The sequence below is a fragment of the Mesorhizobium sp. M1329 genome, from assembly GCF_040318035.1.
Lineage (GTDB): Bacteria > Pseudomonadota > Alphaproteobacteria > Rhizobiales > Rhizobiaceae > Mesorhizobium.
Genome location: NZ_JAMYLN010000037.1, coordinates 1 through 56901 on the forward strand (window position 1 = coordinate 1; position 56901 = coordinate 56901).

General features: G+C 60.8%; 42 protein-coding genes. 26 read left to right on the forward strand and 16 right to left on the reverse strand.

Annotation, left to right across the window (positions count from 1 at the left end):
- Positions 1–211: 211 nt before the first annotated feature.
- From NKH21_RS27610 to NKH21_RS27640, 7 genes are all read right to left on the reverse strand, one after another.
- On the reverse strand, positions 212–2011 hold the full coding sequence (locus NKH21_RS27610; RefSeq protein WP_352868893.1) for an NAD(P)-binding domain-containing protein: 1800 nt from the start codon (positions 2009–2011) through the stop codon (positions 212–214).
- 63 nt (positions 2012–2074) lie between these two features.
- On the reverse strand, positions 2075–2398 hold the full coding sequence (locus tag NKH21_RS27615; protein ID WP_352719419.1) for a hypothetical protein: 324 nt from the start codon (positions 2396–2398) through the stop codon (positions 2075–2077).
- Positions 2399–2429: 31 nt separating this feature from the next.
- Positions 2430–4463, reverse strand: a complete 2034-nt coding sequence (locus NKH21_RS27620; protein ID WP_352868895.1) for an aldo/keto reductase — start codon at positions 4461–4463, stop codon at positions 2430–2432.
- Positions 4464–4519: 56 nt separating this feature from the next.
- The gene (locus NKH21_RS27625) at positions 4520–5617 is read right to left on the reverse strand and encodes an ABC transporter ATP-binding protein (RefSeq protein WP_352868898.1); all 1098 of its coding nucleotides are present in this window, start codon (positions 5615–5617) and stop codon (positions 4520–4522) included.
- Positions 5618–5625: 8 nt separating this feature from the next.
- Positions 5626–6477 (reverse strand): carbohydrate ABC transporter permease, encoded by an 852-nt coding sequence (locus NKH21_RS27630; RefSeq protein ID WP_352868901.1) that lies wholly within the window; start codon positions 6475–6477, stop codon positions 5626–5628.
- Positions 6474–7334 carry a carbohydrate ABC transporter permease gene (locus NKH21_RS27635; RefSeq protein ID WP_352868903.1) on the reverse strand — a complete coding sequence of 287 codons (861 nt, stop codon included), beginning with the start codon at positions 7332–7334 and terminating at the stop codon, positions 6474–6476. Before NKH21_RS27635 ends, NKH21_RS27630 begins: the two co-directional genes overlap by 4 nt.
- Before the next feature lie 206 nt (positions 7335–7540).
- On the reverse strand, positions 7541–8812 hold the full coding sequence (locus tag NKH21_RS27640; protein ID WP_023675947.1) for an extracellular solute-binding protein: 1272 nt from the start codon (positions 8810–8812) through the stop codon (positions 7541–7543).
- Positions 8813–8918: 106 nt separating this feature from the next.
- On the opposite strand from NKH21_RS27640, the gene NKH21_RS27645 reads away from it, so the two are divergent.
- On the forward strand, positions 8919–9791 hold the full coding sequence (locus tag NKH21_RS27645) for a helix-turn-helix domain-containing protein (protein WP_352566883.1): 873 nt from the start codon (positions 8919–8921) through the stop codon (positions 9789–9791).
- 3 nt (positions 9792–9794) lie between these two features.
- Here NKH21_RS27645 and NKH21_RS27650 read toward each other — a convergent pair whose 3' ends face one another.
- Both NKH21_RS27650 and NKH21_RS27655 read right to left on the reverse strand, forming a co-directional pair.
- Positions 9795–11033, reverse strand: a complete 1239-nt coding sequence (locus tag NKH21_RS27650; RefSeq protein ID WP_352868906.1) for a M24 family metallopeptidase — start codon at positions 11031–11033, stop codon at positions 9795–9797.
- A gap of 187 nt (positions 11034–11220) precedes the next feature.
- Positions 11221–11559: a hypothetical protein gene (locus NKH21_RS27655; protein ID WP_352868908.1), complete on the reverse strand. Its 339-nt coding sequence runs from the start codon at positions 11557–11559 to the stop codon at positions 11221–11223.
- Positions 11560–12496: 937 nt separating this feature from the next.
- On the opposite strand from NKH21_RS27655, the gene NKH21_RS27660 reads away from it, so the two are divergent.
- The 3 genes from NKH21_RS27660 to NKH21_RS27670 are packed head-to-tail and all read left to right on the forward strand — an operon-like array spanning position 12497 to position 16150.
- A complete protein-coding gene (locus NKH21_RS27660) occupies positions 12497–13711 on the forward strand; it encodes a glycosyltransferase family protein (RefSeq protein WP_292654357.1) in 1215 nt (404 codons plus the stop codon).
- A 1-nt stretch (position 13712) separates the two neighbouring features.
- Positions 13713–14957 (forward strand): glycosyltransferase, encoded by a 1245-nt coding sequence (locus NKH21_RS27665; protein WP_352665280.1) that lies wholly within the window; start codon positions 13713–13715, stop codon positions 14955–14957.
- Entirely contained in the window at positions 14954–16150 is a 1197-nt protein-coding gene (locus NKH21_RS27670) for a glycosyltransferase family protein (protein ID WP_352868911.1), read from the forward strand. The genes NKH21_RS27665 and NKH21_RS27670 overlap by 4 nt, the downstream gene beginning before the upstream one ends.
- Positions 16151–16373: 223 nt before the next feature.
- Here NKH21_RS27670 and NKH21_RS27675 read toward each other — a convergent pair whose 3' ends face one another.
- On the reverse strand, positions 16374–17042 hold the full coding sequence (locus tag NKH21_RS27675; protein ID WP_352868978.1) for a class I SAM-dependent methyltransferase: 669 nt from the start codon (positions 17040–17042) through the stop codon (positions 16374–16376).
- Between the two features lie 130 nt (positions 17043–17172).
- Here NKH21_RS27675 and NKH21_RS27680 point away from each other — a divergent pair, with 130 nt between their 5' ends.
- The 4 genes from NKH21_RS27680 (at position 17173) to NKH21_RS27695 (ending at position 21807) form a co-directional block, all read left to right on the forward strand.
- The gene (locus NKH21_RS27680) at positions 17173–17493 is read left to right on the forward strand and encodes a hypothetical protein (RefSeq protein ID WP_352868913.1); all 321 of its coding nucleotides are present in this window, start codon (positions 17173–17175) and stop codon (positions 17491–17493) included.
- A gap of 17 nt (positions 17494–17510) precedes the next feature.
- A complete protein-coding gene (locus NKH21_RS27685) occupies positions 17511–20225 on the forward strand; it encodes an ABC transporter transmembrane domain-containing protein (protein ID WP_352868916.1) in 2715 nt (904 codons plus the stop codon).
- Between the two features lie 155 nt (positions 20226–20380).
- On the forward strand, positions 20381–20830 hold the full coding sequence (locus tag NKH21_RS27690) for a cyclic nucleotide-binding domain-containing protein (protein WP_023675957.1): 450 nt from the start codon (positions 20381–20383) through the stop codon (positions 20828–20830).
- A gap of 122 nt (positions 20831–20952) precedes the next feature.
- Positions 20953–21807, forward strand: coding sequence for an MBL fold metallo-hydrolase (locus NKH21_RS27695; RefSeq protein WP_352868918.1), 855 nt, complete (start codon positions 20953–20955; stop codon positions 21805–21807).
- 75 nt (positions 21808–21882) lie between these two features.
- On the opposite strand, the gene NKH21_RS27700 is transcribed toward NKH21_RS27695, so the two are convergent.
- Both NKH21_RS27700 and NKH21_RS27705 read right to left on the reverse strand, forming a co-directional pair.
- Complete coding sequence (locus NKH21_RS27700; protein WP_352868921.1) at positions 21883–22659, reverse strand: polysaccharide deacetylase family protein; 777 nt, start codon at positions 22657–22659, stop codon at positions 21883–21885.
- On the reverse strand, positions 22656–23744 hold the full coding sequence (locus NKH21_RS27705; RefSeq protein ID WP_352868923.1) for a glycosyltransferase family 4 protein: 1089 nt from the start codon (positions 23742–23744) through the stop codon (positions 22656–22658). Before NKH21_RS27705 ends, NKH21_RS27700 begins: the two co-directional genes overlap by 4 nt.
- Before the next feature lie 74 nt (positions 23745–23818).
- Between NKH21_RS27705 and NKH21_RS27710 the strand changes: the two genes are divergently transcribed.
- The 8 genes from NKH21_RS27710 to NKH21_RS27745 all read left to right on the forward strand — a co-directional run bounded on the left by NKH21_RS27710 (position 23819) and on the right by NKH21_RS27745 (position 34612).
- Positions 23819–24997 (forward strand): DUF3095 domain-containing protein, encoded by a 1179-nt coding sequence (locus NKH21_RS27710; protein WP_352665291.1) that lies wholly within the window; start codon positions 23819–23821, stop codon positions 24995–24997.
- Positions 24998–25102: 105 nt separating this feature from the next.
- Positions 25103–26446 carry a nucleotide sugar dehydrogenase gene (locus NKH21_RS27715; protein ID WP_352868926.1) on the forward strand — a complete coding sequence of 448 codons (1344 nt, stop codon included), beginning with the start codon at positions 25103–25105 and terminating at the stop codon, positions 26444–26446.
- Between the two features lie 51 nt (positions 26447–26497).
- Complete coding sequence (locus tag NKH21_RS27720; protein ID WP_352665295.1) at positions 26498–27838, forward strand: adenylate/guanylate cyclase domain-containing protein; 1341 nt, start codon at positions 26498–26500, stop codon at positions 27836–27838.
- A 149-nt stretch (positions 27839–27987) separates the two neighbouring features.
- A complete protein-coding gene (locus NKH21_RS27725) occupies positions 27988–29883 on the forward strand; it encodes an ABC transporter ATP-binding protein (protein WP_352665297.1) in 1896 nt (631 codons plus the stop codon).
- A complete protein-coding gene (locus NKH21_RS27730; protein ID WP_352868930.1) occupies positions 29880–31778 on the forward strand; it encodes an ABC transporter substrate-binding protein in 1899 nt (632 codons plus the stop codon). Before NKH21_RS27725 ends, NKH21_RS27730 begins: the two co-directional genes overlap by 4 nt.
- 2 nt (positions 31779–31780) lie before the next feature.
- Complete coding sequence (locus NKH21_RS27735) at positions 31781–32779, forward strand: ABC transporter permease (RefSeq protein WP_352570080.1); 999 nt, start codon at positions 31781–31783, stop codon at positions 32777–32779.
- Positions 32776–33957: an ABC transporter permease gene (locus NKH21_RS27740; RefSeq protein ID WP_352868933.1), complete on the forward strand. Its 1182-nt coding sequence runs from the start codon at positions 32776–32778 to the stop codon at positions 33955–33957. The genes NKH21_RS27735 and NKH21_RS27740 overlap by 4 nt, the downstream gene beginning before the upstream one ends.
- A 175-nt stretch (positions 33958–34132) precedes the next feature.
- Positions 34133–34612, forward strand: a complete 480-nt coding sequence (locus NKH21_RS27745; protein ID WP_352868936.1) for a class I SAM-dependent methyltransferase — start codon at positions 34133–34135, stop codon at positions 34610–34612.
- A 37-nt stretch (positions 34613–34649) separates the two neighbouring features.
- Here the strand turns inward: NKH21_RS27745 and NKH21_RS27750 are convergent, their stop codons facing one another.
- Positions 34650–36065, reverse strand: coding sequence for an adenylate/guanylate cyclase domain-containing protein (locus NKH21_RS27750; RefSeq protein WP_352868939.1), 1416 nt, complete (start codon positions 36063–36065; stop codon positions 34650–34652).
- Between the two features lie 204 nt (positions 36066–36269).
- On the opposite strand from NKH21_RS27750, the gene NKH21_RS27755 reads away from it, so the two are divergent.
- The 3 genes from NKH21_RS27755 (at position 36270) to NKH21_RS27765 (ending at position 39284) form a co-directional block, all read left to right on the forward strand.
- Entirely contained in the window at positions 36270–37094 is an 825-nt protein-coding gene (locus NKH21_RS27755) for a hypothetical protein (protein ID WP_352868942.1), read from the forward strand.
- 73 nt (positions 37095–37167) lie between these two features.
- The gene (locus tag NKH21_RS27760; protein ID WP_352868945.1) at positions 37168–37692 is read left to right on the forward strand and encodes a GNAT family N-acetyltransferase; all 525 of its coding nucleotides are present in this window, start codon (positions 37168–37170) and stop codon (positions 37690–37692) included.
- 206 nt (positions 37693–37898) lie between these two features.
- Positions 37899–39284, forward strand: a complete 1386-nt coding sequence (locus NKH21_RS27765) for a hypothetical protein (protein WP_352868948.1) — start codon at positions 37899–37901, stop codon at positions 39282–39284.
- A gap of 70 nt (positions 39285–39354) precedes the next feature.
- Here the strand turns inward: NKH21_RS27765 and NKH21_RS27770 are convergent, their stop codons facing one another.
- A complete protein-coding gene (locus NKH21_RS27770; protein ID WP_352868951.1) occupies positions 39355–41127 on the reverse strand; it encodes an adenylate/guanylate cyclase domain-containing protein in 1773 nt (590 codons plus the stop codon).
- A 240-nt stretch (positions 41128–41367) separates the two neighbouring features.
- Between NKH21_RS27770 and NKH21_RS27775 the strand changes: the two genes are divergently transcribed.
- Entirely contained in the window at positions 41368–44667 is a 3300-nt protein-coding gene (locus NKH21_RS27775) for an ATP-binding protein (RefSeq protein WP_352868954.1), read from the forward strand.
- 19 nt (positions 44668–44686) lie between these two features.
- Complete coding sequence (locus NKH21_RS27780; protein ID WP_352868957.1) at positions 44687–45367, forward strand: peroxiredoxin-like family protein; 681 nt, start codon at positions 44687–44689, stop codon at positions 45365–45367.
- A gap of 85 nt (positions 45368–45452) precedes the next feature.
- Here NKH21_RS27780 and NKH21_RS27785 read toward each other — a convergent pair whose 3' ends face one another.
- Together NKH21_RS27785 and NKH21_RS27790 are read right to left on the reverse strand one after the other, a co-directional pair.
- Positions 45453–48425 carry a trifunctional glycosyltransferase/class I SAM-dependent methyltransferase/polysaccharide deacetylase gene (locus NKH21_RS27785; RefSeq protein ID WP_352868960.1) on the reverse strand — a complete coding sequence of 991 codons (2973 nt, stop codon included), beginning with the start codon at positions 48423–48425 and terminating at the stop codon, positions 45453–45455.
- An 80-nt stretch (positions 48426–48505) separates the two neighbouring features.
- Positions 48506–48637: a glycosyltransferase family A protein gene (locus NKH21_RS27790; RefSeq protein WP_352868963.1), complete on the reverse strand. Its 132-nt coding sequence runs from the start codon at positions 48635–48637 to the stop codon at positions 48506–48508.
- Positions 48638–49040: 403 nt separating this feature from the next.
- Between NKH21_RS27790 and NKH21_RS27795 the strand changes: the two genes are divergently transcribed.
- From NKH21_RS27795 to NKH21_RS27815, 5 genes are all read left to right on the forward strand, one after another.
- The gene (locus NKH21_RS27795) at positions 49041–49706 is read left to right on the forward strand and encodes a DUF3450 domain-containing protein (RefSeq protein WP_352665310.1); all 666 of its coding nucleotides are present in this window, start codon (positions 49041–49043) and stop codon (positions 49704–49706) included.
- A 7-nt stretch (positions 49707–49713) separates the two neighbouring features.
- Positions 49714–52371, forward strand: a complete 2658-nt coding sequence (locus NKH21_RS27800; protein ID WP_352868966.1) for an OmpA family protein — start codon at positions 49714–49716, stop codon at positions 52369–52371.
- 16 nt (positions 52372–52387) lie between these two features.
- Entirely contained in the window at positions 52388–52879 is a 492-nt protein-coding gene (locus tag NKH21_RS27805) for a Rab family GTPase (RefSeq protein WP_352868969.1), read from the forward strand.
- Between the two features lie 3 nt (positions 52880–52882).
- The gene (locus NKH21_RS27810) at positions 52883–53953 is read left to right on the forward strand and encodes an adenylate/guanylate cyclase domain-containing protein (RefSeq protein WP_352868972.1); all 1071 of its coding nucleotides are present in this window, start codon (positions 52883–52885) and stop codon (positions 53951–53953) included.
- A gap of 384 nt (positions 53954–54337) precedes the next feature.
- On the forward strand, positions 54338–56563 hold the full coding sequence (locus NKH21_RS27815; protein WP_352868975.1) for a mechanosensitive ion channel family protein: 2226 nt from the start codon (positions 54338–54340) through the stop codon (positions 56561–56563).
- Positions 56564–56901: the final 338 nt, after the last annotated feature.

Below are 56901 nucleotides of genomic sequence, written 5' to 3' on the forward strand. Positions count from 1 at the left end.
GTTCCCATCAGCCATCGCATCAAGAAATGCGCCTGGAACGACGACTATCTCATCAATGCCATCACTCATATGCGATAGCCCTGCCCGCAAGGGGGAGATGTCGCCGAAGGCGACAGAGGGGGTCGGTTCGACTGGGCTCGCCTTCCTGCAACGGATGGAGGTTGGCGCTCGACGCGCGGCGACCCCCTCTGGCCTGCCGGCCATCTCCCCCTCAAGGGGGGAGATCACAGCTTCGCACCGGCGCTCTATACACTGGCGTCGCAATGCCTTCCATGCGCGCCTTGATCTGCAGCGCCACGAATTTCGAATAGAAGCGCGACAGCGCCAGATTGCCGCCGTGGAACCACAGCGCTTGCTGCGCCGTCGGCTTCCACATGTTACGCAATTCGCCTTGCCACGGCCCCGGATCGCCTTTCACGCCCGAGCCAATCCCCCAGCACGGCCCGACCTTGTCGGCGACCTCGCGCGAGACGATCGCCGCCACGGTTTCGTTCATCGAGAGATAGCCGGTGCAGGCGATGATTGCGTCGGCCGCCAGTTCGGTGCCGTCGTCGAAGAGGATGCCTGTCGGCGTCAGCGACTTGATCCCGACGCCGCTACGGATGCCGATCTCCCCGTCGATGATCAGGTCGCAGGCGCCGACGTCGATGTAGAAGCCCGAGCCGGTGCGGTAGGCCTTCATCAGGAGCCCGGTCTCGTCGTCGCCGAAATCGATGGCGAAGCCGGCGCCGCGCAAGCGGTCGTAGAAGGCCGCGTCGCGCGCCTTGATGATGTCGTAAAGCGCCCGCTGGCCCTGTGGCAGCAACGCGAACGGCGTCGAGGCGACGATCATGTCGGCTTTTTCAGTGGTGATGCCGCGGGCCAGCGCCTTTTCCGAGAAGATCTCGAAGCCGATCTCCATCAGCGTGTCCGACTTGACCACCGTCGTCGGCGAGCGCTGGACCATCGTCACCTCGGCGCCGCTCTCCCAGAGGTCGACGCCGACGTCATGGCCGGAACTTGCCGCGCCGATAACGGCGACCTTTTTGCCGCGGAATTTTTCGCCGCTGGAATACTGGCTGGAATGCAGGATCTCGCCCTGGAAGACCTCGGCGCCCGGCAGGTCGATCGGCCTGGGCGGGCCATAGGCGCCGGTTGCAAAGACGATGTGCTTCGGGTTCAGTGTGATGCGCTCGCCGGCGCGGTCGAGCTCGACCGTCCAGACCTTTTCGGTCTCGTCGTAGGAGGCGCTCACGCATGTCGTGGAGGTCCAGTAGTTGAGCTCCATGACGCGCGTATACATCTCCAGCCAGTCGCCCATCTTGTCCTTGGGCGTGAACACCGGCCAGTTCTCGGGAAACGGGATGTAGGGCAGGTGATCGTACCAGACCGGGTCGTGCAGCACGAGCGAGCGGTAGCGATTGCGCCAGGAATCGCCGGCCTGGGCGTTCTTCTCGATGACGATGGCCGGCACGCCCAGCTGCCTGAGCCGCGCCCCCAGCATGATGCCGCCCTGGCCGCCGCCGATGACCAGGCAATAGGGCTGCCGGCTAACGCCGAGGTCACGCGCCTCGCGGCGCCTCGCCTCCAGCCAGGTTTCGCGCTCCGGATCGGCCTTGTGGCGGACGCCCAAAGGCCGCGCCGGGCCCTTGCGCTCTTCAAACCCCTTGAGATCGCGCATCGCCGTGAACAGCGTCCGGCACTTGCCGTCCATGAGGCGCATGATGCCATGCCCCCACGCCGATGACGTCTCGAAAGAAAACCAGGCTTCGGTGGTGCCTTCGTCCGAAGTCGCTTCGCCGCTGAGCTGCCATCGAGCGGGCTTTGTCGTGGCCAGCGTCGCCGTCAGCATGTTGCGAATCGCGGCCGCCCCCTCCATCGTCCTGATGTTCCAGGTGAAGGTCAAAAGATCGCGCCAATAGCAGTCCTCGACGAACAGGCTGGTTGCGGCCTCGACGTCGCCTGCTTCGAGCGCTCGGGCAAAGGAACCGAGCCAGGTGGCAGCCTGTTTCGATGGTGCGATGTCGAGCATCTATCTTCCTCGTCGACCAAGAGCGCCAGAATCCGCGCAAAATTCGGTAGGGCCAGTATAAATTCAGAAGGGATCGTAGCCATCTACTCCCGTTATAACGGCTCCTCGGCGGTTGCCAGGTGGGACCATGATTTCCGAGCCGTTGTCAAATCTGATCCGAACCGTGTCCTCCAAGGCTACTTCTACAAGTCGCGTTCCGACCAAACTCCAAATTGTGCTTACATCGCCATTACGATTATCTGGGTTTATCCAGACGCCAGCACCTCCGTCGTGGGCCACCTTGAATAAAGTCCAGAGTTCCACGGTAACGTCAATAAACTTCAGATCCACTGAGTCGCTCTCGAGAAGCACTCTGATCAGCTCGTTTCCAATCCACGAGTCACGCATAGCGCATCTTCTAGCAACCTTCTCCCTGCCGTCAGGCCCGCGCCCGGGCCTGATCCGAACCGCTATCCAGCCATGCAAGATCGTCCGGCGAAAGCGAGATGTCGAGTGCCTGGAGGCTGTCTTCCAATTCGTCGAGCGTGCGCGGTCCGATCAGCGGGACGGACGGAAAGGGCTGCGCCAGGACATAGGCGAGCGCGACGTGGATCGGGCTCTTGCCCAACCGTTTGGCGAGCTCGATGGCGCGGTCGCGCCGGCCGAAATTCTTGTCCGAGTACCAGACGCGGACCAACTCCTCATTGTCGCGCCGGTCGCGGCCGGCGCGATCGGTGAAGAAGCCGCGGCCCTGACTCGACCAGGCGAAGTTCGGCATCTGCCGGGCGGTGAGCCAGGCCTTCCACGCGTCGCTGGAGGAGGTGACGCAGCCTGCCCAGATCGGCTCCAGCATCTCGGCCAACGAGAAATTGTTGGAAAGCGCGCCGGGCTTCTGCTTGCCGGTGCGCTCGGCATAGGCAATCGCCTCGTCCATGCGTTCCATCGTCCAGTTCGAGCCGCCGAACGGACCACGAATGCGGCCGGCCTTGACCTCGCGGTCCATCGCATCGACGAACTCGTCGACTGGCACGTCCGGATTGTCGCGGTGCATGAAATAGACGTCGATATGGTCGGTCTGCAGCCGCTCGAGCGACTGGGTGAGCTGCTTGCCGATGACGTCGGGATAGCAGAGCGGTGAGTGTGCGCCCTTGCCGATGACCACCGATTGCTCGCGCACGCCGCGGCTTTTCAGCCATTGGCCGAGCAGCGTCTCGGTATAGCCGGAACCGTAGACGAAGGCGGTGTCGAACAGATTGCCGCCGGCCTCGAAATAGGCGTCGAGCAGGATGGCGCCCGACGAAAAGCTGCGGAAATCCTCGAAGCCGAGCGCCAGGCACGAGGCCGGCCGCGGCAGGCCCGGAATGCTGCGCTTGGGGATGGCGGTCCCGCCGGAGCGCAGCTTCCGCCCGGAGATGGTGTTGACGCGCTTTGCCGGTTTCTCGATGTCGTATTCGAGCCCGATCGCGGCCCGCCATTTATCGAGCACGCGCAGATTGCCGAGACTGTCGGCCCAGCCCATGCCGGGCCACGCGAACTCCTGCTTCCCACCGAGAATGGCCTCGCCGGCGGCATCGACCTCGAATGCATAAAGCCAGCCGTCCTCCTTGACCTCGACCACCTCGGTGTCACCCGGACGGATGATGCGGATTTCGCCGGTGCCGCCTTGCTGGCCGCCGGCATACCAGAAATCCGCCACCTCGATGCGGCCTTTGCTGCCGAGAATGCGCAAGACATTGTCCTGAGCGAGCGAGATGCTGCAGGACACTTCCGCGACGATGCCGCTCGGAAAATGCAACAACGCCGACGCCCATTCGTCGACGCCTGATTGGCCGAGATGCGCAGTGCCCACCACTTTGTCCGGCTCGGCGAAGGGCTTTCCCGCCGCGGCGCCGGCAATCAGCCGCGTCATCGAGACGGGATAGCCGCCGACATCGAGAATGCCGCCGCCGGCGAGATCCTTGGCGTAAAGCCGGTGCTCCGGCATGAAGCCCGGCATGGCGAAGCCGAAGCTGGATTTGATCATCTTGATGTCGCCGATCGCGCCGGCCCTGATCAGCTCGACCAGCTTGGCCGTCTGCGGATGCAGCCGGTACATGAAGGCTTCGCCGAGAAAGGTGCCGGCCTTGCGCGCGGCATGGATCATGGCGTCGGCCTCGAAGGCGGTCAGGCCAAGCGGCTTTTCGCAAAGCACATGCTTTCCGGCCTCGGCTGCCTTGATCGCCCATTCGGCATGGCTCGGATGTGGCGTCGAAATATAGATCGCGTCGACATCCGGGTCGCCAAGCAATGCCTCGTAGCCGTCGAGGATGCGGGCGCCGGGGAAAGCATCGGTGAGCCCCGCCTTGCCGGGATTACGCGCGCCGATGGCGACCAATGTGCCGGTGCGCGAATGGGCGACGCCGCCGGCAAAGGCCTTGGCGATGTTGCCGGGCCCGAGAATGCCCCAGCGAATTTTTTCTGGTTTGGACGTCATGTCGAATCTCCGTGGGGTGGCCGCGATCAATCGCGATCGGACAAAAGAAAGATGGGTTAGCGAATGCGTGCGCCAGTAGCGTCGAAGAGAAGCGAGCGGTCGGCCTTGATCGACACCACCAGGTCGTCGCCATTGGCGCGATGCCTCGATGCCTCGCGCTCGATGATCAGTTCCTCGCGCCCGCCCCCGGTCCCGGAATTGGCATAGACATAGCTCACCGATCCCAAGTGCTCGGCGACGTCGGCCTTGAGGGTAAGGTCGCAATCGCCCTGGCCGGCGTCGAAGAAATGCTCCGGCCGCACGCCAAGCACGACATCGCCGCCTATCGCAGGCAAGGCATCCGAAAGCGGCTTGCGCAGTCGCGCGCCGCGATGGTTGACCAGTTCGACGATCGCAGCGCCGTTGTCGGTCCCGACCATTTTCGCCACCAGAAAATTCATCTTCGGCGAGCCGACGAAGCCGGCAACGAAACGGTTGGCCGGGTCATCGTAGAGATCGAGCGGCGCGCCGATCTGTTCGATATTGCCGGCGTTGAGCACGACGATCCTGTCGGCCAGCGTCATCGCCTCGGTCTGGTCGTGCGTCACATAGACCATGGTAACGCCAAGCTCCTTATGAAGGCGCGATATCTCGACGCGCATCTGCACCCTGAGCTCGGCATCGAGATTGCTGAGCGGTTCGTCGAACAGGAACACTTGCGGCTCACGCACGATGGCACGGCCGATGGCGACGCGCTGGCGCTGGCCGCCCGACAATTGCCGCGGCCGCCGCTTCATCAGCTCGGCGATGCGCAGGATTTCGGAAGCCCGCTTCACCCGCCGCTCGGTATCTGCCTTGGGGTTGCCGGTCATTCTCAGGCCGAAGCTCAGATTCTGCTCGACCGTCATGTGCGGATAGAGCGCGTAGGACTGGAACACCATGGCGATGCCGCGATCGGCCGCCTCGACGTCGTTCACCACTTTGCCGCCAATGGCGATCTCGCCGTCGCTGATGTCCTCGAGCCCGGCGATCATCCGGAGCAGCGTGGACTTGCCGCAGCCGGAAGGGCCGACGAAGACGACGAATTCGCCGTCATCGATGTCGATATTGGCGCCGTGGACGATCTCGAAGACGCCGAAGCGCTTGATGACGTTTTTGAGTGTGACTGCCGCCATGCTGATCCTTACTTGATGGCGCCGGCGGCGATGCCGGCAACGAAATGGCGCTGCAGAAGCACGAACACGACGAGCATTGGCGCTGTCAGCATCACCGCGCCCGCCATGATGCCGCCCCAGGACACCTTGGTAAGACCGATCAGCGTGCCGAGCGCCACGGGCGCGGTCATTGCGCCCGGCTTGGAATTGATCAGCAGCGGCCAGAGATAGTTGTTCCAGGAGGCAAGGAAGAGGATGATGGCGAGCGCCGCCAGCATCGGCCGCGCCAGAGGCAGTGCGACGAACAGGAATATCCGCCATTCCTTGACGCCCTCGACCTTGGCGGCGTCGAACAGCTCGTGCGGCATCATCGAAAAACTCTGCCGCATGAACAGCACGCCCAGCGAGTTGAACAGCGGCGGCACGATCAGCGCCACCCAGGTGTTGGCGAGCTTGAAGTCGCGCGCCACCATGATGAATTGCGGTATCAGCACGACCGCATAGGGCAGCGTGATGGTGCCGAAGATGATGGCGACGACCATGCCTTTGCCGAAGAAGTTGTAACGCGCCAGCGCCCAACCGGCCATCGAGGTCAGCATCACCGACAGGAAGGTATAGGTCACCGCCACCGAGACGGAGATCCCGATGGCGCCGATGAAATTGGTGCCGCGCTGCAGATTGCCGACATTGTCGAGGAAATTGCCGTGCGGCAAAAGCTCGATGTCGGGGCTGAAGATGCCGTTGTCGGGCATCGTGGAAAAGACCACCATCATCCACAGCGGAAACAGCCAGACCAGCGCTAGCGGCGTCAGGAACAGATGCAGCGCGATGCTGCGTCCCAATCTGGCCTGGGAACGGCTGACTCTTGAACGCGAGGTCATTTCGATTCCCTCGTCAGCCATATCTGTACCAGCGAAATGGCGATCGCCAGCCCTGCCATGGTGTAGGCGATGGCCGAAGCGTAGCCGAAATTGAGCGACCTGAAGCCCTGGCGATAAAGCAGCAGGCCGAGCGTTTCGGTGCCGCCGCCCGGCCCGCCGCGCTCGGTGATCAGGAACGGCTCGGTGAACAGCTGCATGGTGCCGATGATCGACAGCACGGCGCAGAACACGATGATCGGCTTGAGCAGCGGCAGCGTAATGTAGAAGAACTGTTTGACCTTGCTGACCCGGTCCAGGGTCGCTGCCTCGTAGACATCCTCGGGAATCGACTGCAGGCCGGCGAGCAGGATGATGGCGTTGTAGCCGGCCCAGCGCCATGTCACCGCCATCATGATCACCGCCATCGCCGGGGTGACGTTGGTAAACCAGTCGACACTGGGCAGGCCGATGCTGTTCAGCAATTTGTTGATGATGCCGTAGTCGAGATTGAACATCAGCCGGAAAACCGCCGAATAGGCGACCTCGCCGACCACGACCGGCGCGAAGAAGGCGAAGCGGAACAGGCCACGCGCCTTGAGCAGCGGCGAATTCAAAAGCACTGCCATCACAATCGCCAGCGAAATCATCACCGGCACCTGGATGACAAGGATCAGCAATGTGTTCTTCAAGGCATTGAAGAAGGCCGGATCGCCGATCAGCCGGCCCCAGTTGAAGGTCGGCGCGAACCGCCACGGCACGGTGCGCGTCGCCTGGAACGAGATCAGGAAGGAATCGATGATCGGCCACAGCCAGAAGATCGAAAAGATCAGCAGATAGGGCGCGAGAAAGCGGTACGCCGTGGCGTTCTGGTAGCGCATCGTTTTCCTCCTTTCTGCTTTTCAAGTCTCTTGCCTTCTCCCCTTGTGGGAGAAGGTGGGTCGGCACGTAGCGCCGAGACGGTTGAGGGGTGATGGCCGGAGTGCCGCCGGCGCCAAGCTGGAGCACCCCTCATCCGTCGCCTTCGGCGACACCTTCTCCCACAAGGAGAGAAGGGGAGCCGCGCACCGGAGCCGTCTCGTCTAGATCACGACTTGACCGGCAGGCCGGTCGCCGCGGCGATCTGGCTTGCGGCATCGTCGAGCGCTGCCTTGGCGTCGGGATAGCCGCCGGCCAGATATTTGGTCTGCACCGCGCGGATGATGATTTCGGCGTCGCTCTGGAACGGCGTGCCGCGGCTGGGGACGACCTTCGGCAAGGTGCCGAGGATGTCCTTCCACACGGCTTGGCCGCCCCAATAGGGCAGGCCTTCGGAGACATAAGGGTCGTTGAGCGCCGAAATCAGCGACGGCACCAGGCCGAAGCCTTTCAGCATGGTGATCTGGCCTTCATTCGTCGCAAGTGTGTATTTCAGATAGGCGTAGGCGGCTTCCTTGTTCTTCGACACCGAGGTGATGGCGAGCGAGGAGCCGCCGAGATTGGCGGCGCGCGGACCGTCGGCGGTCAGGCTCGGCATCAGATAGACGCCCCATTTGCCTGCCCCATCGGGCGATTCGGTGCGCACGGTGCCTTCATACCAGCCGCCGTACATCTGCGTGGCGACCTTGCCTGCGGTGTTGTTGGTGATCTTGGTGCTCCAGTCGGCAGAGGAAATGATGCCGGCGTCCTTCATCTCCTTGATCTTGGTCATGGCGTCGACGCATTTGGGCTGGTTGACGGTGATCGATTGACCGTCGGCGGAGAAGTAGGCGCAGCCCTGCTCGTTGGAAATCATGCGGAAGAATTCGGAATCGCCGTTGAAATCGGCGTTGGTCATCGTCACGCCGGGGTTGGCGGCCTGGATCTTCTTGGCGGCGGCGATGAAATCGTCCCAGGTCTTGATCGAGGACGGATCGACGCCGGCCTTCTCATAGAAGTCGCGGCGGTAGAACATCGCCACCGGGCCGGAATCCCAAGGCATCGCGTAGGCCTTGTCGTCAACCTCGAGCTCGGTGCGCTTGAAGTCGGGGAATTTTGCCTGGTCTTCCGCGGTGTAGCCGAGCGTGTGCAGGTCGACGAAGCAATCCGGGAACTGGCTCCAGTAGTTTTCGGCTTCGCCGTTCTCGATCGTCACGATGTCCGGCAGCCCCTCGCCGCCGGCGGCGCAGCCGGCGATCGACTTGTCGTAGGTCGGCTGGTTGCCGAGGTCCTCGACGGTCACCTTGATGTCGGGATACTGCTTGTTGAAGCCCGCTATGGTGGCCTTCAGCGACGAAGCGGCGATATTCCAGCTCCAGATCGTGATTTCACCGGACTGCGCAAAGGCCGGGCTGGAGCCCAAGGCAAGCGCGAGCGCGGCGCAGGTCAATTTTATGCGCATTGAAATCCTCCCATTTCAGTTGCTCTCTGTTTGCGAGCGTGGCTAGACTAGGCTTCGAGAACGCCTTGTCCGCGACAAAGGGAATAAGAAATGAGCGGAAAGTAAGATGCCGGAAAGGCCGTTTTACCAGCCCGGCGCCAGCAGCGTGGAGGGCCTGCCGCTGCTGCTGCAGATGTTCCACACCCAGCCCCTGGTGATGCTCAAGCCGCATTGGCACGCCCAGGTCGAGGTGAATTTCATCGTGCGTGGCGCCGTGCATTACCGCATGGACGGGCACGGGCTTTCGCTCTCTGCGGGCGACATGTGCCTGTTCTGGGGCGGCCTGCCGCACCAGATGGACGAAGCCTCCGACGATGCCATCTATGCCGGCGCGCATCTGCCGCTGGTGCATTTTTTCCGGCTGCATTTGCCCGCCGACGTCCGCAACAGGCTGATGACTGGCGCGACGCTGGTGACCGACGCCACCGACCGGTCGGACGACCACAATTTCGAGCGCTGGAACCGCTATGCCCGCTCCGGCGACCCGGTCAAGGCCGAGCATGCCGTCAACGAGCTTTTGCTGCGGCTGGAGCGGGTGCGGTTCGAGCCTTACCGGCTGGTGCCCGAAACCCCGGTCGAACAGGAGATAGGCAGTCCGTTCGATCAGCAATCGCTGCGCAATGTAGGGCGCATGTGCGACTTCATCGCCGAGAATTTCCTCTACGAGATCGATTGCGTCGACATCGCCGCGGCGGCCGATATCCATCCCAAATACGCCATGAGCATCTTCAAGAAATCGACCGGCATGACGCTCAACGAATATGTGAATCTGCTGCGCCTCAGCTACGCGCAGGCGCTGCTGATGCATCAGGATGCCAATGTGCTGCGCGTCGCCATGGAATCGGGCTTCGGTTCGCTCAGCGCCTTCAACAAGTCATTCCGCAAGCTTGCCGGCATGTCGCCGTCGGATTTTCGCAAGGGCGTGCCGGGAGTGAGGTGACGGTCAGCCGATGGTCCCTAAACCCCTCGGCAAGCGGTTCATCGGCGATGGCCCGTTGGCGGTGATCAGGAACTGGTCCTCGAGATTGAAGCTGGCGAGACCGTCGATGTAGAGCGGGATCTCGAATGCCAGCACCATGCCGGCTTCGATCACGACATCGCTGTCGGCCGAGATGAACGGCCATTGCTCCGAAAATACGGAATGGCCGACGCTGTGGCCGAAATGGCCGCGGCGATAGGAACGCAGGCCCTGGCGCGCCAGGCTTTCGCTGGCGGCGCGATGCACGGCGGCGAGCGGCTTTCCGGGCATAAGCGCGGCAAGCCCGTCGGCGAAGGCGCGTTCGGCAATTGCATGTAATTCGGCCTGTTCGGGCGACGGTGGCCCGAAGGTGAAATTCCGCGACATGTCCGAGGCATAGCCGTTCACGCTGCAGACCATGTCGGCCTTCAGCGGATCGCCTGCGGCGGCGACCGCATCGGCGCTTTTGGGGCGAGCGCCCAGCGTGACGTATTCGGCTGTCGAGATTTGCTGCGATGACCCGGCGGCTGCATCCGCGACGCCTTGCCGGTAGAGCGCGACCAGCTCCGACTGACGCATGCCGGTCGTCGCATGGCGCTGCAGCCGCGACAGGCCGGCTTCCGACACGACGATGCCCTGCTGCAGAAGGTCGATTTCGCTCTGCGATTTGATTGCCCGCAGCCTGTCGAGAACCGGCGAGCCGTTGACCAGGGGAGTCCCCGGCAACATCGCCTGCATCGCGGCAAAATCGCTGGCTGAGACAAAATCCAGTTCGATGCCGAGCGTCGCACGCTCCAGCCCGAATTCTGCGAGGATCGTTTTCAGCTCGCGGACGGAGCGGGCAAGCTCGAAGGTCGCCGGACGTGAAAAACCGGGCTCGCGGCCAACCAGGCCGGCCTCGATGCGCTGCGCCACGGGCCGGTCGGCCGTCGCCGGCTCGAGCGACGCCGATTCGATCCAGATCGCATGCGTGCGCACCACGGCGCCGGCCATCGCCGCCCGGAGCTGGCCAGCCTGGAAATCCGCCACCACGACGCCGATCGGCAGGTCGCCTCGCTTCGGGATGACCACGAAACCGGCGCCGGCCCGCCGGAACAGGCCGGCCGGGCCGATCCAGGCACCGGTGGCATATTGGAACGCCTCGGGCTCGCAAAGCACCAGCGCCTCGATGCCGGCGAGTTGCATCAGGTCTGTTGCGCGTTCTCGGTCGACAAAGCCGGTCACGAGTTCCCTCCAGTGCAATCGAGTTCGATGCCGACGCGGCGGCATTTGGCCTCAGCGTAGCTTCAGTGCCGCCGTGGAGCAGCTTTTTTCTGGAAGCGCTGTTCACCTTGAGAGTTCGTCGTCGGGAAACGAAAAAAGCCGCGGCGAACCGCGGCTTTCAACGCAACAAGTTGTCTGTTTCGAACCCCTATTCGGTTTCGTCAGAGGTGTCGTCGGCAGTGTCTGCCGCGTCTTTCGCGGCCTGCCTTGCCAGCGCTGCCTGCAGGGCCAGCGTGGCCTGCGGTGACGCCGGTGTCGTCGCAACGACCGCCGCTGCATGAGCGACTCCGGTCGTCGACTTGTCCTTGGCCGCGGCGGAAGTGGCGGCTCCGTGTCCCTGCGAGCCGGCCCCGGCCGAGTTTCCGCCGTTACCGTTGCTGCCGCCATTGCCGTTGCCATTGCCATTGCCGCCGGGAGCAGCGAGGACCGGAGACGCGACAAGGGTGAGAGCGGCTACAGTCGCGAATAGACAGGTGCGCGTTTTCATAGTTCCTCCTTCGAGTCGCCCTCCCGCCAGGATGGGTTCCCGATGAAAAGCATCAGGACTTCCGAATCCGAAAGTCGGCTTACCTAGCTTTGTTCAAATACAGTATTCTACAAGACGGACCTTGGTCCGAAATCGACACGCAAAAGTCCTGAATTTTATCGACAGCGTACTTCGCACGACCGCAGCGCCGGGATTTTTGCTGCCGGCAGATTATCCGGCGTCGCTACGGCGCAGTGTGCGTCGACTGACATGAGGTTAGGATCGAGGAGCCTCGCTGAGATCATTCAAGGCGATTGAGGAACATTCCTCATTTCGTGAAGTTGGGAGCGCAGGCGCGCTTTTGAGGTGCCGCTCTGCGATCTTGGCGCCAGGAACCGCCGACCATTCAACACCGCCCGAAAAATCGGCTGAATTCCGAAAATTAAACCGGCACCACGTCGCCCATGGCGTCCAAAAAGCTAGTGAGTTCAATTGGATGAATGGCTTGCCCGAAAAGATTCGAACTCCTGACCCCCAGATTCTGGTCTGAGAGTCGAGATCTAGGTGGTTCGAACGTGTCCCCTACTCCGTCAACGCTCCGGCTTCCCACGCCAAGGCACATCATGGTTTAGGAGCTTGGCTGAGATGCTCGAAATGAAGTACCCAACCCATACCTTATTCCATTCTGGAGCTTCCACGTTGATCGTAGCGGCCAAGGCCGCCGAGAATCCGAGATGGTCAATACCAGTGAAATGGTGCAGGTTCTTCTGGACCTACGTGGCAAGCAAGCCGCTGAGCAGACGTAGCTTCCTGATTTCAGCATATGGACCCTCTTTGTAATACGAATTGAAAATTGCGCCCTCATGTTTCAGAACAGGTCGGTAGACCCGCGAGGATGGTTTCGAATCCCGCGGGTCGCTACGGTCCTCAAGGCGAGAATTCTAAGAGACGTTCAACAATGACCCAGCACGCAGAAAACGCTCGAATTCTCATGTACAGCCACGACACGTTCGGGCTCGGCCATTTGCAGCGCTGCCGGACTATCGCGCATTCGCTGGTCGAGGATTTCCGCGGACTTCAGGTGCTTATCATTTCGGGTGCGACTATCGCTGGCGCCTTCGACTACCGCGCCCGTGTCGACTTCGTGAAGATCCCCAGCGTCATCAAGCTGCGTAACGGCGAATACACCTCGCTGGAAAAGGACATCGATCTGCATGAGACGCTAAGGATGCGCCAGTCGATCATCCGCCATACAGCTGAGACCTTCCGGCCGGATATCTTCATCGTCGACAAGGAACCGCTCGGCCTGCGCGGTGAGATTGAGGACACGCTGTCCTACCTCAAGACGCGGGGCACCACGCTGGTGCTTGGCCTGCGCGAGGTGATGGATGCGCCGCATCTGCTCGAAGCAGAGTGGGCACGCAGAGACGTGATGCGCAAGATAGGCGTCTTCTACGACAAGGTCTGGGCCTATGGTCCGCCGGATTTCTACGATCCGTTGACCGGCCTGGATGTACCCCCGGCTGTCAGGGCAAAGATGAGGTTCGTCGGTTTCCTGCAACGGAGCCTGCAGCGGAACGAGTTGCCCGGCCACCGGCCCGAGGGCGACTATATCCTCGTTACCACCGGTGGCGGCGGTGACGGCGCCGATCTGATCCACGACGTCATCGATGCCTATCAGCAGGATCCGCAATTGCAGCATAGAGCCCTGATCGTGCTTGGGCCTTACATGCCGGCGCGCAAGCGCAACAAGCTGCTCAGGAAGGGGTCCAAGATCCCCTACATCAAGATCATCGAGTTCGACAACCGCATGGAAGACCTGATTGCCGGCGCCAAGGCGGTAGTGGCGATGGGCGGCTACAACACCTATTGCGAGATACTGTCTTTCGACAAGCCGGCGCTGATCGTGCCGCGCGTCGAGCCCCGCCGGGAACAACTGATCCGCGCACGGCGCGCAGCCGAACTCGGCCTCATCGAGATGCTTTTGCCGGAAGAAGCCGAGGATTCCCGGCGGTTTGCAGATGCACTGAAGGTGCTGCCGGACCGGCCCCGCCCATCGCAGAGCAATCCGCATCTGACGCTGGAGGGGCTGCCTCACATTTCCGAAATCGTCGCGGAACTGCTCGACCGGCGGGCCGGCCATCACCTTTCGGTCATTGAAGGAATGACCTGAGTTGCAACATCGCAAGATCGTCGTGGTTCTGAAGGGTTATCCGCGGCTGTCCGAAACCTTCATCGCGCAGGAACTGCTCGGTCTTGAGCGTGCGGGGTTCGACCTGATACTCGTCGCGCTCAGGCGGCCGACCGACGAAAAACGCCACCCCGTGCATGACGAGATCAAAGCGCCCGTCCATTATCTACCGGAATATCTGCATGAAGAGCCGCTGCGCGTGCTTCGCTCGCTGTTTGCCTATCTGCTGCGTCCGGGCTTCTGGCGCGCGCTCGGATCGCTGGCTGCCGATATGCCCCGCGACTTTACGCGCAATCGCGCGCGCCGCTTCGGGCAAGCGCTCGTGCTGGCGGCCGAATGGCCGGAAGACGCGGCCTGGCTGCATGCACATTTCGCGCACACACCGGCATCGGTGACGCGCTATGCCAGCCAGCTTCGTGGCCTGCCCTGGACCTGCTCGGCCCATGCCAAGGACATCTGGACTTCGGCGGACTGGGATCTGGCCGGCAAGCTTTCCTCGGCGCGCTGGACGGTCACTTGCACGAAAACCGGCTTCGACCGTCTGAAAAAACTCGCTAACGGCAACTCGTCTGTGCACCTGAGCTATCATGGGCTCGACCTTGATCGCTTCGGCAGTTTCGGCGAGGCGCGAAAGCAGCATGACGGCTCGGCGCCGGACGAACCGGTTGTCGTCCTGAGTGTCGGGCGCGCCGTTGAAAAGAAAGGTTACGATACGTTGCTGCAGGCCCTTGCCCTGTTGCCCGGCGATCTGGCGTGGCGTTTCGAGCATATCGGCGGCGGCGAGGAACTGGAACGGTTCAAGGCGCTGGCGCAAAAGCTCGGCCTGGATGGTCGAGTCTCTTGGAAGGGCGCGCTTGCGCAGGAGGAAGTGCTTGAGCACTACCGCCGCGCCGACATCTTCGCCCTGGCTTGCAGGATCACCGCAAATGGCGACCGCGACGGTCTGCCGAACGTTCTGGTGGAGGCGGCTAGCCAGCGGCTTGCCTGCGTGTCGACCGATATTTCCGGCGTGCCGGAGCTTTTATCGCCGGATGAAACCGGGTTGCTGGTTCCGACGGAAAACCCGATTGCCCTGGCACAGGCGCTGGAGCGCCTGATCCGTGATCCCGTGCTCCGCGACCGCCTCGGCGACGCCGCGGAGCGGCGCGTGCGCGGCAATTTCGATCATATGGCAAGCATTGGACAGCTCAAGGAACTGTTCGAGCGGGAGTGGCGGGCCGCCGAATGAAGCGGCTGCGCGCTTTCTTCTATGTCCAGCACCTGCTCGGCATCGGCCATCTCGCGCGCGCCAGCCGCGTTGCAGCGGCTCTGGTCGAGGACGGGTTTGACGTAACTGTCGTTACCGGCGGAGCGCCGATCGCCGGGTTTCCGGGACTGGGGATAAAATCTGTAACCCTGCCACCTGTCACCTCCGGTGATGAAGGATTTTCCGGACTTGTCGACCTGCAGGGCAACCCGATCGACGATGATTTCAAGAAATGGCGTTCGGAGATGCTGCTGCAGGCATTCCGGGATTGCAGGCCTGATATCGTCATTGTCGAGGCGTTTCCATTTGGGCGCCGGCAGATGCGTTTCGAACTCTTGCCGCTGATCGAGGCCATCGACGCGACGTCGCCCAGACCGCTGCTGGCGACGTCCGTCCGTGATATTCTCCAGGAGCGCGTCAAGCCGGGCCGAAACGAGGAAACGGTCGATCTCATCAACAGGCATTTCGATCTTGTTATGGTCCACGGCGATCCGGCTTTCGCAACCATCGACAGGACATTTCCACTGGCTGGGGCGATCAGGGCCGAGGTCACCTACACAGGGCTCGTTGCCGCGCCGCCATCGCCCGCGGCCTCCGAGCGCTTCGATGTTCTGGTGTCGGTTGGCGGCGGGGCTGCCGGAAAGAGCCTTGTCAGCTCCACCATCGCAGCGGCGCGGAATGCCAACAACGCTTGGAAATGGTGTTTGATCACCGGCCCAAACCTGCCGAAAGACGAGTTTGACGCGATCGCACGCGATGCCACGCCGGGCCTGTCCATCTTCCGGTTCCGCGAGGATTTCGCCAGCCTGCTGACCGGCGCCCGCCTGTCAGTCTCGCAGGCGGGTTACAACACGGTCTGCGATGTCCTGCGCGCGGGTTGTCGCTCCCTGCTCGTTCCATTTGCAGCCGGCGGCGAAACCGAACAGACGGTTCGCGCCCTGATGCTCGAAGAACTCGGTCTTGCAACGGTGCTGATGGAAAAGGACCTGACGCCTGAAGGTTTGGCGCAAGCGATCGAACAGGCGCTTGTGGGACCGACGCCATCCGCGCATCGCCTCGATCTGCAGGGCGCGCGTCGCTCCGCGCAAATCCTGCGCGAGCGGTATCGAACATGGTCCCTAAATGTGGGGCCTGGTTTCGGAAAAGTTCATGATCAAACAGACGATAGATCCTAGAGCGGTTCATCGGTTCACGGAAACGCAGAACCGCTCTATCTCTTTGTTTTGACGCAATTCCCAAGGGAAAGAGCTACGCGCTTTTCCCGGGAAAACCGTTTCACACGTTTCCTGGAATTGCTCCAAAGCGCGTCGTATCTGGTGAGATTCGTGCGACGCGCTTCAAGTCCTGTTTTATGCGTGTCGTTGTCCCAAAACCGCTACGCACTTTGGGCGAAATGCATCAAACAGTTCCAATCAGCATGAAGCGCGTATAATTTTTTGTCGGCAGTTCGCCGGAGAACCGCACCTCCCGTAGCGCCGCCATTTCCTCGAAGGCTGCAAGTGAAGCCACGCAGTTGATGTGCGTCGGCTCGCTGAAATAATCGTTCGATTGCAGCAGTACATTCGTGCCCCGCGGAAGCAGAGCAAGCCAGGCGCGCAGATCGGCTATGTGTTCGCAGCTCGTATTGACCATCAGGTCGGGCCGCCCGGCCGCATAGTCGAGTGCGTACATATCTGCCGTCAGTGCCCGGAACCGGTCGCCGGCTTCCCGGTTGAGGGTCCGGGCGACCGGCGCGACTTCGGGATCGATGTCGATGCTATCGACCGCCGCGATGTCGAAGCGAGCGTCGTTGAAAAGCATTGCCGGCAATACGCCGTACCATCCACCCAGGACCCATATGCGCTCGAACCGGCCGCCGCAGCTTTCGAACAGCCTGTCGAGCGCCCACATCTTGCAGGCGACCTGCTTGTGGTTGAAGGCGTTGGCGATATCGGCCTTCGGATGCTTGGCGACGACGCGCGCCAGCCCTGACACGAGAGGGCAGTTGACATAAGCAGCAATTCCCCGCGTGAGGTCCAAGGCTTGCTCGTGCCAGTCCATGGCATTGCGTGGTTGCGTGACATCCATCATAATTCGTCTTGTATGTTGGGATTTTGGGCGACACAACGCAATCTTGCCTCCCGCAAGACTGTTTGATTCCGCGGACGTGATCATGCTGCAAGCCGCTTGGCTATTGCCCGGTGCCGGAGAGAGCCTGTTGCATCTGTCCGGATCATCGGCGTCCATTCGCCAGCACCAGCCGCGCAGCTGCGGCCTCGTGCTGCTCGGCTGTTCGCCAAAGCCCTGCGAAAGCCGCGGACCGTTTGGCCAGCTGCTTTCTTCGCCGATCAACAATGCCCATGTCGTTGCCATCGACCATGCGCCGGAACTGGATCGCGCCGCCTCGCAGGTTCCCTGCATCGTTGAGCGCAGGACAATGTCCGTGCACAGCAGCTTCGAGCTCATCGTTGGCGACGAAGAAATTGCCGATACGCCATTCGCCAGCAGGTGCTTTTACATCCTGCATCCTTCCAACTGAAGGGTCCACAGTCGCATATGGAAGCCAGCCTAGCCCGCTATATCTGGACGCACACCAAGAAGCAGCAGCTCTGGATATTGATGATCGTCGTGCTTTCGATGATCCCGTATTTCATGTCGTTCGACCTGCCGAAGCTGATCGTCAACGGACCGATCCAAGGTCGCGGCTTCGAGCAACCAGGCGCGACCCAGCCATTCATGAGGCTACACTATAACCTGCCGTTCATTGGAGAGGTCCAGTTCTTCTCCGGTTTTCAGCTCGACCGCATGGAGACCCTGTTTGCCCTGAGCCTTGTGTTCCTCTTACTAGTCGTCATCAACGGCCTGTTCAAATTCTACATCAACACCTACAAGGGCCGCCTCGGCGAACGCATGCTGCGGCGTATCCGCTTCGATCTGGTCGACCGCGTGCTGCGTTTTCCGCCGGTTTACTTCAAGCGGGTCAAATCCGCCGAAGTGGCGACCATGGTGAAGGACGAGGTGGAGCCGCTGGGCGGCTTCATCGGCGACGCCTTCCTGCAGCCGGTGCTGCTCGGCGGCCAGGCGCTGACGGCCATGCTGTTCATCATGATCCAGAACGTCTGGCTCGGAATGATAGCGGTCGTGATCGTGGCGATCCAGATCGTGCTCATCCCGCGAATGCGGCGGCGGCTGATCGTGCTCGGGCGCCAACGGCAGTTGACGGCGCGCGCGCTTTCGGGCCGGGTTGGCGAAATCGTCGACGGCATCGGCGCGGTTCACGTCCACGATACATCAAACTACGAGCGCGCCGACATAGCTGCCCGGCTCGGGCTCATCTTCAAGATCCGCTTCGATCTTTACCAATGGAAATTCATGGTGAAGTTCCTCAACAATTTTCTCGCGCAGCTCACGCCCTTTCTGTTCTACATGATCGGCGGGTATCTGGTCATCCTGGGGCGGCTGGACGTCGGCCAGCTCGTGGCCGTGATCGGCGCCTACAAGGACCTGCCCGGACCGATGAAGGAACTGATCGACTGGGATCAGGATCGGCAGGATGTCCAGGTCAAATATCAACAGGTCGTTGAACAGTTCACCGTCGAAGGTCTCATTGCGCCGAAAATCGGGGCATTGACGATCGACGATCCCGATCCGATGACCAAGCCGCTGTCGGCGATCAATCTGTCCATAGCAGACGATGGCGGTGCAATGCTCCTCAACCGCATCTCCCTCCAGGTCAAGCCGGGTGAGACGGTGGCGCTGGTCAGTACCGCAACAGGTGGAGCGGAGGCGCTTGCAGAAGCCTTCGCGCGGCTGAACTGGCCGGACAGCGGAAGGGTCGCTTCGGGCAGCGACGACCTGCTTGAACTTCCCGAAGCAGTAACCGGCCGGCGCATGTCGTATGCCTCGTCGGATGTTTTCCTGTTCCAGGCAAGCCTCCGCGACAACCTGCTCTACGGGTTGAAGCATGCGCCGCTGACATCGGTGCCTTACGACGGTGCTGCGGCAGACCAGCACCGCTGGAACATCCACGAGGCGCGCCGGTCGGGCAATCCGGATCTTGATATCCACAGCGACTGGATAAACTATGCTTCCGCTGGCGCTACCGGCCCGCACGACCTCTTTGAAGCCGTGCGCCGGGTGCTCGACGCTGTTGTTCTGTCGCGCGACATTCTGGATCTTGGCTTGCGCTCTTCGGCCGACCTCACGCGTCACACGGAGCTTGCCAGGCGGATCGTCGAGCTGCGTGCGGCGCTGCGTACCCGGCTGGAACAAGAAGGGCTGAGCGGACTGGTGGTTCCTTTCGAACCGGGCGCCTACAATAAGGAAGCAACGATCGGCCAAAACCTGCTCTTCGGCGCTGCCGCCGGCCCCGAACTGGCCGACAGGGCCCTGGCGGCCAATCCCTATTTTGCTTCCGTGCTGAGGCAAGCCGGTCTCGACCGCACGCTCTACGAAATGGGCTTGGAGATCGCCAAACAGGCGATCGAGCTGTTTGCCGACCTGCCGCCCGATCATCAGTTCTTCCAGCAGCTCGCCTTCATGAGCGCCGAGGAGATACCCGCCTACGAAACCTTGCTGCAACGGCTCAAGAACCGTCCCTACGAGGCGGTTTCGGAGAACGATCGCGCCATGATCGTCACCTTGAGCTTTGCCTATATCGAGCCCCGGCACCGCTTCGGCCTGCTGAGCGACGAGCTGATGAGCAAGATCGTCGCTGCACGCAACCGGTTCTATGAAGACCTGCCGCCCGAGCTGCACAATGCGGTCGAACGGTATGATCCTGCCAAATACATTGCCGCGGCCACCGTCATGGATAATGTCCTGTTCGGGCGTGTGGGCAACAATCATCCCGACGCGCCGGACCGCATACGCTCCATCGTCTATGACATTCTTGACGAACTGGGGCTTTATGGCGAACTTCTGGATGTCGGCCTGGACTTCAACGTCGGCTCCGGCGGCAGGCGGCTCACCGGTGGACAGCGACAGAAGCTCGATGTTGCCCGGGCCTTGCTCAAGCGTCCCGATTTTCTCATTCTCAACCGGCCGCTGTCGGCGCTCGACCAGCGCATGCAGGATAAGGTGCTTCGAAATGTGCTCGAGGAAGCCAGGCGCGACGGCCATTCGCCGGCAATTGTGTGGGTCCTGACGAATCCGGCAATGGCGATGATGTTCGATCGCGTTATCGTCTTCGACTCGGGTCAATTGGCGGAAGACGGAACACACGAGACACTTTTGGCAGGGAACGGTATCTTCAAGGAACTGTTGTCATAGAGCAACGGACATTCAGATGGGATCATTCTGCCGGTGCACGACATCGAGCTCGCCGCCTTTCGCGTGGTTTGTCTCGCCATCCCGGAAAGAGAATTGATTCCATCTGGGCGTTCGTTGCTCTAGTCTGGCAAACGCGAATTTTGGAAGGTTCGACAATGCTGCTCAAGGATGAAGTTGGAATGCTGCAACGCGTTCCCTTGTTCTCTGCCATCGAGCCGACAAAGCTCAAGCTGCTTGCGTTCACATCCGATCGTGTCAGCTACAGCGCCGGCCAGATCCTTTTCCGGCAGGGCGACGAGGGAGACGCCGCCTATGTCATCCTTTCAGGCAGGGCGGATATTCTTGTCGATTCCGACAGCGGACCGATAAAAGTTGCCGAACTGGAGCCAAATTCGATCGTTGGCGAGATCGCCATATTGTGCAACAGCTCCCGCACTGCCACCGTCAGAGCGGCAAGTCCGCTGGAAGCCCTGAGAATCCGCAAGGATCATTTCCTGAGGCTTATGAGGGAGTTCCCGGAAATGACCATCGAGATATTGCGGGTTCTTGCCGATCGCCTAAGCCATACGACGGCGGATCTGATCGACGCACGAAGCGCCAAATAACGAAGGACGTGCGCTCGATCCTCGCCGTCGTGACGGCACTGTCCTCTCGCTGAGAAGGTCACCCGGAGAGAGCCTGTCTCGCCTAGCAGCAGTTGTTTGGATATGATGGGCGAAGGGGTAGCATGGACGACAACGTTTTCCTGGTCAGGTTTTGGGGTGTCCGCGGCAGCATTTCGGTATCAGGGCCAGAATTCTCTCGCTATGGCGGCAACTCAATCTGCGTCGAGATGCGATGCGGTAAGCATACGCTTCTGTTCGACGCAGGCTCTGGCCTACGGCCTGCCGGCGCGGCGCTTCAGGCGTTGGGCGTGACCGATTTCGACCTGCTTTTCACCCATTGCCATTACGATCACATCATCGGGCTGCCGTCTTTTGCGCCGATCTATGACCGGGGCGCCAAGGTTACGCTTTGGTCCGGGCATCTTGCAGGACACATGACGACCCGGCAGATGGTCGATGAGTTCATGCGGCCGCCGTGGTTTCCGGTGAAACTGGAGGCCTGCAAGGCAAGCCTCGACTATCGCGATTTCGTATCCGGAGACGTACTTCGGCCGCACGAAGGGGTAGTGGTCCGAACCGGCAGTCTTATGCATCCGGGCGGCTGCATAGGCTATCGGGTCGAATGGGGCGGCCGCGTCGTGGCGGTGATCACAGACACTGAGCACGAGCCGGACAAACTCGATCAGGCGGTGCTCGGCCTGATCGAAGATGCCGACCTCGTCATTTACGATTGCACCTACACCGAGGAGGAAATGGAACGCCGCCGCGGTTACGGGCACTCGACATGGCAACAGGGCGTCAAGCTCTGTGAGGCGGCGGGTGCGCGCGGGCTTGCCCTGTTTCACCACGATCCGACACGCACCGACAAGGAACTGGACAAGATCCAGAAACTGGCCAAGGACAGGTTTTCCGGCGCTTTTGCCGCGCGGGATGGCCAGACGCTCAAACTTCCAGTCTCACTGCGCAAAAAGCCCTGAGCTATTTTCCTCTATCTCTTTGTTCTGGTGCAAATCCCAAGGGAAAGCGCTACGCGCTTTTCCCGGGAAAACCGTTCACACTTTTCCTGGAATTGCTCTACCGGCGCTGCGCCTGATCAATGTCCTGATCGGAAGCCATGCGCAGGCTTCACTCTGTGCGGTGACCGTGAACAGCCGTTCGAGGAAGAGCCACGCCGATTGATCATGTACGAGATGGTGGGTGAGCAGGCCCACCGGTTCGCCGCCATCGAATGCATGCTGCAATTGCGCGATGATAGCCTGAACCAATAGGCCGTGATCGCGGCAGCCGCGCGTGCCATGCCAATCCATGATGTCGACATTGCTGTTGATGACCGCAAGTGAAGCCGGCCTTGGCGGCCCATAGACCGACAGTGCCGTAAATCCTAACGATCCAAGGTCGGATACCAAGCCGGCGTCGATCCTGTTCCAGGGTGGCACCAGCATCGGAACGGCACGTGCGCCGTGCAGGCCGGTTACGTGCGCCAGCCCGCGAGCCAGATCATCGAGCACCGCCTCGCGTGGCCGATGCGCGCCGAGCTCCTGCTTCTTCTGGCCCTCAGGCGCATGATTTCGGTGCGCCCAGCCATGGATGGCGACCGTGGCATGCGGCGCCTCGTCAAGCCGAACGACAAGCTTCTCGTCAGTCAGGGCGGGAATGACGGCCAGGGTCACCGGAACCGCGAATTCGCCAGTGAGGTCGAGCAGCCGATCAAGCGCAGGCGTCGTATCCACGGCGTCATCGTCGCGCAGCCAGAACTCTGCCTTACGGTCCGCCCGTTGCCGGCTCGCCAGTTCCTCCACCAAGGGTTGCCAGATTTGATCGGATGTCATGAGACCGGGATCGTCGCAAGAAGTTCGGCCAGACGCGCCGCCGCAGCACCGAGAGAACGTTCTTCGAGGATGAAACGTCTGGCTTCTGCGGCCATGATGGATCTTTCGTCGTTACGGGCCAGAAGCCTTTCAATGGCAGAAGCGAACGCCGCCACATCGCCCGGCGGGGTGAGAAACCCGGCCTGGCCATCCCGCACGACCTCCGGCACGCCGGCGATGTCCTGAGCCACAACCGGAAGGCCCGCGGCCTGTGCTTCAAGATAGGCAACACCATAGGCCTCGCCGAAACCCGGCCAGACGTAAATTCCCCCACTGTAGAGGACATCCGGCACGGCGGCTGGCTCAATCGCGCCAAGCCATTCGATACGGTCGGCGGGCAAGCCGGCGAATTGCGCTCTGACCGCTTCGCGGGCAGGTCCGTCCCCGACGACCGACATGGTCCAGGGCAGGTGAGCGATCGAACTCAGCGCCTGCGCCAGCATGCGATAGCTTTCGACTTTGTCGCCCGGGCGCATCATGGCCACGGTAACGAGGCGCGTCGGGCAACCCCGTGCCGGCGTTTCCCGGAATACCGATGTGTCGATGAAGGGCGAAAGCATGCCGAAAGCGGCGTCGGGTACCGCATCTGCCAGTCCCTGACGATCCCTTTGCGTGAAGCAGATGTTCAGCGCCGCCTGTTCGACGGCTCGCGCCACCAACGCTTGCGTATCGGCCCACAAGCCGATGTTGCGCCGCCTCGAATAGGAGGCTTCCGCTGTCACATAGGGGATAGCAAAGGCCAACGCCAGTTCGGGCCCGATCGGGTCGGGCGCCTTGTAATAGGGATGATAGGTGAACCACAGATCGGGCTTGCCGTCACGATCCCAAAGCCTTGCCAGCCGCGTGGCTTCCTCCCGGGCCTCGATCTTGAGCGCATCGAAACTTTTCGAATCCGGTTCGCGTAGATAGAAGCGCGTTTCGGAGGCCAGTTCGACGCTATGCCCTCCATGCTCCAGCGCCTTGACCAGCATCCGTGCCATCTGGCGGTCGCCGGAGGCAACGGGATGATTGGGCGACTTCAGCGGCGCGTAGAAGGCAATTCGCATCGCCGGACCCTATCATCGGAAAGCCTGCGCAAGTCAATTTCGAAGCATGAACGACTTCACCTTCAAGCACTGGAATGTGCTATCTGATGCTCATGGAAACAGCTGCCGCGTCCGACCCGTTTGTCGCTTCTTTGCCGGTCTTCGCAAAGTTCGAAAGCGTTGCCGATATCGATAACTATCAGCCGCTCCCCGATAGCTGGGCGCTGGCCACCGCCGACATCGTCGGCTCGACCAGGGCGATCGAGGCGGGGCGCTATAAAACCGTCAATATGGCCGGCGCCAGCGTCATTTCGGCGTTGCTCAATGCGCTGGGTAGGCAAGATCTTCCCTTTGTCTTCGGCGGCGACGGCGCGCTCGTGGCGTTTCCCGGCTCGGCGCTGGAGATCACCCGCAACGCGTTGGCGGCTGTCCAGAGATGGGTGGCGGACGAACTGGATCTGACCTTGCGTGCCGCAATCGTGCCGATAAAGGATATAAGAGCGCAAGGCCTCGACGTTCGCGTGGCGAGGTTCCAGGCCTCCGATGCGGTCTTCTATGCCATGTTCGCCGGAGGTGGTGGCAGTTGGGCGGAAGCCGAGATGAAAGCGGGGCGCTACCGCATCGATCCTGCGCCAGCCGGCGCGCGGCCGGACCTGACCGGCCTCTCGTGCCGCTGGAACCCGATCGAAGCCCGGCACGGCGAAATCGTCTCGATCATAGCCATACCGGGGGCGTCGCGCGATTTGCGCGGTTTTCAGTCTCTGGTTTCCGACATCATCGCCCTTGCCGGCAGGCAGGAACGCGATGGCCACCCGGTGCCGGTGAACGGGCCGGACTACAGTTTGCTGCCCGCCGGCCTCGATATCGAGTCGCGGGCCACGGCGCCGGCAGGACGGCGGTGGCTGTCGAAGCTGTGGATAGTGTTCCTGATGACGCTTACGGCTGTTGCGGATAGATTTGGCTGGACGATCGGCAGATTCGATCCGAAGATCTACAAACGCGAAGTGGCCAGCAATTCGGATTTCCGGAAGTTCGACGATGGCTTGAAGATGACCATCGACGTTGACGCGGATGTGTTGCAACGGATCGAGAACCGGCTGAAACAGGCGGAAGAGGCGGGCATCTGCAACTATGGCCTGCACCGCCAGAAATCGGCCTTGATGACATGCCTCGTCGCATCGCCGCTGCAGCGCGATCACGTTCATTTCATCGATGGCGCCGCCGGCGGCTATGCGATGGCTGCTGCAAGCCTGAAGGCGAAGGTGCCGGTCTGACGGCTTGCGGACATCGATTTTCCGCAATATGCCTCGGGGCTCTTGGGGCCGGTGAGCCTCACCATGGAAGCGGACGGCCTGTCCGAATTGACGGGAAGCAGATTGTTGGACGCCTCACGATCGACATATGACCGTCTTCTGAACCGGATTTCGACGCGTACCGCGCAAGTCGGCGTGATCGGACTGGGCTATGTCGGGCTGCCGCTGGCGGTTGCGATCGCACGCGCCGGCTTCCCGGTTTCCGGCTTCGACATCGAAGCCCAGAAGGTCGAGAGCCTGAACAGCGGCCAATCCTACATCGAGGCGGTGACGTCGACAGCCCTTGCCGGCCAGGTGGCAAGTGGACGGTTCCGCGCCACTGCGGATTTCGCCGAACTAGCCGTCTGCGATGTCATAATCGTCTGCGTTCCGACACCGCTGACGAAACACCGCGAGCCGGATCTCTCCTTTGTCAGGAACACCGCAGGCACCATCGCGAAGCATCTGCGTCTCGGCCAGCTGATCGTGCTGGAATCGACCACCTATCCCGGCACCACCGACGACGTGATCAAGCCCATACTGGAAGAAACCGGCTTGCAGTCGAAGACAGACTTCTTCCTCGGCTTTTCGCCCGAACGCGAGGATCCCGGCAACCGCAGCTTTGAAGTCGCGACGATCCCCAAGGTCGTGGCAGGGGACGGCATTGAAGCGGCGACGCTTGTGCAGGCTTTTTACCAGGGCGTGGTCAAGACCGTCGTTCCGGTTTCCACCACGGCGACCGCCGAGGCGGTCAAGCTGACGGAAAACATCTTCCGCTCGGTCAACATAGCCCTCGTCAACGAGTTGAAGGTCGTGCTCGGTGCGATGGGGATCGACATCTGGGAGGTGATCGAGGCGGCAAAGACCAAGCCCTTCGGCTACATGCCTTTCTATCCTGGCCCTGGACTTGGCGGGCACTGCGTTCCGATCGATCCCTTCTACCTGACGTGGAAGGCGCGCGAATACGAACTGCCGACCCGCTTCATCGAGCTGGCGGCAGAGATCAACACGGCCATGCCGCGTCATGTCGTCGATGAACTGGCGAAGGCGCTGGACCGGCGCTGCGGCAAGGCGCTCAGCCGCTCGCGCATTCTCATCATCGGGCTCGCCTATAAGAAGAATGTGCCCGACATTCGCGAAAGCCCCTCATTGCGGCTCATTGAACTCATCGAGGAATGGGGCGGCAAGGCGGAATTCCACGATCCGCATGTTACCGAAATCCCGGCCACACGGGAGCATATGGCGATCAAGGGGCGTCGCTCGGTCGAATTGACCGAGCTGGCCTTGAAGGATTTCGACGCTGTCGTCGTTGCAACCGACCACGACGCGATCGACTATCAGGCGATCGCCGATTACGCTCGACTGATCGTCGATACACGCAATGTTTTTGGCCGCCTCGGGCTAGCCCGAGAGACGGTGGTGAAGGCCTGACGGCGTCCGAGCCGGCGAATTTGTGGCGGATCAAGGAGATTTCGAGATAGCATGAACACAGCGCAAGCAGAAATTTCTGCCATTCTCATGGATAAGGTTGCCGATTGGCTGACCCAATCGGCGTTGGCGGGCGACGACCTGAAAACATTGGTAAGGGGCTTTTGTGAACGGCTGGCTGCTGCCGGCCTGCCGTTGAAGCGGGTGCATTTGAGCTTTTCGATGCTTCATCCGCTTTATGACGCGCTTGGCTTCACCTGGCTCCGCGGCCAGGGCCTGGAAGTGGAAGGCTTCCGCAATGAGGACGGCGTTCATTCTGACAGATTCCTGACCAGCCCATACTACCATCTGCTCAGCCACAAGCTCGACCATCTGCGGCGCCGGCTCGACCCGTCGGTGCCGTCGGAATTTCCTGTTTTCGATGACCTCAAGCTTATGGGCGTCACCGACTACATGGCTTTCGTCCATCCCTTCAGCGGCAACACCAGTCAGGGCATGATCGGGTCTTGGTCCACCGACAGTGCTGCAGGCTTCAGCGACAGCATGATTTCGGCGCTGCTGCGCATCCAGAACCATCTCGCTATCGCAACCAAGATGGCGGTGCTCACCAAGCTTGCCGACAACATGATGACCACTTATCTCGGCGGCGACGCCGGCAGGCGGGTGCTGGACGGCCAGATCAAGCGCGGCGAGGGCGACACAATCCGGGCTGCACTGGTCATGGCCGATATGCGCGGGTCGACAAGGCTTGCCGAAACCTCCGGCCGCGAAGTCTATATCGATACGCTGAACCAGTTTTTCGATGCCATTGCTGCACCTTTCAATCGCAGAGGCGGGCAGATCATGAGTTTCCTGGGGGATGGCTTCATTGCCGTCTACCCTTGCGAAAGGCACCGTGCGCAGTCCGAGATCGCCTGCCGGGCTGCCCTTGCGGCAGCGCACAAGGCCACCGCGCGCATGATGGATCTCAATCTGCGCAGAAAGGAGCAGCGGTTGGGCGACATTAAATTCGGTATCGGCCTGCATGTCGGCAATGTGATGTTCGGCAATGTCGGGCTTACCGACCGGCTCACATTCTCTGCCTTCGGCTCGGCTGTAAACGAGGTCCAGCGCCTTCAGACCCTGACCAAGAAATATTCGCACAGCGTTCTCGCCAGCGAAGATTTCGCCGGCTATTGCAGCGCCAATAGCTGGCTGACGCTCGGCAAGGAGGAACTGGCGGGCATCAAGAAGAAGCTGACGGTGCTTTCACCCGATTTGTCGGGTGCTCTCGCACTCGATGAAGACGGTGCGCTGGAGCCGATTTACGACCGAATATCGGACGCCGAGCAGGTCATGCTGCTTCATCGCGATGCCGCGCGGCTGTCGGCGGGCGACCCGAGGAAGCTCCAGTAACCGCCACGATCCGATCCGAACGCGTTTGGTATGCAGTCCGGTCGCCGGTTCCGCCAGGGAACTGGCGACTGTTCGAATCCAAGTTGCTCTAGGCTGGCAATGCGATAGTCTCGCCTTCTGGACGTGCCAGAGTGGGGGCTGGTGTGAGAATGAATTTGGGCGTTGATCTACTGCGGATCGAGGATGTTGGCATCTCTTTTGCCATTATAGGGGGACCGTTGCATGCCGTCAGGCGTGCAAATCTTCGCGTCCTGCCCGGCAAGGTTACCGCGCTTGTGGGCGAGTCCGGTTCCGGAAAATCGGTTCTCAGCCAGGCTGTGATGGGCATTTTGCCGAACACAGCCCATGTTCGCGGCCGTATCCTGTTTTCCGATCCTGAAAAGCCCGGCACGACGCAGGATATCCTGCAGATGCCGCGTGACGGACCCGAAATACGGGCGTTGAGAGGCAGCCGCATCGGCAAGATATTTCAGGAGCCGATGACATCACTGTCGCCGCTGCATACGATCGGCAATCAGGTGAGCGAATCCCTGCAGATTCATACGCCCATGGCTCGGGTGAAGCGCAAGGCGCGGACCGAGGAAATGCTCGGACTTGTCGGCTTTCCCAACCCCAAGCGCGCCTATGACATGTATCCCTTTGAACTTTCGGGAGGATTGCGTCAACGCGCAATGATCGCCATGGCGCTTATCTGCCGGCCCGCCCTGTTGATCGCCGACGAGCCGACGACGGCGTTGGACGTCACCATCCAGGCGCAAATCCTGCAATTGCTGCGCGAGCTTCAGACGAAGCTGAACATGGCGATGCTGCTGATCACGCACGACCTTGGCGTAGTCGCCAATGTAGCCGACGAGGTGGTGGTCATGTACCATGGCGACATCATGGAAGCGGGACCCGTGGAGGCGATATTCCGCCGGCCAGGCCACCCTTACCTGAAGGGCCTGATGGCAGCCGTTCCGCATTTCGACCTAAAGCCTGGCGAAAGGCTACAGGCGCTCCGCGAGGTGCCGGTGAATGTCGAGAACCTGCTCGGCAAGCAGACGGCGCCGGCATCGAAGGGGCCGGACGACCTCCTGCTGTCGGTCAAGGATCTGACAAAGACCTTCACGATCCGCAAGTCCGGATGGTTCGGCGGAGATCATCAAACCTCTGTTCGCGCCGTGGACGGCGTGAGCTTCGATATCAGGCGGGGTGAGTGCCTGGGTCTTGTCGGCGAAAGCGGCTCCGGCAAAACCACCGTCAGCAAGATCCTCATGCGGGCTGTCACCCCTAGCGGCGGCTCTGTGATCTTCAACGGCCGCGATGGTCCGATCGACGTCTTGGAAGCCGAGGGAGACGCGCTGCGCCTGTTGCGCGCGAAAATCCAGATGGTCTTTCAGGATCCGGTTTCGTCGCTTTCACCTCGCATGACGGTGGAGAACATCTTGAGCGAGCCACTGGAAATCCATCAACGCGGCAATGCCGCGTCCCGACTCGCCACGGTCAAGAGCCTGATGCAGGCAATCGGGCTCGATCCGCGCTTCATAAAGCGTTATCCGCACAGTTTCTCCGGCGGGCAGCGTCAGCGTATCGGCATCGCGCGCGCGTTGGCGCTGGGGCCTGAACTCCTGATCTGCGACGAGCCGGTTTCGGCACTCGACGTCTCTGTCCAGGCGCAGATCCTGAACCTTCTGAAGGACCTGCAGAAGGAACTGGGCCTGACCTACCTGTTCATATCCCACAACCTGGCGGTGGTGGACTACATGGCAGACCGCATCGCGGTGATGTGCGGCGGGCGTATCGTCGAGCTCGCGCCGCGCGAAATTCTGCTTAGGAAACCTATCCACCCCTACACGCGCTCACTGGTCGCCGCAGTACCTTTCCCCGATCTCGACAGGCCGATGGATTTCAAGACGCTGAAGCTCAGCGGCGCTTCCGACACCAGCGCATGGGGACCGCAATTCCGCGACGAGGGCGACGAGGATATGCTGTCGCCGCTCGATCTTGGCGGCGGCCACCTCGTACTGGCCCGACGTTCGGCCGATGTCAGCGAGCTACGCCATTGATCAGCCGGCGCACCGTCCTTGGACTCATGGCTTCGGCATTTCTGCCGGGCACGTTGCACGCCGGCGATCTGGAGCCGGAATTTCTTGAGCCGCAGCTGAAGGCCAGAGCGCTGCCGGCACTCGCCGAACGCCTGCCCAAGCGCCCGCGCGCGTTGAATCTCGCTGCGATGGGCCGGCAGCCCGGCCAATATGGCGGCACGCTGCGCACGATCATCGGCAGCCAGAAAGATATCCGGATGATGACGATCTACGGGTACGCTCGCCTGGTCGGCTACGACGAAAAGCTTAACCTGCAAGCCGACATTCTCGAAAGTTTCGATGTGGCGGATGATCGTGTCTTCACTTTCAAGATACGAGAAGGACATAAATGGTCTGACGGTAGCCTGCTGACGTCGGAGGATTTTCGCTATTGCTGGGAAGATGTCTGGCTGAACGATGAGCTTTCGCAAGGCGGGCTCGCCCCGGCCCTGATGGCAGACGGCAAGCCGCCACGCTTCGAGATCGTCGATCCGTTGACGGTCCGCTATAGTTGGGATGCGCCCAATCCCGACTTCCTGCCCAAGCTCGCCGCTGCTTCGCCCCTATCGCTTGTTCTGCCAGCCGCCTATCTCAAGCAGTTCCACAAGAAATACCAGGATCCATTCCGGCTCGCCGGCCTAATGAAGGAGAACCGGGCCCAGAAATGGACGCTCCTGCATATCCGCATGTCGCGGCAGTATCGCCCGGAGAACCCGGAACTGCCGACGCTCGATCCCTGGCAGAACCGGACCAAGCCGCCGGCTGAGCAGTTCGTCTTCGAGCGGAACCCGTTCTTTCATCGAATAGACGAGAATGGCCGGCAATTGCCCTATGTTGACCGGATTGTCATGAATGTCAGCTCGTCAGCGATCATTTCCGCCAAGACCGGTGCGGGCGAGAGCGACCTGCAAGCCATGGGAATTGACTTCACCGATTACTCCTTCCTGAAGGATGCGGAGAAGCGCTACCCGGTGAAGATGCATCTCTGGAAACGCACACAGGGTTCGCGGCTGGCGCTGCTGCCCAATCTGAATTGTGCCGACCAGGTGTGGCGTGGCCTTTTTCGTGACGTGCGCGTGCGCCGCGCACTTTCGCTCGCTGTGGACAGGCGCGAGATCAATTTGGCTGTGTTCTACGGATTGGCGCAGGAAAGTGCCGATACGGTCCTGCCGGAGAGCCCGCTCTACCGGCCGGAATTCGCGAAAGCCTGGGTCGCCCATGATCCCGACCAGGCCAATGCCCTGCTCGACGAGGTCGGGCTTCAGGCGCGTGACGATGACGGCCTGCGGATACTTCCCGACGGACGCTCGGCGCAGCTCGTAGTGGAAACGGCCGGCGAAAGCACGCTGGAAACCGACGCGCTCGAACTCATCACCGATCACTGGCACAAGATCGGTATCGCCCTGTTCATCCGGACTTCGCAGCGCGACATCTTCCGCAGCCGCGCGCTTGGTGGCCAGATCATGATGTCGATGTGGTCGGGCATCGACAATGGCGTACCGACCGCCGACATGAACCCGTACCAACTGGCCCCCACCGTCGACGACCAGCTGCAATGGCCGCTCTGGGGTGCTCACTACTTGTCTCGTGGCAAGGTCGGCGAAGCGCCCGATCTTCCGCCTGTGGTCGAGTTGATGGCTTTACTCAAGCGCTGGAACGCATCGACCGAAGCCACGGAGCGCGCCGAGATCTGGAATTCAATGCTGTCGATCTATACCGATCAGGTGTTTTCGATCGGCACGGTAAACGGAACGCATCAGCCGATTCTGGCGTCCTCACGGCTGCGCAATCTGCCTGACAAGGCGCTCTACGGCTACGACCCGACCGCCTATTTCGGTGTCTATATGCCGGATACATTCTGGCTTGGAGAGTCCTGAGCGTGCTTCGATATTTTGTCTGGCGCATCGCCGTGATGGTTCCAACGCTGCTGGTCATATCGGCACTGGTGTTCACGATCATCGAACTTCCCCCAGGCGACTATTTCGACAGCTATGTTGCCGAGCTTCGGGCCCAGGGCGAAGCGGTGGATTCCGATCGCATCGAGATGATGCGCAAGGAATATGGTTTCGACAAGCCACCGGTCATTCGCTACTTCTATTGGGTCGGCGGGATGCTGCACGGCGATTTCGGCTATTCCTTCGAATATGAGCTGCCGGTTCGCGATGTCGTCGGGGACCGAATGTGGCTGACGGTGCTGGTTTCCTTCGTCACGATCATCTTCACCTGGCTCATCGCCTTTCCGATCGGCATGTACTCCGCCACGCATCAATACAGCTGGGGCGACTACGGCCTGACTTTCTTCGGCCTTCTCGGCCTTGCCATTCCGAACTTCATGCTGGCGCTGATCCTGATGTATTTCGCCAACATCTGGTTCGGCACGTCCATCGGCCATCTCATGGACCAGCAATATCTCGGCGAGCCGATGAGCTGGGCCAAGGCGAAGTCGATCCTCGCTCATCTCTGGATTCCGGTCTTGATCATCGGCACCGGGGGCACGGCAAGCATGATCCGGCGGCTGCGCGCCAATCTGCTCGATGAGCTACACAAGCAATATGTCGTGACCGCGCGCGCCAAAGGCCTTCATCCCTTCAGGGCGCTGGTCAAATATCCGCTGCGCATGGCGCTCAATTTCTTCATTTCAGATATCGGCTCTATCTTGCCGGCCATCATCTCCGGTGCCGAAATCACGGCGATCGTGCTGTCTTTGGAAACGACCGGGCCGATGCTGATCAAGGCGCTGCAAAGCCAGGACATGTATCTGGCAGGGTCGTTCCTGATGTTCCTCGCTTTCCTGACGGTCATCGGCGTCCTGATTTCCGACCTGGCGCTGGCGCTACTTGATCCGCGAATTCGTCTGCAAGGCGGCAGCACCAAATGAACACGCAATCGCCGCTGCCCGCTCCGGGTGCCCCACTGCAACACTACGTTTCCATCGAGCCCTTTGACCTGCAGTCGGTCGAGGCGATGACGCCGGAGCAGGAGAAGGTCTTTCAGGCGTCACAGTTGCGGCTGATGTGGTGGAAATTCCGTCGGCACCGGCTTGCCCTTGTATCCGGCATATTCCTGGCAGCGCTTTATTTCGGGATACTGATCTGCGAGTTCCTGGCGCCCTACGATCTGCACACGCGCAACATGGACTACATCTATTCGCCGCCGCAGCAGGTGCACCTGTTCCACAACGGCGAGTTCGTCGGGCCGTTCGTCTATGGCCGCCAGATGACGCTGGATATGGACACGCTCAAGCGGAACTACATCGAGAAACAGGATGATGTTCAGCGGATCCGTTTCTTCTGCAAGGGCGACAAGTACCGGTTCTGGGGCCTGATCGAAGGTGACAGGCATTTTGTCTGCCCCGCCGAAAACGGCCAGCTCTTTCTGGCCGGCACTGACAGGCTGGGGCGCGATGTGCTCTCGCGCATCATCTATGGCGCCCGCATTTCACTGACAATCGGCCTCGTCGGCATCAGTTTCAGCTTCCTGCTCGGCATTGTCATCGGCGGACTGGCCGGCTATCACGGCGGTATCTTCGACCTGATCGTCCAACGGATAATCGAAGTTCTGCAATCGATCCCCAGCATTCCGCTATGGCTGGCTCTGGCGGCGATCATGCCGATAACCTGGAGTCCGATCCTGATCTATTTCGGCATCACCGTCATCCTCGGGCTGCTCGACTGGACCGGACTGGCGCGGGCCGTGCGTTCGAAGCTTCTAGCCTTGCGCGAGGAGGATTACGTTCTGGCCGCGCAATTGATGGGCGCCAGAAGCAGCCGCATTATCGGGCGGCATCTCATCCCTGGCTTCATGTCGCATCTGATCGCGACGGCGACGATCTCTATACCCGGCATGATCCTGGGCGAGACGGCGCTGAGCTTCCTCGGGCTCGGCCTGAGGGCGCCGATAACCAGCTGGGGCATCCTGCTCACCGAGGCGCGCAGCGTCAGCGTGATCGCGTTCTATCCATGGCTGCTTTTGCCGATGCTCCCCGTCGTTCTCGTCATCTTGGCGTTCAACTTCCTCGGCGACGGGTTGCGGGACGCCGCGGACCCCTACAAGTGACATCGCTATTCCGCCGCGCACAGCGCCGCCGACTCCACCCGGTATGATCCTTGTCGGCAGCCTGTTCGCTTGTTGCAGTGTTCATCGTTCGCCTCAACACGCGGCAAGACTGGTCGCGAAACGCTCTGGTCGGGGCAGTTGATTCCGTGGACAGGTTCAGGACATACAATCGCACATGAGTCGCCTCGACAGTTTCATCCGGAGGATGACCGCACAGCGCGACATACTCGATCATGTCTGCGCCGAGGTGGCGAAGATGGAGGGGCCCGTGCTCGAGCTCGGCCTCGGCAATGGCCGGACGTTCCACCATCTGCGCGAGCGCCTGCCCGGACGCCGGATCGTAGCGTTCGACCGCGCACTTGCCGCACACGCCAGCTCAATTCCCGAAGCTGAAAACCTCGTGCTCGGCGAAATACGCGAGACGGCGAGCAGGTTCATGGGCATCGACGCCGCTCTTGTTCATGCCGATATCGGCACCGGCTATGAAGATCGCGATGCAGTGACCTCTACCTGGCTTCCCGATCTGACCGCGCGCCTGCTTCGCGTCGGCGGCATCGCTGTCAGCGGCACGCCGCTCGATCACCCGCAGTTGCAACGCCTCCCGCCGCCGCCTTCGGTGCCCGCCGATCGCTATTTTATCTATAGGCGCGTGTGAGGGGCCGGGACGACCTGAGTCGTCAGGGGCCAAGTCTTCAGGGGATCGTATACACCGCTATCTCCCGGTCAATGCCGCGCAGCGAGACCTCGTGGGGCACGGGCGTCAGTGCGTTCCTGTGCAAGAGATCGGCGGTGAGATTGTCGTCGACCACCGCCCGAGTGGCGAAGATCGCCTGTGCGTTGGCAAGGTTCTGGACCCGCGAAGCAATGTTGACCGTCTGGCCGAAATAGTCCTGTCGCTCATTCATAGACACGGCGATGCAGGGGCCGGCATGAACTCCGATCTTGAGCAGCAGATCCTCGCGCCCGCTCTTGTCGTTGAGCGTATGCATGGCATCGCGCATCCTGAGGGCCGCAGCAATCGCACGATCAGGCGTCGCGAAGGTCGCCATCACCGCATCACCGATCGTCTTCACCACCGCGCCTGCCTCCGCCGTGACGATCTCGTGCAGAACCTGGAAATGCTCGCGCACGAGATCGAAGGCTGAAAGGTCGCCCACCCGCTCGTAAAGCTCGGTCGATCCGCGCAGGTCGGTGAACAGGAACGTCAGGCTGGTGATCTTCAGGCGCTGGTTGATGTCGAGTGTATCCGTGCGGTAGAGATCGCGGAACGTCTGGTTGGTGAGCAGGCGCTTGGCGGTCAGGAAGGGCCGGCGTTTTCCCAGAAAATCATGCAATGCGTGGCCGGCTATGAAGACCGTCGGCAGCACGCGGGTATCGGTCCTGTTTTCCAGCGAAAAGCGCAACGGGCCGGGTCGCATCTCCAGCGTCTGGGTCTGGACATGGTCGCGGTCGAAGATCAGAGAGAGGCTCCGGCGCTCCTTTGTTGGTTCGCCCTTCCCGTCGATGAACTGCGCTGAGTGGGTGACCGGCTCGAAGACGATGACGAATTCGGACGGAAGCTGTATGGGCAGAACCGCCTTTTCACCGGGCGCAAGCTCGATATCCTCCAGCGAGAACGCTTCCATCTTTTCCGCGAAATCCTCTTCCGGCAGATCGACGCCGGACGCCCAGTAGATCTGGCGGAAATATTCCGCCACCGGCAGTTCGTGTGGATTGTGGGCGGCAATCCTGCGCACGCGAGGACTGACGGTGAATGTCACCTCGACCATCTCGTCGAGGGTCGGCGAATAGCCCTCGGAGCACAGCGCGCAGGTGTATTCGTCCTTTTGCAGGGTTTTCAGCGTGGCGTTGGTGTCGAGCACGCCGCCACAGCCGGGGCACAGAACATTCCAGGAAATGTCGAAGATGCCCACCCGCGCGGCATGGAGAAAGGCGCTTATGGCGCGCTCCTCGTCGAGGCCATGCTTGCTGGCGAAGGCTGGCGCATTGATGCGGCAAAGTTCGCGGTCCTCACCTTCCGCGATGGTTCGCTTGATCGCGTCGATCGCCTGCGGATCGACATCGGCCGATTGCCGCAAAAGTGAGAACAGATCCTGAGCTTCGTTCATCGTGCAGGCTCCGGAAAATGCACCCCGAGGCGTTTTGACCGGACCGGTCTTTGGTCCGAGTGCTCCATCTTACTGCGAAACGGATCGTACGGCCATTTGAATGGATAAGACTGGTGACCGTTCGATTTCCATTCGGCGGATTTTAACCGGCCGCAAGCAGCACTATGATGGTCCATGGAGCCTTCATCTTTGGGATTTTCTCCCGTGCCGACATCCGACAATCCGCCATTTCCCGCGGCCCTGCGCCTTTTCTCTGCGGTGGTCATCATCGTCCTGATCGTAGGCGCCGGCCTGTTTTTCGTGCCTGTTCTGGTGAAACCGGGCTGGCCTTGGGCCGTCACGCCGTTCAATGCGCGCTTCCTCGGTGGCTTCTACACCGCCGAAATGGTCGTGATGGCGGCACTGCTGGTCTGGAATCGCTGGTCGCCCGGCAGGCTCGTGCTCGTCATGGCCTTCATCTTCACCGTCATCGTGTCGGTGGCTTCGTTCATCAATCTCGGCTATTTCAACTTCGAGCGCAAAGCGCCCTGGCTGTGGTTTTTGGTCTATCTTGCTTCGGTCGCGGTATCCGGGCTGTTCCTGTGGCGGGCCAGGGCCCGTCCTTCTGCAAAAGGCGTAATCTTAAATCCCGCATGGCGCGGCTACATGCCGGCGGAATCCGCGATCCTTGGGCTCTATGGCGTCGGCCTGTTGCTGTTTCCCCTGACATTCAGTGGCATCTGGCCATGGCCGATCGATACCTTCCACGCTCAGGTCTACAGCGCCATCTTCCTCGCCGGTGCGGGCGGTACATATCTCGTCTGGAGAAGCGCGCGGCGCGAGGAACTGCTGGTGCTCGGGTTGGCGCAGTTTCTGGTTGGCCTGCTTGCCATCCTCGGCATCGTCATCACCGACGCTGCGGTGCACCGGATCGACTGGACGGCGACCGGGACATTGTGCTGGCTCGCCCTTTTCGGCTGGATCGGCATCAGCGGTGTTTTCAAACTCTACGCCGCCTCAAGGTATTTTAGCTCGCAATCGGTATCATAGGTTGAGAGACGGCTGGATTTTCAGGTGACGTCCGGTGCATCGTACCGGGCCGATTGCCTTCGCCGGGAATGCCATGACCAGCACGACCTCGCCACCCTCCGAGAAAATCCAGCCGCTGCTCCGGTCCGTCCGGCCAAGCGATGCGGAGGCGCTTTGCGCTATCTTCAACATGCCGGGCTTCCGCTGGGGCACGCTCAGGATGCCTTTCGAGATGGTGGAGCAGGTGGCGCGGCGCATCGCCAAGTCCGGCCCGGAAACCACCTGGATCGTTGCCGAGTTGGACGGCAAGGTCGTCGGCCATGGCAGCCTGGTCGTGCAGGGTTCACCGCGCCGTTCGCACATCGGCGAGATCAATATCGGCCTTGACGATGCCTTTGTCGGCAAAGGTATCGGCTCTGCCATACTTGGCGCGCTGCTTGACGTAGCCGACAACTGGCGCGCCCTGAAGCGGGTCGAATTGACCGTCTATGCCGACAACGAAGCGGCCCTCCGTCTCTACAAGAGCCACGGCTTTGAGATCGAAGGCCGGCATGTGAAGGCCGGCTTTACCGACGGGCAGTACCACGACCTCCTGAGCATGGCCCGGCTGCGGTTCTAAGATCCGCTGTTTGCCTTAGCTGTTCAGCCAATCTGACAATTCGTGCCGGGTCAGCGAACAGGTGATTGCTCATGGAGAACTGCGTAGGGCGCGGTCATTTCGTCTCACACCATCTTGATCGAGTTGACGATCTATGTGTGGGCCGGCCGCATCCAGCAAGTCTGGTCTCGCTTGGCGTTTGCACCGCAAGCGGCTAGACGGGACCAATGACCCCCGTCTTTGATCCAACCCCTACGCCTCCGGCGGAAATTCTGGCTGTGCTGTCGCTGCTCTGCCCGGAGGTCGTGCGCGACATCGAGCAGAACTGGAATGCACCGGTTTCCGACTACGCCCGCCATCTGTGGCGGCCGGTGGCAAGGCCTGCATCGGGCTCGGCAATCGCTGCCCGCTCGATCCTGCGCGAAGTCCTGCATCAGCGCCTCGGTAGGATTATGGAGCCTGAGGAGATCGGCAAAGCCCTCGACGAGTTCGAGCACAGACCGGTGATTCAGTCCGGCCTGCACTGCCTGCTTCTGATGGACCGGGTCACCTTCGATGCCCTCCTGCTTGCCTGGCTCGGCGCGGTCGAAAACGGGCTGTCGGCCTTCGTCGGCTTCATGGGAACGACAATGACCATGGAGACAGTTGGCCGGGAGGGGCCCGGATGGCTCGATGTCGGCGACGACAAGGTCAACCTGTTTGGCATGGGGCGCCACAAACTGTGCCGCAAAAGCGCCTGCGTGGCCGGTCCCGTCTCCCTCAACAAGCGCGCGCTCGAAGCGGTGGGCGACGAAACGGATGCCAGCCGCTGGCTGGGCACACTGCTTGCCAGCCAGGACAAGGTGTTTGGAACCGCCGCCGATGCGCTGACAGCCCTCAACGAGGATCTTGTCGCCAATTGGGATCGTGCCGGCATGGCCCTGCCGGTTTTCATCGATGATCGGCTCGCCGCGGCTGCCATGGCGCGGCATCTAGAATATGACGGCAGCCTTCTTTCCAGGCTGCTCACTGAGCCCGCAAGACGCCAGCGTCTCGAACATGCCTTGCAAGAGGCCGCATCGAGCCCATTTGGCAGATTCCTGCCCAATGCCACGGATTATTTCTGGGGCATCCGCGAGGAGCGCGTGCGCAAGCTCGTTCTCGAGAACGGGCACCTGATCGAGCCCGACAGGCCGCAAGGTCTTTCCATCCCATTCGAGCGGCCGCATCTCAGGCAGGCACTGCTGGACGGCGTGCTGCTGCCGAACTTGTTCCTGACGTTCCTCGTCCTTGCCATATTGCCGCGCGTGCGGGTTGTGGGCGGCCTGAGACAGATTGGCTATGTAGCGCTTTTCCACTCGATCCTTCTGGCTGTGCTAGACGAAAACGCGCCGGAAGAGCGCGAACTGGCCGCGGAGCTGCAGGTTCGGGAAAATGCCTGGGGCATGCGGGTCATCGATGAAAAGATCTCGGTCCGCGAGCAGCTTGCCAGCCTGCCGGAAGGGACGCTCTTCCCAAACCTGCTCCGGCAATACCGATTGCGGACACTTGCCGAGACGACCGACGACCTGAAACTGGTTCGCGAAAACGCCCGATGGCGCAAGATCGGCCGGGCAGAGATCAAGGCGACCTGAGCCTGGTGCGCAACCGCAAGCGACGACGATCTATCGGGGAGCCTCGATCCGGCCGCATAGGCCTCACCTGTCATTGCACGATACCGGCCTTGCGGAGCCCATCCACCACATGTTCGAAATCGGCAGGGTTCTTGTAGGGCAAGACTTTGCGACGGTATTCCAGCGAATACTCGGGATTGACGCGAAGCACCTCCTGCCATGCCGCGCGAGCCTCCGCGAAACGGCCCAGATGGCCGTAGCTGGCGGCCAGAAGCGCGCGCGAGACGTCGGTGACAGCGTTGCGAGCCAGCCGTTGCATCAAGAGGTCAACGGCCTCTTCGTACCTTCCTAGTTGAAACGAGGCCAAAGCCTGGAAGTGCAGAAGCACATCCGGAAAGTATGGATTCAAAGCCTTCCCCCGGCTGAAACTCTCGAGGGCCTCTTCGGATCTGCCCGAATAATACAGCGCCTCGCCGAGGGCGACGTGCCCCTCGGCGAAGTTTGGATTGAGGACTATCGCGCGCTCGGCCTCGTTGATGGCCCCATCGTGCCGTCGTGTGTACAGCTTGGCCAAGCCCAGCGCCCAATGCGCCCAGGGATCGCCGCCATCCAGCGTTACCGCTCGCGTTGCGGCCTCTTCCGCTTGCGCCATCGATTCCGGCGGCGACGCACTCCACCTGTTCAGGTAATCGAGTCCGTGCGTGAGGGCGAGGAAGGCGTGGGCAGAGGCAAACTTCGGGTCCAGTTCGATGGCACGTTGCAAGAGGTCGCGGGCTGCGACGTTCGTCTCCTTCGTCAGCCGGTGCCACAGCTCCCGGCCCCGCAGGAAACAGTCATACGCCTCCGTGTTGCGCGGGTGCTCGGGCGCTAGCCGCTGACGATCACCCTCAGTCAGATTGAGCGCCAGCGCACCGACGATCTGCTGCGTCACGTCGTCCTGCACGGCGAATATGTCGGTCAGGTCGCGATCGAACCGCTCCGCCCAAAGATGGCCGCCCGAGGTTGCATCGATGAGCTGCGCGGTGATGCGCACCCGGTTCCCCGACTTGCGTACGCTGCCCTCAAGCACATGCCGCACGCCGAGCTTCGTGCCCACCTCCTGCACATGGACGTTCTGGCCCTTGAAGGTGAACGACGAATTGCGTGCGATGACGAAGAGCTGCGACAGTTTGGACAGCGCCGTGATGATGTCTTCAGAGATGCCGTCGGCGAAGTAGTCCTGTTCGGCGTCACCGCTCATGTTGGCGAACGGCAGCACGGCGATCGACAGCTTTGGCGGCGCTGCCGTCGCCGGCCGGCTCGTCGCGGTTTCCGTTGTCGCGGCCGCCTTGGTCCCGGTGCTACCGACTTGCAGCGAATAGACCCGGATCGGCTCGGCGATGTTCTTGAGCTGCGTGCTGCCGAGATCGCTGACCGAGAGGTCGAGCCTCGCCTTGACCTGGCGATAGGCATCCTCGGACAGGCAGATGGCGCCGGGCGCCGCGACGCCCTCCAAACGCGAGGCGATGTTGACGCCGTCGCCCATCAGGTCGCCGTCGCTTTCTTCGACCACATCCCCCAGATGGATGCCGATCCTGAACTCGATACGGCGGTCCTGCGGCACGCCGGCATTGCGCTCAACCATACCATTCTGAACCTCAATGGCGCAGCGCACGGCATCCACAACACTGCGGAACTCAACCAGCGCCCCATCCCCGGTGCGCTTGATCACCCGTCCGTGGTGCACTGCGATGATCGGATCGATCAGGTCGCTGCGCAGTGCCCGCAACCTCGCCAAGGTACGATCTTCATCCGCGCTCGCGAGCCGGCTGTATCCGACCACATCTGCAGCCAGAATTGCGGCTAACTTACGATTCTCGCTCAAGGGTCCGTCTCCTCATCTCCACGATAGCAGGAAGACGGAGGCAAGAGGGAACTTTCGCAAAGGACGGCCACGCAGCCGCCCGAATCGGCAGCGCTCTGCCACAGGATCCGCACGGATCGTTCGATGCACAGTTGCGCTGCCACTTGCTGGTCGACGGCTATCGGTGCATCCTTATGAATAGCCTGGCCGTGAAGTGCGGGCGAGATCACGCCGTCACGGCCACCAGTGAGGTCTTGTTCGATGGACTGCTCGGGCTGCGGTTTCGAGATTGAGGGCGGTTACGCCTTCTGTCCGAGGTGTGGCAGGCGCCAGCCAGTGCCATGCGCCAGTTGCGGCTACCCCTGCGCACCTGATTTCGAGTTCTGTCCGAAATGTGGGGCAAGCGTCGGTGCGTCCGCAAAGGCCGTCGAACGGCCTGCTCCGACACCAAGCCGGACCATTGTGCCGCCTTCTCGAACTCCGTCGCTGCTTCCGAACATCGAAAGCGAAGAAGGGCTGCACCCCGTCTCTGACGCCGATCGCCGGACGGTAACGGTGCTGTTCGCCGACCTTTGCGGCTTCACGACACTCAGCGAGCAGCTCGACCCCGAGGTCATGCAAGCGCTGCAGAACAAACTGTTCAAGGAATTGACGTCGGCCGTGCGAAACTTTGGTGGTTTCGTCGACAAATTCATCGGCGATGCGCTGCTGGCTTTGTTCGGTGCGCCGGTTGCGCATGAGGACGATCCGGAACGTGCGCTTCGCGCCGCTCTCGACATGATCGCCCGGACGGCGCGGCTCGGCGAAAGCACCCCCCACTCCGGCTCGCCTCTGTTACTCCACATCGGCATAAACACCGGTCCGGTCGTTACTGGCGGATTGGGCATCGGCACCGCCAGATCCTATTCGGTGACCGGCGACACAGTGAATACGGCGCAACGCCTGCAATCGCTGGCCGCACCGGGTGAGGTGCTGGTAGGCGAGCTCACTCACAAGCTGACCCGACATGCCTTCTCTTACGAGTCGCTGGGCGATGTCGTGTTTCGCGGCAAGGCTGGCAGCGTGCTCGTCCATCGACTGGACGCACCGCTTGCGACGCCGCGTGCAGCGCGCGGGCTCGAGGCGCTCGGCCTCAGTGCGCCGCTGATAGGTCGTGGTGCGGAGCTCAATAGAATGCTGGCGAGCCTTGACCAGGCGTGCAGCGGCTCGGCCCAACTTGTCCGCCTGGTCGGAGAAGCCGGTATCGGGAAATCGCGGCTGGTGAAGGAGTTCGTCGCCCGCGTCGGCGACGAGGAGCGCTTTCGCGACGTCGCCGTGCGACAGGCCACGTGCTCACCGCTGGGCGAACAATCATTTGGCGCCTTGGGCGCAGTGGTGCGCAGCGCTGCCGGGATGATGCAAAACGACAATGGGGACGAGATGCGGGGGAAGCTCGCAGGCTTGCTTGCCGATCTCGGCCTGCAGGGCGAGGAGGCGAAGCGGCTGATGCCTTTGCTCTACCATGTGCTCGGCCTCGGCGACCCCGATGCCACCTTGCAGCATGTCGAGCCTGAGCAGCTGCGGCGGCAAATTCTCTACGCAGTCCGCACAATCATCGAACGGCGGCTTACGTTGTCGCCGCTATTGATTGTCGTCGAAGACCTGCACTGGGCCGACGCCGTGTCGCTCGAGGCACTGCGTTTCGTGATGGACAGGTTGGAACGCACGCGGTTGATGTTGCTGGTCACGCATCGTCCGGCGCCGGACAACGACCAGCTCGACTCAAGTCGGGTCAGTCACACAGCGCTCAGGCTTCCGCCGCTCAACAATGATGACGGACGCAGCCTGCTGGCGGCGCTTTTCGGCGAGAGCTGGGTAAACTCCGCAGGAGGGCTTCTCGACCAGATCCTCGAGCGCGCGGGCGGCAACCCCCTTTTTGTAGAGGAGATCGTTCGCGGCCTTATCGATCGCGGTGTACTGATGCGCGACGGCCAGCGATGGCGGACTGTGGCAGGCGAAGTCGCAACCGGCATCCCCGCCACTATCCAGGCAATGTTGCTTGCCCGCGTCGACCGGCTGCCCCAAGAGGTGCGCCGGTTGGCCCAGGAGGCCGCGGTAATCGGCCCGCGCTTCGATGCCACACTTCTGAAAACCGTGACAGCCGACCCCGCCCGGCTTGAAGCCGGCTGCGAACTGCTTTGCGATGCCGAAATCATCGAGGAAGTTGCCGGATCAGGCTCGGTCTCGTCGCAAAGCTACCGCTTTACGCAAACATTGCTGCAGGACGTGATCTACCAGAATCTGCTCCTGCAACGCCGGACCGAAATCCACGGGCGGATCGGTGCTGCCTTGGAGCAGCTGTGCGGCGACAAGCCGGAACGGCTCGAGGATTTGACCGTGCTCGGTCATCATTTCGCACAGAGCGCCGAGCGGGAGAAGGGCGCGCATTACCTGCAGGCGGCAGGCGATCGCGCTCGTATGATATACGCCAATGACGACGCCCTTCGTTTCTACGAGCGAGCACTGACTGCATTGGACGCGATCGGGCAAACACCGCTCAAACTGGCAATTGCGGAGCGCATTGCCGATTTGAGCGGCCCGGCAGGCCGCCGCGAGATCGCCCACCACCACTACGAGACTGTGTTGCAGGCATACCGCGAGTCGGCCAATCGCGTCGCCTCGGCGCGAGTTTTGCGTAAAATCGGTCGGCTGCTCTGGGACGTCGGCAAGCGGGACAAGGCAGAACCCCGCTATGCTGAGGCGGCAGCGCTCCTCGATGGAGCGGATGCTCCGATCGAGCAGGCGCATCTGTGGCAAGAACGTGGCCGGCAGGCGTTCCGCAGCGGAGATCACGCTCTCGCGGCAAAATGGGCAGACGCGGCGCTGGATTGCGTAGGCACTCTGACAACGGAGCATGTCTCCGAGGTAGGGCGTGATGCCACTCTTGTGACCGCCGAGGCACTCAATACCAAGGCTGTCGCGCTGGCTCGCCTTGGGCGAAACCGTGAGGCCGTGCGTCAGGTTGAGCGCAGCATTGAATTGGCCGAAGCCGCCGGTCTGCTGGGCGCGGCCTGCCGCGGCTACACCAATCTCGGCGTGCTTTACACGACCATCGATCCAGCGCAGGCGATGGAGGTCTGTCGGCGCGGTCTTGAAGTGGCGCGCCGTATTGGTGATTTGGGTTTCCAGGCGCGCCTTCTCGCCAATCTCGCGGTCGCTTGCTGTACTTTCACGGATCGCTGTCCAACGGAGGGCGTGCCTGCTGCCGAGAAGGCCATCGAGATCGACCGGGCGCTCGACCAGCGCGAGCACCTGCCGGTGCCGCTGATCGTGCTTGGGCAGATCCACCAGTGCAACGGCCGTCCGGACCTGGCGGTTGGGTTGTTTCACGAAGCACTGGACGTAGCCCGCGAAACGGGCGAACCCCAACTGCTGTTTCCGTGTTATGATGGCCTCGCAACGCTTAATCTCGACCTCGACAATCTGGCCGAGGCCGAACGCTACTTTTCCCTGGCGCAGGGTATATGCGCCCAGCACGGGCTCGACCCGGAAGCGCTTGTGGTGCTGCCTTTTCTCGACTAGCCGGGGTTGGAGGTTGGAAATGTCCGCGCGTAGTGACTTGCTGCCGCTTCAACCGGGCGACCGTGCGCCAAACGTGGTACTCGACGCCATTACCCAGGAAGGCAAGATCGCACTTGACGACTTTCGCGGCCAAAAACCGGTGCTGGTCGGCCTGTTTCGAGGTCTGCATTGTGCGTTTTGCCGGCGCCATATCGCCGCCCAGGCGCGGCTTGATCCGGAGCTGCGCGAAAAGGGCGTGGAGAGCCTGACGGTGGTCAACACGCCGATCGACCGGGCGCGTCTCTATTTCCGCTACCACCCGATGCCGAACCTGCTTGCGGCCTCCGACCCTGAACGCGCTTCACATCGTGCCTTTGGACTGCCCAACCTCGAATTCACCCAAAACGAGACGAACTGGCCGTACAAGGTCTCGATGGCAGCGGCAAAGGATATGCGGGTCGACATACCCGGCGAGTTACCCGGTCCTATGGATCCTATTGCGGCCAGCGAAATCCTCAACAAGATGGACCATTACGAACTGACCGAAGCCGACGAGCAGATGCTAGCAACGGGACACGGACAATTGGTCGGTCAGTTCCTGCTGGACCGGCAGGGGATCGTTCGCTGGAGCTTCACGGAGGTTCCAGAGGGCGGGCGATACATGTTTGGGGCGCCAAACCCGCAGGAGCTGATGTCAGCCGTATCCCAGGTCGCCCAATAGACTTGCGAACCAGGTAAGCGGGCGGGACGCTGAACAAAAAGCGGAACCAATTTGTTACAAATCGAGACACTGACAAGTTCACCGTTCATGCGAGCACGGCCTCGACTTTGCCAACAAAGTCATCGAGCGAGCGATCCCCGCGAATCTCGATGCGCGGAAGGTCGATGGGATCGCAATCGAGGTCCGCCGGCCCGTGTCTGCCGCCGAAGCCGATTCGATAGCCGCACTCCCTAGCCAGCCTGCCAAGCCGTCGGTCGGTGACAGAGAAGGGCGCCGCGAACGCCGTGGTTGGCCGATCCGTCCACCGTTCGATGAACATACGAGAGCGCAGGAACTCGGCGGCCAAGTCAGAGCTCGACAGACCATCGATCGCGCGATGCGTCGCCAGATGGCTTCCGAAGAACGCACCTTCGCCGGCGAGGCGTCGCACCGTCCCGGCGTCCATAAGCTGCGTCGGTGGGCCGCTGTAGGCGTCCCACAGTGCACTTTCACCCACCAAGTCCGTCACCAGGAATACTTCCGCGGTCAGGTCGTTCGCGCGCAAGATCGGCCAGGCATGGTCGGCAAAGTTCTGGAAGCCGTCATCGCACGTGATGAGCACTGGGCGGCCAACGAAAGGCTGACGGTTGGCGATGAACCATTCCAGCTGCTCGGACCTAATCGCGTGAAAGCCATTGGCGCGCAGCCATGCCATTTGGCTGGCGAATAAGGCGGGCGTGAGCCGAAAACGGGCGAGCGCGGCCGGACCTTCATCGGAGACGCTGTGATACATGAGGACAGGGATACGCTGTCGCCGCTCGCTACGCGCGACGTCGCGGCGCAAGGCCCGCGCCCCGCCCCAGACGATATTTCGCGCGACCCCGATTTCGACGGGTGCGCGGATTGGCGCATGATCTATCATCGGTTCCGTCGCCACGTCGCCTGGTGACAGGCGGCGGAAGCGGTCTATGCGGTAGAGCTCGGTCTGGATCGATTGCTCGAGGACGAGGCCGTCGGTCGCTGCCAGCATCTCTGAGATTGCTTGTGCACCGAATGTGTTCCAGTCGAAGCCCGTCCTTTCAACATTGTCTCGCAGCACGAATGCGTGTGCGCTGATGAAACTGCCGCCAGGCGCCAACGCTCCAGCGAGTTTTTTGGCGATGCGCCGCAACTCGGTGAGATCATCCAGGTAGTAGAGCGCTTCCGAACAGACGATCAGATCCATTTCGCCCGGCAGGGTGTCCGCTGAGAAATCCAGTATGCCGAACTCAACATTCGGCTGATCGCTGCATCGCGCGCGCGCCCGCCCGATGGCTACGGCGGAGATGTCAGTTGCGGTCAAATGGCCCACGCGCGGCGCCAGCTGCCGCGTGAAGTGGCCCTCCGCGCAGGCCAGCTCAAGCGCCCGTCCGATGGGACCGGCAGGCAGAATTTCGAGCTGCCGCTCATATTTTTCCTGCTCATAGGGCGAACCGTAGTTCCAGGGATCCTCGGTGGCGAAATGGCGATTCCAGAAAGACGTGCGATCATTGTCGCGCCCATCCGTGGCCCGTGCACGGCGCGGCGCTGCAAGAGGCTCTTTAGTTTCGGCGCTCGACCGAACCAGCGCCTGCGCTTCCGCGGCCAATCCCGCGAGTTTGCCGAAATGGCTGTCCCGATCAGACCGGCGTCCCGCCATGGACAACAATGCCTCGGCTGCAAACTTGTTTGACTTGTCGGCACCGGCGCCCTTTTGCGGTTCATGTACAGGCGATCGCCTCGCAAGCCGCGCGGCACTGTGCATAAGCCGCTCAGGGGGCACGGAATTCAGGATCAATTCAATCCAATGACGCCTTGTCACGTTCCCGAGTACGCCGAACTGCACGAGAGCCTCGATCCGGCCGTCCAGCATCAGATAGGCATAGATTTGATCTATTCCTTCCGGCACTTCGATCGAGGCCGGATTTCGCGCGTCGACACGAATTCCAAGTGTCCGCGCCAGCTTGCGCGGCGCGGCAAGATCGTCGACATCGAGCAGCATTTGCTCAAGGTGATACTGGACGCGGCGAGCCGCGTCGGGATTGTTCCAGACCCTGCCGAGTTCGATGATCAGCTCGGTGAGGGAGCCGCCGAACCTGTCCCACCTGGCAGCCAATTGCGCTGGCACCGACAGGCTTCCTGCCATAAGGCCATCGACGGCCACCTTGGCGATCTCACGCGCCCACTTACGTCCTGCCGGGAGCGCGCGCAGGGATTGCGGGTTGATCGAGCGCGAGCCGCAGCCGCAATCTGACGCGGCGTTCCACAATGCGAACCACGCGAGCGCTTCGGAAGCGGTGCCACCGTTCGCCTCGATCGCTCCATTGGCGTGAGCCGATGCCGGGTGTTTGACCCTGGGATCGGCTGAAAAGCCTCGAGCGATCACTATTTCGGCATCTGCCAGCATCCGCGTCGAATTGCGGCTGAGCGCGTTGGGGCTGGCCCGATAGAAAGCGAGCGGCTCGTTGACCATAACCCAATTTTTGCCCAGACGTGCGAGGCGCTGCCACAGGTCCCAGTCCTCGCAGGTGCGCAGAGACACATCGAAACCGCCCAACTCGACAATTATCTCCCGGTCGACCAGCAGCGCGTGAATGGCGATGGCACACCGGCGGGCGAATGTTTCGAAAGGCTGGATCGCGACTTCCGTTGCGATGCTCGCCGGGGTGAGTCCGCCGTCGGGCATCACGCGCCGGGAATCGCAATAGGCGGCCACTGCATCGGGAGCAGATTTCAGTGCGGCCAGCATCTTCGCAAGGAAGCTGGCATCCACCCAATCGTCCGCATCCAGAAACATGAGCCAGCGGCCGCGCGCTGTCGAAATCCCGCTATTGCGCGCGCCGGCGGGGCTATGCGCACGAGACCTCAACGTCCGAAATCGGGCATCGTGCTCTACATAACCGGCGATGATCGCGGGGGTGCGGTCCGTGGAGGCGTCGTCGACGATGATCGCCTCCCAATCCACTATTTCCTGATCGAGAAGGCAATCGAGAGCGCGCGCCAGCGTTACCTCAGCGTTGTGCGCAGGAACCACGATTGAAACCAAGGGATCATGCGCCACGCCGTCTTACCCGCGCCAGGTACGAGGTAGAACAAGATGCGTTGATGTTTCTCGGCGAAGGCCGTCACAATCGACGCCGATCAGTCCGTCGACCCATCGTCCATCACCACTATATTCAGTATCTGGCAGGTCTGCCGGCGGATGCCGGCAAGCGTTGCGCCGACGGTTTGCTCGGCATTGAACATCGGTACCACACCGCCTTGCGGTAGCATTGTCCTGGATCATCGAGCTTTCGTCTTCTTCGGCAAGAGTCGGCAAATGTCAAAACCGGATGACGGCATCGGCTGGCAGCACTGCCCTGTCAAGATAAGGGCGAATTAGAGGCGGGCAAAAAAGACTTGAAGACAGGCCGAATGGCAAGCGCGCATGCCCGACGGCTTGGAGCTGAGGCCGATGCGCCAGGGCATCTTCGCTCTCGCATTTCATCTGCAAAAAGATGATCGCGGGCGAAGACGCAAGCTGATCCGGATCGAGCCGCATGTCGAATCTACCCGAATGGGGACGTACGAACCGACTTAAGCCGAGAAGATTTCGGCTTGCGGGTCGGCAATTTTGCTGGCAAGTTTATCAGTTGCTAAATTAGCGCTGGGACAATGTTCAAAGGAGGGGCATGGGATGGCCAAGGAATCTTCGAGTACCGCTTCTTCGGCAAATAAAGCGGACGCAAATCTGATAAGTAATGCAGAAGGAAGCGGGCTGACCTTCATGGCGGGCCAGGCTCGCGAGAGCGGGGCCCCCGGCGACGCCGTCGGTGTCGACAAGATACGTGATCTGCTGTTCGGCAACCAGATGCAGGACTATGACCGCCGCTTTTCCAAGCTCGAAGAACGGGTCTTGCAGCGCTTCAAGGATGTCGAATCCGAGGCCAAGCGCAATCTTGAAATGTACGAGTCAAATGCAAAGAAGCAGGTCGACTCGCTTGCGGCGCAATTGCGGAACGAAAAAGACGCGCGAGCCGATGCCGACAAGGAGATTGATCGGAATCTTCGCGAGCAAAATCAGGCGCTCGAAAAGCAAGTGCGCGCGTTGTCGGATCAGTTGAGCGAGCTTGAGCGGGAAGTTGCGGACCGGATAAATCGAAACGATCATTTGCTGCGTGAGGAAATCAAGCAAAAGAATGAAAGCATTCAGATGCTGATGGAGAAAATGTTTTCTGATCTCGGCAACGTCAAGACCGACCGAAATCTTTTGGCTGGCCTGTTTGTTGAGGTTGCAAAATGTCTAAATCAGGATCCCGTCGGCAGCAAGAACAACTCGGAGCGTACGTGGAAAGTGAGTTGATCGGAACTTGACGTCGACCGTCGACCCAATCAGCCTTCCTCAAAGAGGAGCTTCGAACGATACAGAGATTGATCGCGAGGCTCTGGCTCGCCTTTTGATCGAAATTGCCCGGAACGTTGATCCGGACTATCGTGCGCGTCTCGACGGAATCCCAGCCGCCGACCCTCGCATGGAAACGCTGCGCCAGTTGCTGGTCGGCCGCGAAATTTCGGAGCTTTCACGAGTTACGCATCTGCTCGACGAACCTGAGCAGCTTGCGGCCGCAGTGGGGGGCGTCCTCCCCAGTGCAGCCGCACGTGCGCTTCATGCGCAACTCGGGGAGGCCCTTGCGCCAGCTGTCGAGAGGGCCGTGCAACGGTCTATCCAGAAGAGCCCGCGTACGCTTACGGATATATTGTATCCGGTGTTTCTGCCGGCTATTCGCAAGTCGATCGGCGAAAAGATCGACCAAACCTTTCAATCGCTGAATGAAACTTTAAGACATATATTTACCTGGCATGGGCTCAAGTGGAGACTTGAAGCTTGGAGAACAGGAGCGAGCTTCTCAGAAGTTGTTCTTAAGCATTCTCTTGTCTATCGTGTAGAACATGTTTTTCTCATCAATCGCAATTCCGGGCTTTTGATAGCGCATGTAACTGCTGATAATGCAACCAGCGAAGATCCCCAACTCATTTCTTCTATGCTTAGTGCAATTCAAGATTTTGTAAGGGACTCATTTAACGAGAAAGAACAGAGCGGCCTGGACACGATCCGTTTCGGGGAGCTTCGTCTCTGGTCGGAAGTTGGACCGTTTGCGACCTTGGTGGCGGTGATCCGGGGAAATCCGCCGGAGGAATTACATGAAATAATTCGCGATGTATTGCTTCGCATCCATGATGAATACTCACAGGCTCTAGAGCAGTTTGACGGCGATAGTTCGCAGCTGGTCGGCGTAGAGACGCAGTTGCAGACCTGCGTTGAACTGAAGCAGGAGGAATCAAACCAGGGATTTCCGTGGCTGGTCTTGGCTGCAGTCCTGCTGGTTTTGATTCCCGCAGGCGGTTGGTTCTTTCTTTCCTGGCAATCCGGGCAGCGCTGGCAGGCCTATGTGTCGCGACTGGGGACCCAGCCGGGCATCATCGTTGCCGAACAAAAGGTGCACAATGGCCAATTCTATGTTGCCGGCCTGAGAGACCCGCTTGCCGCCGACCCGGAGTCGCTGTTGGCCGGAACGGAGGTCGATCCCGCCCGCGTTCATTCGCAGTGGCAATTCTATCAGAGCCTCGAGCCGGAGTTCGTGTTGAAGCGGCTAACGGCGTCGCTGGTTCCGCCGGATTCAGTACGACTTTCGATCGTCAATCATCGCATCGTTGCCCAGGGTGAGGCTCCCGACACCTGGATAGTTCGGGCGCGCGCAGCGGCCCAACAACTTTCGGCAGGCGGACCGGAATTCGATATCTCCAGGGTTCGTGATGTGAGCCCCGAAACACGTGCGGTGGAGCACTGGCGGGCCTATGTGTCGCGACTGGAGGCCCAACCGGGAATCATCGTCGCCCAACAAGCGGCGAGGGGCGGACATTTCTATATTTCCGGCCTGAGAGACCCGCTTGCCGCCGACCCGCAGGGTCTGCTGTCCGGAACGGAGGTAGATCCTGCCCGCGTTCATTCGCAGTGGCAATTCTATCAGAGCCTTGATCCGAAGTTCGTCCTGAAGCGGCTGATAGTGTCGCTGACCCCGCCGAAATCGGTTCGGCTTTCGATCGTCGAGGATCGCATCGTTGCCGAGGGTGAGGCTCCCGATACCTGGATAGATCGGGCGCGCGCAGCGGCCCGACAGCTTTCGGCAGGCGGACCGGAATTCGACATCTCCAAGGTTCGTGATGTGAGCCCCGAAGCACGCGCGGCGGAGCACTGGCAGACTTATGTGTCGCGACTGGAGGCCCAAGCCGGAATCATTGTCGCCCAACAAACGGCGCGGGGCGGACATTTCTATATTTCCGGCCTGAGAGACCCCCAGGCCGCCGACCCGAAGGCTCTTCTGTCCGGAACAGGGGTCGATCCTGCTCGCGTTCATTCGCAGTGGCAATTCTATCAAAGCCTCGATCCGAAGTTCGTGGTGAAGCGGCTGATGGCGTCGCTGACTCCGCCTGATTCAGTACGGCTTTCGATCATCAAGGATCGCATCGTTGCCCAGGGTGAGGCTCCTGCCGCCTGGATAGATCGGGCGCGGGTCGCCGCCCAAGAGCTGTCCGCGGACGGACTCTCTCTAGAACTCTCCGAGCTGCGTGAGTTGACCCCTCCGCAACTCACTCATTTGAGGGAGGCTATTCAAGCGGTCAACATTTTCTTCGATTCTGGCAAGGCTGTACCGGGACCGGAGCAACTGCCGGTTCTCGACAATTTGGCGAACCAGTTGAAGCAATTGGCCAAGGACGCCCGCAACGCAGGCGTAACAGCACAGTTCATGTTGACCGGCCATTCGGACGAGACGGGCCGTGAAACGGCCAAATTGTCGATCAGCGCCGCGCGCGCGGAAACAGTTCGTGCGCTTCTCAAGAAGCGCGGCGTCGATCCGGAGTTGCTCTTGGTTCGCGGCGCGGGCACCTTTGAGCCAGCGGAGATTGAAAATAGCCGAACGGGGAACTCCGCCAACCGCAGAGTTTCGGTTACGGTAAACTTCCACTAGGGCGGAGCCCAGGAAATTGCAAAAGAAGATCTGCATGTTGGGCGGGTTCGCTGTCGGAAAGACGAGTCTCGTTCGCAGGTTTGTGCAAAGCATCTTTTCAGAAACCTACTTGACCACGGTGGGAGTGAAAATCGACAAGAAGAGTGTCGCATTCCCGGACAAAACCGTGGATCTGATTTTGTGGGATTTGGCCGGCGAAGACGATATCGGCTCATTCCGCGTCAGCTATGTGCGAGGTGCGAGCGGGCTCGTGCTTGTCGTCGATGGAACCCGCGCCGCTACTCTTGAAGTGGCGCTCACGTTGCGCGAGCGGGCCGAGGCTGAATTCGGCGCTATGCCGTTTGTATTGCTGTTCAACAAATCCGATCTGGCCGATCGGTGGGCAATATCGGATAGTGAAATTAACGAACTGAGGCAACTTGGATGGCAAATCTATCTAACAAGTGCGCTTTCAGGTGAACATGTTGATGATGCGTTTCGTCAGCTTGCTTCGATGGTTAGCAAATAGACCATGCATGAAATGCCACGAGAAGTCAGAAGCTGGATTTACGATTTCTTCTATAACGAGCACTCCGTCGCATATCTGAAAATCGACGCCCAGCTTTGCATAGCTGCGAAGGGCGGTAACGTTAAACATTACGGACTCTCATCAGTTCGCATAGGTAAGCCTGTTGCCGAGCAGCTTGAATTCATGGAAGGTTTGCTGCCCTGCCCGGAGCTTCCATATCATATGGCCATGGTCGAACTGCCTAGCGGGCGTGTCGCGGACCTCCATCTTTTTGCTGACAATGCCTGCGTGTGGCTGCTCTTTCTTGACGCCACTGCCGAACGCGACAATAGGCAGCGACTTCAACAGAAGGCTTATGAAATGACGCTCCTGCAAGAGAGGGAGCGTCAACTCAACGAGAAATTACAGTCGATGAACGAGGCGTTGAGGGCGAGCCAAGAGGGATTGTCGCGTGAATACCAGCGCGCCGAAGCCCTGCTCCTCAACATTCTTCCGGCGTCTATCGCGGAGCGGCTAAAAGCGCACGAAGAAATTGCAGACAACTACGCAGAGGTGAGTGTGCTTTTTGCCGACATCGTTGGTTTTACGGAAAGAGCGCGGAACGTCGGAGCGGTGACGACGCTCGCTATTTTAAATTACTTCTTCAAGGCGGCGGATCTGCTCTCGGAGCGATACGGCTGCGAAAAGATCAAGACAATCGGCGATTGTGTGATGGTGGTCGCTGGCCTGCCCGCCGCGCGATCCGATCATGCGGAAGCCCTTGCGCACTATGCACTTGAACTGCGGAAGGCGGTCAAGCTCGAACGCTTCGCAGGAGAACCGATAAGACTCAGAATTGGAATTCACTCAGGACCAATCGTAGCAGGCGTCATAGGCAAAAGGCGGTTTGCCTATGACCTATGGGGCGACACCGTCAATCTCGCCGCACGTATCCAAACGTCCGCGGAGCCCGATGAGATCCGTATTTCGGACGCAACTCACAAACTGCTTGGACCAAATTTTGCCTGCGACCCACTCGCGGAAACGGAATTGCGTGGGACAGGTCGTGTGCGAATGTGGCGGCTCCCGGCCTGATTTGCCGCATGGCGGTGCCGACCCCGGAGCGCATTGCATCTCAAGCAACATCATGGTTTCGAATGCCCGCAACGGTGCGCGAAGCAGTCGACTGCCGAGCGACCGATGCCCAGTTCCTATAACGGCTGGAGGCTGGGCCTGGGCCGGAATGCCCTCCCCGGCGGCTAAGTAGACACCGCGAAGTAGCCGGCGTAACGCTCTGGGTCGGAACGATGACGTCTTGCACCGCAACATCGGTTTCTTCAAGGTAGGGCAACAACGGACATCGATGTCGTTGCTCGCCGATCTGACCGGAAGGTTAACAGCACGATGCTACGCATCACTCGACGATTGGGAGCCAGGGCCTTGGCGCGCCCGGCACGGCGTCTCGGAGACCTGACTGCGATGTTTGCCCTGATTGCCAGACCGCTCGTCTTTGGGATCGCCCTTTTGTTGGCTGCTCAGGCGCAGGCGCAGGCGCCGGCGACCGTCCCGCCTGAAAGGGTCAAACAGCTGTTCGAGCTTCTCGACGATCCGTCAGTGAAGGCCTGGGTGGCCGAACAGCGAAATCAGGACGCCGGATCAACGGGAGCGCCCGCCGAGAGAGGAGCTTCGCCGACCAACGCATCGTCCGGTGCCGTGGTCGCACCCGGCCAGATGAATACGATGGCATCCTCGACGCTCGATGGGATCAGGCATCATATCGAAAGAATCATGCGAACTTTGCCCTTGCTGCCAGGCCAGTTCGCGCGCGTTCGGGCAGAGACGATGGAGGATATGTCCAGCAAGGGGTCTGCCGCCGTATTTGCGCTGATTGCAATGTTCATCGCTGCCGGCCTGGCGCTCACTTGGGCAACGTACAAGTTCACCCGTCCATTTCGTCTTTGGATTATCGCGCAACCGAAGGATACGCCCGTTGGGCGAGCCAAGAAGATTGGTGGTCGCATGCTTTATTCCAGCATGCTGATCGTCTCTTTCGCACTGGGCAGCGCCGGCGCGTTCATGTTGTTCGACTGGCCAATGCTTATCCGCGAGATTGTGCTGACATTTCTGATGGCGGCAGTCGTTACATGGGGTGTGCGCATGTACGTCATGGCCACGCTCGTCCCTTCCTTCATGAACGTCGAGAACGCCGTCGAGGTTCGTGCTTTGCCGATCACCAACGAAGCGGCTGACCATTGGTCCTATTGGCTACCCCGGATCGTCGGCGTCTTCGCCTTCTTCGGCGCCGCGTTTATCCTCTTGCCAGGTCTCGGCATCGATCAGGACGGAATGATGGTCCTGTCACTGGGCGCCGACTTCGTGCTGCTGGTGCTCCTGCTGCTCGCGATTTGGCGTCGGCCAAGAACGCAGCGAGACGGTGCGCGCCACATCGGTCACACGGAAGCGACATGGCTATTGACTGCTTATTTCGTAGTCCTGTTCCTGCAGCGCATCGCCGGCCTTTATACATACTTCTGGTTTACCTTCGCCGCATTCTTCCTGCCTTTGGCAATCGTGATGACGCAGCGCGGGGTTAATTTCGTTCTGCGGCCAGGTTCGGAAGATGTCGGCCGGCCTACGATCCCGGCGGTGACGATCGCTGTCATCGATCGCGGAATCCGAATGATTTTCATCCTGGCGGCGGCTTACCTTCTCGCACGTATCTGGGGTCTGGACATGCAATCCATGCGGGACAGCGATACGACGACGACGTTCATATTGCGCGGCTTGATCAATGTCGTGGTCATTGCCCTCGCAGCCGACTTCGGCTGGTCGATCATCAAAGCTTTGATCGAACGAAAGCTGGGCATCGAAACACCGCACCCTGTGATCAGCGACGAGGACGTCACTATCCTCGATCCGCAGCAGGCGCGGCTGCACACGCTCTTGCCGATCCTCCAGAATATTCTGCTCGCATCGATCATCGTGATGGCGGTGCTTATGATGCTCGCCTCGCTGGGTATCCAGATCGGCCCATTGATCGCCGGCGCTGGCGTCGTCGGCGTCGCCGTGGGCTTTGGGGCACAAACCATTGTCAAGGACGTCATTTCAGGCGTGTTTTTTCTGCTCGACGATGCGTTCCGTGTTGGCGAATACATTTCATCGGGCAATTACAAGGGTACTGTTGAAAGCTTTTCGCTGCGCTCGGTGAAGCTGCGCCACCATCGTGGTCCGCTGTTCACGATACCTTTCGGTGAACTCGGGGCAGTCCAGAACCAGAGCCGTGACTGGGTTATCGATAAATTCAACATCACCGTTGGTTATGACACCGATATCGACTTCGCTCGCAAGCTGATCAAGCGGATCGGGCTCGAACTGGCGGAAGATCCCGAGTTCAAACACTGGGTGCTCGACCCGATCAAGATGCAGGGCGTACAGGAGTTCGGCGAATACGGCATCGTATTGAGGGTCAAGGCCACAACCAAGCCGGGAGGCGCCTTCGGTATGAAACGCAAATTCTATGTACGCCTCCGCCAGGTCTTCAAGGAGCAGGGCATCGAACTGCCATTTCCGACCGTCCAGGTTCAGGGGCTACAGAACCCACATGGGGCAGAGAATGCGCCGTTGGAGATCACACCCGAGTTAAAAATGGCCGTCGCGCAGTCGCACACTATTCGGCGCAGAAGAAAGGCTAGCACAACGGAATAAGAAAGCTGCGACACCTGCCGGTCACAACCCGGCTTTCCGCGCATCGCCCGTGGGCAGGGATACTTTTCTGTCTTCGACCGTTAGGACGAAAAAATATCGTCACTAGCCTCACCGACCCCTGACGGTACTTTGAAAGATTCGGGCGGCAGTACGCCGGAGGTCCGTTGGACCTGGCGTTGGCGTCGAGCTCTACATGCCAATAGATGCCGAACGCAACGAACGGATTTATTTCAATGCTTTGTGGCGCATCATAGTAAGCGGTGTTCTCAGGCCACGGCCTTGAGCTCGAGCTTGTTGATGTAGACCCAAGGCAGGAGATCGTCGATCTGGCTGTTGGG

Excerpts from the sequence above, each read along its gene's own strand:
- NKH21_RS27610 (WP_352868893.1), bottom strand. The coding sequence starts at position 2,011 with ATGCTCGACATCGCACCATCGAAACAGGCTGCCACCTGGCTCGGTTCC.
- NKH21_RS27615 (WP_352719419.1), bottom strand. The coding sequence starts at position 2,398 with ATGCGTGACTCGTGGATTGGAAACGAGCTGATCAGAGTGCTTCTCGAG.
- NKH21_RS27620 (WP_352868895.1), bottom strand. The coding sequence starts at position 4,463 with ATGACGTCCAAACCAGAAAAAATTCGCTGGGGCATTCTCGGGCCCGGC.
- NKH21_RS27625 (WP_352868898.1), bottom strand. The coding sequence starts at position 5,617 with ATGGCGGCAGTCACACTCAAAAACGTCATCAAGCGCTTCGGCGTCTTC.
- NKH21_RS27630 (WP_352868901.1), bottom strand. The coding sequence starts at position 6,477 with ATGACCTCGCGTTCAAGAGTCAGCCGTTCCCAGGCCAGATTGGGACGC.
- NKH21_RS27635 (WP_352868903.1), bottom strand. The coding sequence starts at position 7,334 with ATGCGCTACCAGAACGCCACGGCGTACCGCTTTCTCGCGCCCTATCTG.
- NKH21_RS27640 (WP_023675947.1), bottom strand. The coding sequence starts at position 8,812 with ATGCGCATAAAATTGACCTGCGCCGCGCTCGCGCTTGCCTTGGGCTCC.
- NKH21_RS27645 (WP_352566883.1), top strand. The coding sequence starts at position 8,919 with ATGCCGGAAAGGCCGTTTTACCAGCCCGGCGCCAGCAGCGTGGAGGGC.
- NKH21_RS27655 (WP_352868908.1), bottom strand. The coding sequence starts at position 11,559 with ATGAAAACGCGCACCTGTCTATTCGCGACTGTAGCCGCTCTCACCCTT.
- NKH21_RS27660 (WP_292654357.1), top strand. The coding sequence starts at position 12,497 with ATGACCCAGCACGCAGAAAACGCTCGAATTCTCATGTACAGCCACGAC.
- NKH21_RS27670 (WP_352868911.1), top strand. The coding sequence starts at position 14,954 with ATGAAGCGGCTGCGCGCTTTCTTCTATGTCCAGCACCTGCTCGGCATC.
- NKH21_RS27675 (WP_352868978.1), bottom strand. The coding sequence starts at position 17,042 with ATGGATGTCACGCAACCACGCAATGCCATGGACTGGCACGAGCAAGCC.
- NKH21_RS27685 (WP_352868916.1), top strand. The coding sequence starts at position 17,511 with ATGGAAGCCAGCCTAGCCCGCTATATCTGGACGCACACCAAGAAGCAG.
- NKH21_RS27690 (WP_023675957.1), top strand. The coding sequence starts at position 20,381 with ATGCTGCTCAAGGATGAAGTTGGAATGCTGCAACGCGTTCCCTTGTTC.
- NKH21_RS27695 (WP_352868918.1), top strand. The coding sequence starts at position 20,953 with ATGGACGACAACGTTTTCCTGGTCAGGTTTTGGGGTGTCCGCGGCAGC.
- NKH21_RS27700 (WP_352868921.1), bottom strand. The coding sequence starts at position 22,659 with ATGACATCCGATCAAATCTGGCAACCCTTGGTGGAGGAACTGGCGAGC.
- NKH21_RS27705 (WP_352868923.1), bottom strand. The coding sequence starts at position 23,744 with ATGCGAATTGCCTTCTACGCGCCGCTGAAGTCGCCCAATCATCCCGTT.
- NKH21_RS27710 (WP_352665291.1), top strand. The coding sequence starts at position 23,819 with ATGTGCTATCTGATGCTCATGGAAACAGCTGCCGCGTCCGACCCGTTT.
- NKH21_RS27720 (WP_352665295.1), top strand. The coding sequence starts at position 26,498 with ATGAACACAGCGCAAGCAGAAATTTCTGCCATTCTCATGGATAAGGTT.
- NKH21_RS27725 (WP_352665297.1), top strand. The coding sequence starts at position 27,988 with ATGAATTTGGGCGTTGATCTACTGCGGATCGAGGATGTTGGCATCTCT.
- NKH21_RS27740 (WP_352868933.1), top strand. The coding sequence starts at position 32,776 with ATGAACACGCAATCGCCGCTGCCCGCTCCGGGTGCCCCACTGCAACAC.
- NKH21_RS27745 (WP_352868936.1), top strand. The coding sequence starts at position 34,133 with ATGAGTCGCCTCGACAGTTTCATCCGGAGGATGACCGCACAGCGCGAC.
- NKH21_RS27750 (WP_352868939.1), bottom strand. The coding sequence starts at position 36,065 with ATGAACGAAGCTCAGGATCTGTTCTCACTTTTGCGGCAATCGGCCGAT.
- NKH21_RS27760 (WP_352868945.1), top strand. The coding sequence starts at position 37,168 with ATGACCAGCACGACCTCGCCACCCTCCGAGAAAATCCAGCCGCTGCTC.
- NKH21_RS27765 (WP_352868948.1), top strand. The coding sequence starts at position 37,899 with ATGACCCCCGTCTTTGATCCAACCCCTACGCCTCCGGCGGAAATTCTG.
- NKH21_RS27775 (WP_352868954.1), top strand. The coding sequence starts at position 41,368 with ATGGACTGCTCGGGCTGCGGTTTCGAGATTGAGGGCGGTTACGCCTTC.
- NKH21_RS27780 (WP_352868957.1), top strand. The coding sequence starts at position 44,687 with ATGTCCGCGCGTAGTGACTTGCTGCCGCTTCAACCGGGCGACCGTGCG.
- NKH21_RS27790 (WP_352868963.1), bottom strand. The coding sequence starts at position 48,637 with ATGCTACCGCAAGGCGGTGTGGTACCGATGTTCAATGCCGAGCAAACC.
- NKH21_RS27795 (WP_352665310.1), top strand. The coding sequence starts at position 49,041 with ATGGCCAAGGAATCTTCGAGTACCGCTTCTTCGGCAAATAAAGCGGAC.
- NKH21_RS27810 (WP_352868972.1), top strand. The coding sequence starts at position 52,883 with ATGCATGAAATGCCACGAGAAGTCAGAAGCTGGATTTACGATTTCTTC.
- NKH21_RS27815 (WP_352868975.1), top strand. The coding sequence starts at position 54,338 with ATGTTTGCCCTGATTGCCAGACCGCTCGTCTTTGGGATCGCCCTTTTG.